This window comes from Cupriavidus sp. R6-3, assembly GCF_059772245.1.
The window spans coordinates 1-41,490 of record NZ_JCBAJO010000022.1; the positions used below are offsets into that span (position 1 = coordinate 1).

Here is a 41,490-nt window from a genome sequence, read left to right on the forward strand (position 1 = left end):
GACGCGGCCAACGCCAACGCCGATGCGACCACCGCCGATGCCACCACGCAGGAAGACGCCGCGATCCGCGACCTGCTGCAGCTGCGCACCCGCAACCTGGCGCGCTACACCTGCCGCGAGTGCGGCTTCCGCGCCCGCCTGTTCTACTGGCAGTGCCCCGGCTGCAACCGCTGGGAATCCTACGCGCCGCGGCGCACCGAAGCGCTCGGCTGAGTCCGCGTCCAGCCTGATCCGCCCCGTCTCACGGAGTCGTCCTCATGAAAGTCACCATCATCGGCAGCGGTTATGTCGGCCTGGTCACCGGCGCCTGTCTCGCCGAGCTGGGTAACGATGTGTTCTGCCTCGACGTCGATGAAGAGAAGATCGCGCTGCTCAACGATGGCGGCGTGCCGATCTACGAGCCCGGCCTGAAGGACCTGATCCAGCGCAACCGCGAAGCCGGACGGCTGGTGTTCTCCACCGACGTCGCCGCCGCGGTCGACCATGCCGACGTGCAGTTCATCGCGGTCGGCACGCCGCCCGACGAGGACGGCTCGGCCGACCTGCAATACGTGCTGGCGGCCGCGCGCAATATCGGCCGGCACATGACGGGCTTCAAGATCGTGGTCGACAAGTCGACCGTGCCGGTCGGCACCGGCGACCGCGTGGCGGCGGCGATCCGCGAGGAACTGGCCAAGCGCGGGCTCGAGGACCTGCAGTTCTCGGTGGTCTCCAATCCCGAATTCCTGAAGGAGGGCGCCGCGGTCGAGGACTTCATGCGCCCCGATCGCATCGTGCTCGGCTGCAACAACGACGCCGCCGGCCGCCATGCCAAGGCGATTATGCGGGCGCTGTACGCGCCGTTCAACCGCAATCACGAGCGCACCTTCTACATGGACGTGCGCTCGGCCGAGTTCACCAAGTACGCGGCCAACTCGATGCTGGCGACGCGGATCTCGTTCATGAACGAGTTGGCCAACCTGGCCGACGAGGTCGGCGCCGATATCGAGCTGGTGCGCCTGGGAATCGGCTCCGATCCGCGGATCGGCTACAGTTTCCTCTATGCCGGTGCCGGCTACGGCGGTTCGTGCTTTCCGAAGGACGTGCAGGCGCTGATGCGCACGGCGGCAGCGAGCGGCAAGCCGATGCGCGTGCTGGAGGCGGTCGAGGCGGTCAACGACGCGCAGAAGCGCGTGCTCGGCGACAAGGTCGTGCGGCGCTTCGGCGAGGACCTGAGCGGGCGCACCTTCGCGATCTGGGGCCTGGCGTTCAAGCCGAATACCGACGACATGCGCGAGGCGCCGTCGCGGGTGCTGGCGCGCGATCTGGTCTCGCGCGGCGCGTCGCTGCGGGTGCACGATCCGGTCGCGATGCAGGAGGCGCGGCGCGCGCTGGCGCAGGACCTGGCCGGGATCGAGGGCGGCTTCGACCGCGTGACCTTCTGCGACGCGCAGATGGAGACGCTGGACGGCGCCGACGCGCTGGCGATCGTCACCGAATGGAAGGTGTTCCGCAGCCCGGACTTCGCGCAGATCCGGCGGCGGCTGAAGACGCCGGTCGTGTTCGACGGGCGCAATCTGTATGAACCGGCCGCGATGCAGGAGGCCGGTATCGAATATCACGCGATCGGCCGGCCCGCGGCGGCGGCCTGACGCAACATGCCGGTGCGGCCGCCGAGCGGCGCGCCGGCCAAAAGGAAGCTCATGAACAGGAACCCGATCTCTCGCGAACAGATCCAGCAATCGCGCATCCTGGTGGTGGGCGACATGATGCTGGACCGCTACTGGTTCGGCGATGTCGAACGGATTTCGCCCGAGGCCCCGGTCCCGGTGGTGCAGGTCAAGCGCAGCGAGGAACGCCTGGGCGGCGCCGCCAACGTGGCGCGCAACGCCGCCGCGCTGGGCGCGTCGGTCGGCATGCTCGGCGTGGTCGGCGACGACGAACCCGGCAGCATGCTGGAGAACCTGCTGACCGCGGAACACGTCCAGCCGTTTCTCTACCGCGACCGCAGCGTCAATACCACCATCAAGCTGCGCGTGGTCGCGCACCAGCAGCAGCTGCTGCGCGTGGACTTCGAGAATCCGCCGGCGCACGAGGTGCTGCTGTCGGTGCAGGACCGTTTCCAGGCACTGATCGGCGACTACCAGGTGCTGGTGCTGTCCGACTACGGCAAGGGCGGCCTGACCCATGTGTCGCGCATGGTCGAAGGCGGCCGCGCCGCCGGCAAGATGGTGCTGGTCGACCCCAAGGGCGACGACTACTCGCGCTATCGCGGCGCCACGCTGATCACGCCGAACCGCGCGGAGATGCGCCATGTGGTCGGCGCCTGGAAGACCGAGGCCGACCTGACCATCCGCGCGCAGAACCTGCGCCGCGCGCTGCAACTGGAAGCGCTGCTGCTGACGCGCTCCGAGGAAGGCATGACGCTGTACACCGAGGCCGAAGTGCTGCACGTCTCCGCGCAGGCGCGCGAGGTCTACGACGTGTCGGGCGCCGGCGATACCGTGATCGCGACGCTGGCCACCATGCTGGGCGCCGGCATTCCGCTGAAGGAAGCGGTGCAGCATGCCAATCGCGCCGGCGGCATCGTGGTCGGCAAGCTGGGCACGGCCGTGGTCAGCTATCCCGAATTGTTCGGCGCGGCGCAAGGCTGACGCGCCTCCTATCACTGCTGGATTCACCATGACCATCATCGTCACCGGCGCCGCCGGTTTCGTCGGCAGCAACCTCGTCAAGGGGCTGAACGAGCGCGGCGAGAACAACGTCATCGCGGTCGACAACCTGACCCGCGCCGACAAGTTCCATAACCTGGTCGATTGCGAGATCGCCGACTACCTGGACAAGACCGACTTCCTGGACCGCTTCGCGCGCGGCGAATTCGGCAAGGTCCGCGCGATCTTCCATGAGGGCGCCTGTTCGGACACGATGGAGACCGACGGCCGCTACATGATGGAGAACAACTACCGCTACTCCAAGGCGCTGATGGAAGCGTGCCTGGAGCAGGGCGTGCAGTTTCTCTATGCCTCGTCGGCGGCCACCTACGGCGCCTCGCAAACCTTCAAGGAAGACCGCGAATACGAGAAGCCGCTGAACGTCTACGGCTACTCGAAGTTCCTGTTCGACCAGCTGGTACGGCGCACGCAGCCGAATGCGCACTCGCAGATCGTGGGCTTCCGCTACTTCAACGTCTACGGTCCGCGCGAGGGCCACAAGGGCCGCATGGCGTCGGTGGCCTTCCACAACTTCAACCAGTTCCGCGCGGACGGCACCGTCAAGCTGTTCGGCGAATACGGCGGCTATGGCCCCGGCGGGCACAGCCGCGACTTCGTCTCGGTCGAGGACGTGGTCAAGGTCAACCTGTTCTTCCTGGACCATCCCGAGAAGTCCGGCATCTTCAATCTCGGCACCGGACGCGCGCAGCCGTTCAACGACATCGCGACCACCGTGGTCAACACGCTGCGCGGCGCCGAAGGCAAGCCGCCGCTGACGCTGGAGGAGATGGAGCAGGAAGGGCTGATCGAATACATCAAGTTCCCCGACGCGCTGCGCGGCAAGTATCAGTGCTTCACGCAGTCCGACGTGTCGCGCCTGCGCGGCGCCGGCTATACCGCGCCGTTCTATACGGTCGAGGAAGGCGTGGCGCGTTATTGCCGCTGGCTGCTCGAGCGCGGCGGCTGAAGTTGGGCAAGTGAAGCCCGCACGCTGAAGCCCGCGCGGCCGCCGATTTCCCCGCGGCCGCTTCCTCCCTGTCGTATCGCCGCAAACCGGCGCCGCGCTTTCCGGCCAAATCGCGTCAACATTTGTTGCGCGGCGCGCCGACTGTTCCCCTCGCTCTTATTCTCGGCCTACCCCGTCGCGACGGCGGGGCGGCATGCCCGTCCGGGCATCGCCAACGAAGCCGAACTCCGGTCACCGGAGAAGGAGCCTGTTCATGATCAAGCAAACCTTGCTGGCGCTGGCGTGCTGTCTTGGCATGTCGATGGCGCTGGCCGGCAGCGCGCTGGCCGCTGTCGACGTCAACAGTGCCGACGAGGCGGCGCTGACCTCGGTCAAGGGAATCGGACCGGCGATGGCGCGCCGGATTGTCGAGGAGCGCGGCAAGCAGGGCGCATTCAAGGACGCCAACGATCTGGCCGAGCGGGTCAAGGGCCTGGGGCCGAAGTCGGTGGTGCGTCTGCAGAACGAGGGGCTGAACATCGGCCGGGGCGGGGCGCTGCCCGCGGCGAAGGGAGGCAAGCAGACCGCCGCCGCGCCGACGGCGGCGGCAGTCTCGCCCGCCGGCAAGGGTTCCGGCAAGACAAACAAGGCCGCGCACTGAGCGGGCTGGCGGCGCCCTCAGTCCATGCTGCCGGCCCGTGCTGGTATGGCTCGTGCTAGCGCATCAGCGGCGTGGCGATGTCGCGACGCGGCCGGTCAGCGCCACCGATCGGACGCCGTGGCGCTTCGCAGGCCCTGGGCCAGGGAGTATGATGCGGGCGCTGCGGCAGGGCGCCTCGTTCGTCTCTCCATGGGGAGGGAAGGGGCTGGCGGCGCGCGATGCGCGGTCCGGGAGCCACCGGGGGCGCACGCCGCGGCGTGCGGCAAGCCCTGCCGGCCACAACACATCACCAACACATCACCAAGAACGGCCGGGCGCGGCGCGCCAGCGGCCACCTCAGAACGGGAGCTGAACGATGGCGAATGGCGACGAGGCGGGATTCCTGCCGCGCTGGACACTGAAGACCGAGGGCGTGATTGCGCCGGATGAGCGGCTGCCCACCGGGCAGACCGTGCTGGCCGGCATCCAGCACGTGGTGGCGATGTTCGGCTCGACCGCGATCGCGCCGATCCTGATGGGCTTCAATCCCAACATCGCCATCCTGTTCTCGGGCATCGGCACGCTGATCTTCTTCCTGTGCGTGCGCGGCCGCGTGCCCAGCTATCTCGGTTCCAGCTTCGCCTTCATCGCCGTCGTGATCGCGGCCACCGGCTATGCCGGCAGCGGCCCGAATCCGAATATTCCGCTGGCGCTCGGCGGCATCATCGCCGCCGGCCTGCTCTACACCGTGATCGGCCTGGTGGTGCAGGCCGCCGGCTATGGCTGGGTCGAACGGCTGATGCCGCCGGTGGTGACCGGTGCCATCGTCGCCGCGATCGGGCTGAATCTCGCGCCGGTCGCGGTCAAGGCGGTCAGCGCCGCCGCGCTCGATACCTGGATCGGCCTGCTGACCGTGGTCGCCGTCGGGCTGGTGGCGGTGCGCGCGCCCGGCATGATCGGCCGGCTGCCGGTGCTGATCGGCGGGCTGATCGGCTATCTGGCCTACTGGGTGTGCGCAAACGCCTTCGGCCTGGGCAAGCCGATCGACTTCTCCGGCGTCGCCAGCGCCAGCTGGTTCGGCCTGCCGGCCTTTACCACGCCGGTGTTCGAACTGAACGCGATGCTGCTGATCGCGCCGGTGGCGATCGTGCTGGTGGCGGAGAACCTTGGCCATATCAAGGCGATCGGCGTGATGACCGGCCGCAATCTGGACCCGTATATCGGCCGCGCCTTTATCGGCGACGGCGTCGCGACGATGCTGTCGGCCGCCGGCGGCGGTACCGGTGTGACCACCTATGCCGAGAATATGGGCGTGATGGCGGTGACCCGGATCTACTCGACGCTGATCTTCGTGGTGGCCGCGCTGGTGGCGATCCTGCTCGGCTTCTCGCCCAAGTTCGGTGCGCTGATCCTGACCATTCCGGGCCCGGTGATCGGCGGCCTGACCATCGTGGTGTTCGGCCTGATCGCCGCTACCGCGGGCCGGATCTGGGTCGAGAACCGCGTCGACTTCTCCGATTCGCGCAACCTGATCACCGTCGGCGCCACGCTGACGGTCGCGGCCGGCGACCTGACGCTGCGCTTCGGCGGCATGACGCTGGGCGGCATCGGCACCGCCACCTTCGGCGCGATCCTGCTGTACCACCTGCTCGGCAAGGGCCGCACGCGCGTCTGAGGAACCTGGCAGCGGGGCGGGCGATCCTGCCTCGCTGCCTCGCTGCCTCGCTGCCTCGCTGCCTCGCTGCCTCGCTGCCTCCCAGCGCCGCAGCCCTTCGCCGTTCTGGCAGTGCTTGCACCGCCCGCCGCCCCGCCGGCGGCAGGGTCATGACGACTGCATTACAATGGGCGCCGACATTTGGACTCGCCCCATCATGGCCTACAAGACGATCGAAGACACCATCGGCAATACGCCGCTGGTGCAATTGCAGCGTATTCCCGGAGCCGCCAACGCCGAGCGTGGCAATGTGATTCTGGGCAAGCTCGAAGGCAACAATCCGGCTGGCTCCGTCAAGGACCGGCCCGCGCTGTCGATGATCGCGCGTGCCGAAGCGCGCGGCCGCATCAAGCCCGGCGACACGCTGATCGAAGCGACGTCCGGCAATACCGGCATCGCGCTGGCGATGGCAGCTGCGATCCGCGGCTACAAGATGGTGCTGATCATGCCGGAGGACCTGAGCGTGGAGCGCCGCCAGAGCATGGCGGCCTACGGCGCCGAGATCATCCTGACCCCGGTCAAGGGCGGCATGGAATACGCGCGCGACCTGGCCGATTCGATGGAGCGCGACGGCAAGGGCGTCATCCTCGACCAGTTCGCCAATCCCGATAATCCGCAGTCCCACTACGAGACCACCGGTCCCGAGATCTGGCGCGACACCGAAGGCCGCGTTACGCATTTCGTTTCGGCGATGGGCACGACCGGCACGATCACGGGCGTGTCGCGCTATCTGAAGGAACAGAATCCGGCGATCCAGATCATCGGCGCGCAACCGGCCGAAGGCTCGCGCATTCCGGGCATCCGCAAATGGCCGGAAGCCTATATGCCGAAGATCTACGATGCGCGCTACATCGACCGCACCGAGCCGGTCAGCCAGGCCGACGCCGAACACATGGCCCGCCGCATGGCGCGCGAGGAAGGCATCTTCTGCGGCATCTCGGCCGCCGGCGCGCTGTGCGTCGCGCTGCGGATCGCGGAAGAAGTCCGCGACGCGACCATCGTGTTCGTGGTCTGCGACCGCGGCGACCGCTATCTGTCGACCGGCGTCTTCCCCGCCTGAACCTGGGTCAATGAACCCGGGGCATGAACCCGGGGCATGAATCCCGGGCAATCATCCGGGGCAATGAACGCGGGTCAACGAACCTGCGTCATGAACCCCAGCCGATGAACGCCGGCGCTGCCCGCTGAAACCACAGCAGCGCCGGCCGGACCGATCGGTCCTTACATCATCGCGGCCTTGACGGCCTCGCCCAGCTGATAGACCGCCAGCGCGTAGAAGAAGCTGCGGTTGTAGCGCGTCAGCACATAGAAATTGCGCAATCCGAGCATGTACTCGGTCGGCGCATCGGGCGTCGGCAGGTCCACCACCAGCACCCCGGTCTCGCCTTCGCGCGCCGCGTCGATCGGCTCGTCCAGCCGCAGCCCGGCGCGCGTCAGCTGATTGAGTGTGCGCGTCGGCCACGGTTCGCCGTCGGCCGCCGCCGCCGCGATGCCGCGGCTGCCTTCGTCCTGCGCCAGCCGCCACACCACCGGCCGGCCCGCCTCCCATCCGTGCAGCTGCAGAAAGCGGCCGACGCTGCCGATCGCGTCCACCGGGCTGTTGCGCAGGTCGATGTGGCCATCGCGATCGTAGTCGGTCGCGTATTCGCGCAGGCTGGTCGGCATGAACTGCGGAATGCCGATCGCGCCGGCGTACGAGCCGAGCACCGAGAACACATCGGTACGGGTCTCGCGGCACCACAGCAGGTAGTCCTGCAGCTGCGCGCGGAACAGTGCCGAGCGGCTGGCGCGGTTCGGCGTATCGGGATAATCGAAGGCCAGCGTCGACAGCGAGTCCAGCACGCGGAAGCTGCCCATGTCGCGTCCGTAGATCGTCTCGACGCCGATGATGCCGACGATCACCGAGGCGGGCACGCCGAACTCGGTCTCGGCGCGGCGCAGCGTGTCGCGGTGCTGCTCCCAGAAGCGAACGCCGGCGTTGATGCGGATCGGCTCGATGAAGCGCGAGCGGTAGGCGCGCCAGCTTTTGCGGCCCGGCGTGGCCGGCGGCATGATCAGGCGCGCCACCGTGGCCGAATAGACCGCCTGTCCAAACCAGTCGTTCAGGGTCGCGCGCGAGAAGCCGTGTTTCGCGACCATCTCGTCGATGAAGGCGGCCGCCTGCGGGTTGCTGCCGTTGCGATAGCGGCCGGGATCGATTTCTTCTTCCTGGAAGCTGACGCGGCGCTTGCCGGCCGCCAGCAGCGAAGGGGTGGCGCCGCACAGGCCAAGCGCCACGGAGCAGAGCGCGGCGCCCAGCAGAGGGCGGCGCAGGGTACGCGTGTGTTCGGTCATGGTGTCCTTTGCAAGTCGGACCGAGTATAGCGGACGCATCCGGCGCAAAACATCACGGAACGATACGACCGGCGCCGCGAGCGGCCATCGCGTTGCGGGCCATCCGCTGTGCTAACGTACGGGGATGGAGACAGCGGCGCACTCGACGAAGTGCCCGCCACGCGCCCAACAACGCCTCGATAAACGCGCCGAATTCCCATGCCGACCGGCTACTACACGCATCCCGAATTCCTGCTGCACGAGATGGGGCAGTTCCATCCCGAGTGCCCGGAACGCCTGACCGCCATCGAAGACCATCTGATCTCGCACGGCATCGACGGCCTGCTGGACCGCCGCGAGGCGCCCGCGGCCAGCCGCGAGCAGATCGAGCGCGTGCATCTGCCGGGCTATGTCGACGGGCTGCACGAAGCCAGTCCCGCCAGCGGCTACCATGCGATCGATCCCGATACCGCAATGAACGCGCATACGCTGGCGGCGGCCACGCATGCGGCGGGCGCCGCGGTGGCGGCCACCGACGCGGTGATCGCCGGCGAGCTGGAGAACGCCTTCTGCTGCGTGCGGCCGCCGGGCCACCACGCCGAGCCCGATCGCGCGATGGGCTTCTGCTTCTACAACAACGTCGCCATTGCCGCCCGCCATGCGCTCGACGCGCACGGGCTCGAACGCGTGGCGATCATCGACTTCGATGTCCATCACGGCAACGGCACCGAGGCCGCATTTCGCGGCGACGAGCGCGTGCTGATGTGCAGCTTCTTCCAGCATCCGTTCTACCCGTACAGCGGCACCGAGCACGTGGCCAACAACATGGCCAATATTCCGCTGCCGGCCTATACCAACGGCATGGCGGTGCGCGAGGTGGTGGAGACCATCTGGATGCCGCGGCTGCAGGCCTTCCGTCCGCAGATGCTGTTCATCTCGGCAGGCTTCGACGCGCATCGCGAGGACGACCTCGGCCAGATGGGGCTGGTCGAGCAGGACTATGCGTGGATCACGGCCGAGCTGATGACGCTGGCGCGGCTGCACGCGCAGGGACGCATCGTCAGCTGCCTCGAAGGCGGCTACAACCTCAGCGCGCTGGGGCGCAGCGTGCTGGCGCATCTGAAGGTGCTGCTGGAGCGCTAGGGCGAGCCGGCCCAGCGACGGGCGGGTTTTCAACGAGCCGGTTTGAACACGGCGGTTTCGACAAGCCGGTTTCGACAAGGCGGATTCCAGCAAGCGCCACCGCAGCAGGACAACAGCAGACCAGGAGACGATCATGGCCGAATCGGAACAAGCCCAAGCCGCTAGTGCGGTGCTGGCGCAAAGCGAAGATGCCCCGGGCGTGCTGCGCCTGACGCTGCAACGTCCCGACGCCTTCAACGCGTTGTCGGAGGCGCTGATCGACGCGGTGACCGAGGCGCTGACCCGCATCGCCGCCGATCCCGCCGTGCGGGTCGTGGTGCTGGCCGGCGCGGGGCGCGCCTTCTGCGCCGGGCACGATCTGCGCGAAATGCGCGCCCAGCCCTCGCACGATTACTACCGCCGCCTGTTCGACCGCTGCACGCGCATGATGCTGGCGATCCAGCGCATGCCGCAGCCGGTGATCGCGCGCGTGCACGGCATCGCCACCGCGGCCGGCTGCCAGCTGGTGGCGATGTGCGACCTGGCGGTGGCCGCCGACGACGCGCGCTTTGCGGTGTCGGGCGTCAACCTGGGCCTGTTCTGCTCGACGCCCGGCGTGGCGCTGTCGCGCAATCTGCATCGCAAGCACGCGATGGAGATGCTGCTGACCGGCGAGATGATCGGCGCCCACGAGGCGCATGCGCGCGGCCTGGTCAATCGCGTGGTGCCGGCCGCCGAGCTGGATGGGGAGGTGGCGAAGCTGGCCGCCAGCATCTGCGCCAAGCCGGCGGCAGCCATCGCGGCCGGCAAGGGGCTGTTCTACCGCCAGCTCGAAATGGGCGTCGAGGCCGCCTATCAGCTTGCCGGGCAGACCATGGCGTGCAACATGATGGACGAATCGGCGCTGGAGGGCGTGCAGGCATTCATCGACAAGCGGCCGCCGTCCTGGCGTTCGGGTTGATCCAGAGGATCCAGAGTTGACATCTCGGCACTCGGAAACGGGGCCTTATTCCTTTTTCGTCTAAAGACATCGGCAAAAAGTCGTTTCTGGTAAGAAGCGGATCGCTTAAAATAGCCCGTTACATCCAAAAACGATAAATGCGGCAGCAGCGCTGGAGACCCCGTCCCGGCTGTTGCCGTTTTCTTTTCGCTCTGTCTCATGATCGAACTGCAAGGTCTCTCGCAGCGATTCCCCGGTGCGACCGGGGATGTGCACGCTTTGCGGGATGTCAGCCTGTCCATCGCGGCCGGCGAAATCTTCGGCATCATCGGCCGCAGCGGCGCCGGCAAAAGTACGCTGGTGCGCGCCATCAACCTGCTGAACCGTCCGACCGCCGGCCGCGTGATCGTCGCCGGGCAGGATCTAACCGCGCTGGACTCGTCCGCGCTGCGGCTGGCGCGCCGCGACATCGGCATGATCTTCCAGCATTTCAACCTGCTGTCCTCGCGCACCGTCTATGACAACGTGGCGCTGCCGCTGGAGCTCGCCGGCAAGAGCCGCGACGAGATCGCGGCGACGGTGCTGCCGCTGCTGGACCTGGTGGGCCTGTCGGCGCTGAAGGACCGTTATCCGGCGCAGATCAGCGGCGGCCAGAAGCAGCGCGTCGGCATTGCGCGGGCGCTTGCCAGCAAGCCCAAGGTGCTGCTGTCGGACGAGGCCACCTCGGCGCTCGACCCGGAAACCACGCGGTCCATCCTCGACCTGCTCAAGCAGATCAATCGCGACCTGGGGCTGACCATCGTGATGATCACGCACCAGATGGAGGTCATCAAGCAGGTCTGCGATCGCGTCGCGGTGCTCGATGCCGGCTGCGTGGTCGAACAGGGCCAGGTCATCGATGTCTTCCTGCGGCCGCAGCACGCGGTCACGCGCGCGATGATCGGCGACGTGATCGCGCAGGAGCTGCCGCCGAGCGTGCTCAAGCGCGTCGAGAGCCGGCTCGGCAACGGGCGCGACCATGTCTACCGTCTGGCATTCACCGGCGAGGGCGTCGACCAGCCGGTGCTGGCGCAGGCGATCCGCCGCTACGGGCTGGATTTCAACATCCTGCACGGGCATATCGACGAGATCCAGGGACAGGCCTTCGGCTCGCTGGCCATCATGGCCACCGGCGAGACCGAGAACGTCCGGGCGGCAATGGCATTCCTGCAGGAGCAGGGCGTGGTGGTGGAGGAATACGAGCATGTGGTCTGAGCTGTTCGACCTGTTTGTGACCTCGCTGGGCGAGACCCTGGTGATGGTCGGCATCTCGGGCGTGATCGGCGCGCTGCTTGGCGTGCCGCTCGGCGTGGTGCTGCATCTGACCGACCGGGGCGGCCCGCTGGCGCACCCCTTGTTCAACCGGCTGATCGGCGTGGTCGTCAACGCGGTGCGCTCGATCCCGTTCATCATCCTGCTGGTGGTGGTGATCCCGTTCACCCGCTTCCTGGCCGGTTCGTCGATCGGCACCGCGGCGGCGGTGGTGCCGCTGACGATCGCGGCGATTCCGTTTATCGCGCGGTTGGTCGAGAGCGCGCTGCGCGAGGTCGACAAGGGCCTGGTGGAGGCGGCGCAATCGATGGGCGCGAGCACCGGCCAGATCGTCTGGAAGGTGCTGCTGCCCGAGGCCATGCCCGGCATCGTTGCCGGCCTGACCATCACCTTCGTCAGCCTGGTCGGCTATTCGGCGATGGCCGGCGCGATCGGCGGCGGCGGCCTGGGCGACCTCGGCATCCGCTATGGCTACCAGCGCTACATCACCGAGGTGATGGTGGCGGTGGTGCTGATCCTGATCGTGCTGGTGCAGGCGGTGCAGAGCTTCGGCGACTGGCTGGTCCGCCGGATCAGCCATCGCTGAGCGCCTCGTCGGCATCGGCATCGGCCGGTATCGTTTCGTTTCCCGTTTCGTTTTGCTTTATCCCAGACTCAACCCAGAACGCATCGCAAAGGAAGTCAGACATGCAACGTCGTAGCCTGCTGCAATGGATCATCGGCGCCGCGCTCGGTGCCAGCCTCGCCACCGCCGCGGTGGCGCAGGACAAGCCGATCAAGATCGGCGTGACCGGCGGTCCGCACGCCCAGATCATGGAACAGGTCAAGAAGGTCGCCGCCAAGGATGGCCTCAATATCCAGGTCGTCGAGTTCAGCGACTACATCCAGCCGAACGCCGCGCTGGCCGCCGGCGACCTCGACGCCAACAGCTATCAGCATCTGCCGTATCTCGAGGCGCAGATGAAGGACCGCGGCTACAAGTTCGCCAACGTCGGCTACACCGTCACGTTCCCGATGGGCGTCTACTCGAAGAAGATCAAGTCGCTGGACCAGCTCAAGCAGGGCGCCCGCGTCGGCGTGCCCAACGATCCGACCAACGGCGGCCGCGGCCTGCTGCTGCTGCAGAGCAAGGGCGTGATCAAGCTGCGTGCGGATGCCGGCCTGAAGGCCACGCCGCTGGACATCGTCGCGAATCCGAAGAAGATCCGCATCGTCGAACTGGACGCCGCGCAGCTGCCGCGCTCGCTGGACGACCTGGATGCCGCCGCGATCAACGGCAACTACGCAGAATCGGCCGGCCTGTCGCCGACCAAGGACGCGATCGCGATGGAAGGTCCGAAGGGTCCGTACGCCAACCTGATCGCCGTGCGCGAGGCCGACAGGAACAAGCCGTGGGTCGCCAAGCTGATCAAGGCCTACCACTCGCCGGAGATCAAGGACTACGTCACCAGGACGTTCAAGGAGTCGGTGATCACGGCCTGGTAAGCCGGCCCCGCACGTGCGGCCGGGTATCGAACAAAACCTCGAAACCGGCCGTCACGTCTGTGCCGTGAAGGGTTTTCTGCGGCACAATACCGGTCAACAAGCGGCTCAGTGATCGGCGAAGTCATCGACCGAAATCGCCTGCCGGGCTATGCCCGGCAATTCTTTGCCTATAAAATAGTACGGTCGTTCGAAAATTCCGGGCGCCGCCGACCCGGTGGTTATAATGGCGAGCGAACCAAATTTCTGACAATCAGTGGAGTGAGCGCATGAAAGTACTCGTCGCAGTCAAGCGCGTGGTTGACTACAACGTCAAGGTCCGTGTGAAGTCCGATGGCTCGGGCGTCGACCTGGCCAACGTGAAGATGAGCATGAACCCGTTCGACGAGATCGCCGTGGAAGAGGCGGTCCGCTTGAAGGAAGCCGGCGTGGCCACCGAGGTCGTGGCGGTCTCCTGCGGCGTGGCGCAATGCCAGGAAACGCTGCGCACCGCGATGGCGATCGGCGCCGACCGCGGCATCCTGGTCGAGAGCAGCGAAGACCTGCAGCCGCTGGCCGTGGCCAAGCTGCTGAAGGCGCTGATCGACAAGGAGCAGCCGCAGCTGGTGATCCTGGGCAAGCAGGCCATCGACGACGACTCCAACCAGACCGGCCAGATGGTGGCCGCGCTGGCCGGCCTGCCGCAGGCGACCTTCGCCTCGAAGGTCGTGATCGCCGACGGCAAGGCCTCGGTGACCCGCGAAGTCGACGGCGGCCTGGAAACGCTGTCGGTCAAGCTGCCGGCGGTGGTGACCACCGACCTGCGCCTGAACGAGCCGCGCTACGTCACGCTGCCGAACATCATGAAGGCCAAGAAGAAGCCGCTGGAAACCGTGAAGCCGGAAGACCTGGGCGTCGACGTGGCGCCGCGTCTGCAGACGCTGAAGGTCGTCGAGCCGCCCAAGCGCAGCGCGGGTGTGATGGTGCCGGACGTCGCGACGCTGGTGCAGAAGCTCAAGAACGAAGCCAAGGTCATCTAAGCGCGCCAGGAGATACGAACATGACTGCACTCGTCATTGCTGAACACGACAATCAATCGATCAAGGGCGCGACCCTGAACACCGTGACCGCCGCGGCCCAGTGCGGCGGCGACGTCCACGTGCTGGTTGCCGGCGCCAACGCCCAGGCCGCCGCCGAAGCCGCCGCGAAGATCGCCGGCGTCGCCAAGGTGCTGCTGGCCGATGCGCCGTACTTCGGCGAAGGCCTGGCCGAGAACGTCGCCGAGCAGGTGCTGGCGATCGCCAGCGACTACAGCCACATCCTGGCTCCGGCCACCGCCTACGGCAAGAACGTGCTGCCGCGCGTCGCCGCCAAGCTGGACGTGGCCCAGCTGTCGGACATCACCAAGGTCGACGGCCCGGACACCTTCGAGCGCCCGATCTATGCCGGCAACGCGATCGCCACGGTCAAGTCGTCGGACAAGATCAAGGTGATCACCGTGCGCGGCACCGCGTTCGATCCCGCCGCCGCGGAAGGCGGCTCGGCCTCGGTCGACACCGTGCCCGCCGTGGCCGATGCCGGCATCTCGCAATTCGTGTCGCGTGAAGTGACCAAGAGCGATCGTCCGGAACTGACCGCCGCCAAGATCATCGTGTCGGGCGGCCGGGGCGTGGGCTCGGGCGAGAACTACACCAAAGTGCTGACCCCGCTGGCCGACAAGCTGGGCGCCGCGCTGGGCGCCTCGCGTGCCGCGGTGGACGCCGGCTTCGTGCCGAACGACTACCAGGTCGGCCAGACCGGCAAGATCGTCGCGCCGCAGCTGTATATCGCCGTCGGTATCTCGGGCGCGATCCAGCATCTGGCCGGCATGAAGGACTCCAAGGTGATCGTCGCGATCAACAAGGACGCCGAGGCGCCGATCTTCTCGGTCGCCGACTACGGCCTGGTGGGCGACCTGAACACCGTGGTGCCGGAGCTGGTGGCGGCCCTGGGCTGATCGCCAGCCCTGCCGCGGCGCCGCCCGGTGCCGCGGCAGGATCGAGCCAGCCGACACAAGAAAAAGAAAAGCCAAGACAAGCCGTTCCGGGCCCGCCCGCGAGCGGCTTTTTTATACGCTGCATCGAACGGTCGCCCTCAGCCAACTGCCGCGACCCATTGCGATAACGGAGACTTCGATGACCTACCGCGCCCCGCTCAAGGACATGCTGTTCGCGATCAACGAACTGGCCGGGCTGGATGCCATCAGCCAATTGCCGGGCTTCGAGGAAGCGACGGCCGACACCGCGCAGGCGGTGCTCGAGGAGGCGGCCAAGTTCACCGAGCAGGTGATCGCGCCGCTGAACCGCACCGGCGATATCGAGCCGAGCAGCTGGAAGGACGGCGCGGTCACCACCACGCCCGGCTTCAAGGACGCGTTCCGCCAGTTCGGCGAGGGCGGCTGGCAGGGCGTGCTGCATCCGCAGGAATTCGGCGGCCAGGGCTTGCCCAAGCTGATCGCCACCGCCTGCAACGAGATGCTGAACTCGGCCAATCTGTCGTTCGCGCTGTGCCCGCTGTTGACCGACGGCGCCATCGAGGCGCTGCTGACCGCCGGCAGCGACGCGCAGCGGCAGGCCTACCTGCCCAGGCTGATCTCGGGCCAGTGGACCGGCACGATGAACCTGACCGAGCCGCAGGCCGGCTCCGACCTGGCCGCGGTGCGCACGCGCGCGGAGCCGCAGGGCGACGGCACCTACAAGCTGTTCGGCACCAAGATCTTCATCACCTACGGCGAGCACGACATGGCGGAGAACATCGTCCATCTCGTGCTGGCAAGGACGCCGAACGCGCCGGAAGGGGTCAAGGGCATCTCGCTGTTCATCGTGCCGAAGTTCCTGGTCAGCGAGGACGGCTCGCTGGGCGCGCGCAACGACGTGCATTGCGTATCGATCGAGCACAAGCTCGGCATCAAGGCCAGCCCGACCGCGGTGCTGCAGTTCGGCGACCATGGCGGCGCCATCGGCACGCTGGTCGGCGAGGAGAACCGCGGCCTCGAGTACATGTTCATCATGATGAATGCGGCCCGCTTCTCGGTCGGCATGCAGGGCATCGCGGTGTCCGAGCGCGCCTATCAGCAGGCCGTGGCCTATGCACGCGAGCGCGTGCAGAGCCGCCCCGTCGACGGCTCGGCGCGGCAGGCGGTCACCATCATTCATCATCCCGACGTCAAGCGCATGCTGATGACGATGCGCGCGCTGACCGAAGGCGCGCGCGCGCTGGCCTATGTCGGCGCGGCGGCCTGCGATATCGCGCACCAGCATCCCGACGAAGCGGTGCGCCGCGAGAACCAGGCGTTCTACGAATTCCTGGTGCCGGTGATCAAGGGCTGGAGCACCGAGCTGTCGATCGATGTGACCAGCCTGGGCGTGCAGGTCCACGGCGGCATGGGCTTCATCGAGGAGACCGGCGCCGCGCAGCACTATCGCGACGCGCGCATCCTGCCGATCTACGAGGGCACCACGGCGATCCAGGCCAACGACCTGGTCGGCCGCAAGACGGTGCGCGATGGCGGCGCCGTGGCGCGCGGCATCTGCGCGCGCATTGCCGAGACCGAGGCCGCGCTGGCCGCGCACGGCGGCGCGCCGTTCGCCGCGATGCAGGCGCAGCTGGCCAAGGGTCGCGCCGCGCTGGAGCAGGCGATCGACTTCATCGTCGCCAACGGCAAGACCGATCCCAACGCCGCCTTTGCCGGCAGCGTGCCCTATCTGAAGCTGTGCGGCATCGTATTCTCGGGCTGGCAGCTCGGACGCGCGATGCTGGCCGCCGATGCCCGCCGTGCCGAAGATCCGGCCTTCCACGAGGCCAAGATCGCGACCGCGCATTTCTTCGCCGAACACGTGCTGTCGCAGGCCGGCGGCATTCGCGATGCCATCGTGTCGGGTGCGCCGGCGGCGCTGGCGTTGAGCGAGGCGCAGTTCTGACGGCAGTGCAGGCGTAGGCAACAAAAAAGACGGCCGCCTGGCCGTCTTTTTTGTTGGGGCGTTTCGTCGGGCTTGCGCCCGGCGCGCCTTGGCCGTTACGCGTGGACGCTGACGCCCGGAGCCTTATGCCGTGGCGGGACGTGGCACCGGACGCCGATGGGGCTGCTGCAGATAGCGCGCCACCGACAGATCGTCGGCGCGGATCGCGGGCGAGGCGCCGGACACCAGATCGGCCAGCAGCTTGCCGGAGCCGCACGCCATGGTCCAGCCCAGCGTGCCGTGGCCGGTATTGAGCCACAGCCCCTTGACCGGGGTGGGGCCGACGATCGGCGTGCCGTCCGGCGTCATCGGACGCAGGCCGGTCCAGAACGAGGCACGGGCCACGTCGCCGGCACCGGGGAACAGGTCCGTCACCACATGTTCCAGCGTGCGCCGCTTGGCCGGATCGAGCGAACGGTCGTAACCGACGATCTGCGCCATGCCGCCGACGCGGATGCGGTCGTCGAAGCGCGTGATCGCCACCTTGTAGGTCTCGTCCAGCACCGTCGATACCGGGCTGCGCGCCGCGTCGGTCATCGGCACGGTGATCGAGAACCCCTTCAGCGGATAGACCGGAATCCGCACGAAGTCCTTGATGAACGGGGTCGACCAGCTGCCCAGCGCCACCACCACGGCGTCGGCGAAGATCGGCTCGCCGCCGACGATGGCACCGGTCACGGCGGTGCCCTGCGTCATCAGGCTGTCGATCGAACGGTTGTACAGGAACTGCACGCCCAGACCCTGGGCCATGGCCGCCAGCCGCTGGGTGAACAGCTGGCAGTCCCCGGTTTCGTCGTTGGGCAGGCGCAGGCCCCCGGTCAGCTTGTGGCTGACGGCGGCCAGCGCCGGTTCGCTCGCGGCGAGATCCTCGCGCGACAGCAATTGATAGGGCACGCCGGCTTCCTCGAGCACGGCGATGTCCTTGGCCGCGCCTTCGAGCTGCTCGTCGGTGCGGAAGACCTGCAGCGTGCCCTGCTGGCGGCCCTCGTAGGCGATGCCGGTTTCGGCGCGCAGCGCGCGGATGCAGTCGCGGCTGTATTCGGCCAGCCGCACCATGCGCTCCTTGTTGACGGCGTAGCGGTCGGCGCTGCAGTTCATCAGCATCTGCCACATCCACTGCAGCTGGAACAGCGTGCCATCGGGCCGGATCGACAGCGGCGCGTGCTGCTGGAACATCCATTTGATCGCCTTCAGCGGCACGCCGGGCGCCGCCCACGGCGAGGCATAGCCGGGCGAGATCTGCCCGGCATTGGCAAAGCTGGTGCCGAGCGCCGGCGCCGCTTCGCGGTCGATCACGGTGACCTCATGGCCGGCCCTGGCCAGATACCAGGCGCTGGTGACGCCGATCACGCCACTGCCAAGAACGAGAACACGCATTGCGATGGGACCCCAACCAGGATGTCGATTGTATGAAGGTATATCCGCTATGGTATTGGAATCAATCCAGTCATAATTACCGAAAATTTCCCAGAAAAAGGAAAAATTCATGAGAACGACCCGCCAACCGGTACGCGGCCTTGACCGCCTCGATCGCCGCATCCTGGCGCTGCTGCAGGCCGATGGCCGCATCTCGATGAAGGACCTCGCCGAGGCGGTCGGCCTGACCATCACGCCGTGCATCGAGCGGGTCAAGCGGATGGAGCGCGACGGTGTCATCATGGGCTACTACGCCCGCCTGAATCCGGCCCTGCTGGGCAGCGCGCTGCTGGTCTTCGTCGAGATCACGCTGAACAACAAGGCCGGCAACATGTTCGAGCAGTTCCGGCGCGAGGTGCTGCGCATTCCGGAGGTGATGGAATGCCATCTGGTGTCCGGAGACTTCGATTATCTGATCAAGGCGCGCATCCGCGAGATCGGCGAGTATCGCCGGCTGCTCGGCGACATCCTGCTGCAACTGCCGGGCGCCGCGCAGTCCAAGAGTTATGTCGTGATGGAAGAGATCAAGGAGACGCTGGCCATTCCCGTCGACGAGAAGAGCCAGCCTGCATGAGATGAGGGACATTGAGCGCAAGGGGCGCCACCTCGGCCCCCGCGAAGCGGAGTTGCCGGCGGATGACATCCACGGGGAGCCGGCGCCGCTGCGGCCGGCGCCACGGCCGCTGAAGGGCCGCGGCGCGGTCAGCAATCTGCAGGGGCGCTTCGAGCGCGATACCCGCGAGCCCTTCGACGACGGCTGGGGTCCGCCGGACACCGCGGGACAGGACGATGCGGCGCGCGCAGAGGACAGGGACACGCAGGCCAGGGACATGGAGCGCAGCGAAGGCGCCGCCTTGGAGTCCGCGCCGCCGAAGCTGATCACCCGCGTCACGCAGGAGCAGGCGCGCTCCATCCTCAGCCGCAATGCCTCGCCGGATATTCCGTTCGGCGTTTCGCTGAACCCCTACCGCGGTTGCGAGCACGGCTGCATCTATTGCTTCGCCCGGCCGACGCACGCCTATCTCGACCTGTCTCCGGGGCTGGATTTCGAGACGCAGCTGTTCGCCAAGGCCAATGCGGCCGAGCGGCTGCGGGAGGCGCTGTCGCGGCCGTCCTACCAATGCGAGCTGATCGCGCTTGGCGTCAACACCGACGCCTATCAGCCGATCGAACGGACCCAGCGCATCACGCGCGGCGTGCTGGAGGTGCTGCACGAATGCCACCATCCGGTGGCGCTGATCACCAAGTCGTCGCTGATCGAGCGCGACATCGATCTGCTGGCGCCGATGGCCGCCCGCCGCCTCGCAGTGGCCGCGATCACGATCACCACGCTCGATGCCGACATCGCGCGCACGCTGGAGCCGCGCGCCGCCACGCCGTCGCGGCGGCTGCGCACGATCCGTACGCTGTCGGAAGCGGGTATTCCCGTCGCGGTCAGCGTCGCGCCGGTGATTCCCTTCATCACCGAGCCGGACCTGGAGCGGGTGCTCGAGGCCGCGCGCGAGGCGGGGGCAGTCTATGCCAACTACATCGTGCTGCGGCTGCCGTGGGAGGTAGCGCCCCTGTTCCAGCAATGGCTGGTGGCGCATTTCCCCGACCGGGCCGAGCGCGTGATGAATCGCGTTCGCGAGATGCGCGGCGGCAAGGATTACGATTCCGATTTCTCCACGCGCATGCGCGGTACCGGCGTCTGGGCCGACCTGATGCGCCAGCGCTTCCACAAGGCGGCCGATCGCCTGGGCTTTCGCTACCACCGCTTCGATCTGGACACGTCGCAATTCGTCCCGCCCGCGCCGCCGGCCGGCGTGCGAAGCGGCGCGCGCGGTGCCCGCAAACCCGAGGACGACGCGCAAGGTTCGCTGTTCTGAACTTGCGGGTTTGTACAAGTCCGGCGCGCTGTCCATAATGGCGGTTCGATCCGCCGCGCACGCCGCCGCGGTTGGCGCACTCGCGCCCCCGACCGCCTCGGCGTCGCCATGGGGAAGCCATGATCCATCTGATGCAGCAGGGCGGCCGCGCAGCCTTCGATCCGGTCGTGATGTGGGGCGAACTGACCCAGCAGGCGCTCGCCGCCGGGCCATACCCGCTGGCCGCGGCGTCGCACCGCCGCCGCTTCGAGCACTACTACCGCTGGTTCCAGGCCTGGCTGGGGCCGTTCGGCACGGCGCGCTTCGAGTTCGATGACATCGAGGCCGATGGCGTGCGGATGCCGGTCAGCGAAAGCACCGTGTCGGTGACGCCGTTCTGCACGCTGCGGGCGTTCCAGAGTCCACCACGAACCCGTCGCAAGCCGCGCCCGCGCGTGCTGCTGTGCGCGCCGCTGGCCGGACATCGAGCGGTGCTGATGCGCGATACCGTGGCCGCGCTGCTGCCGCATGCGGACGTCTACGTCACCGACTGGGCCGATGCGCGCGACGTACCGCGCGACGCCGGCAGCTTCGGCCTCGACGATTACGTGCTGCTGGTGGAGCGTTTCATCCGGCTGCTCGATCCGGCCGGGCTGCATGTGCTGGCGGTCTGCCAGGCGACGGTGCCGGCGCTGGCCGCGGTCTCGCGCGTGGCGCAGGCCGATCGCGCCGAGCCGGCGACGCTGACGCTGATGGGCGGGCCGATCGATCCGCGGCTCGGTCCGACCACGCTCGATCGCGTCGCGGCCACGTTGTCGCTGCCGTGGCTCGAGGCGACCGCGATCGACGTGGTACCAAGCGGTTATGCCGGCGCGGGGCGGCGCATCTATCCGGGCTTCCTGCAATATCCGGCGCTGGTCGCGGCGCAGCCGGATCGCCACGCGACGCTGATGTTCGACTGGCTATGCCGGCGCCAGGCGGCCGATGCCGATACCGCGCGCGAGATCGAGCGCGCGGTCGCGCAATACGGTGCCGTGCTCGACATGACCGCGGAATTCTTCTTCGACACGTTGCGCGTGGTGTTCCAGCAGATGCTGCTGCCCAAGGGGATGTGGCGGGTCGGCGGCGAGATGGTGCGTCCCGACTGCCTGCGGCGCACCCGGCTGCTGACGGTCGAGGGCGATCGCGACGATATTTCGGGACCGGGACAGACGCATGCGGCGCAGGGGCTGTGCAGCGGCCTGCCGACGCGATGCCGCGAACGGCTGACGATCGAGCGCTGCGACCACTATGGTTTGTTCAGCGGCGCACGCTGGCGCGAGACGGTGCATCCCGCCGTGCGCCGCTGGCTGGAGGCGGCCTAGCCGGTTACCGGTTGGGCCGGACAGCGTTCGCCGTGGCAGGGGGCCGCACACCGCCCGGCCGCACGGGGCCTGTCGCCGGCGATCGCGGGGCCATCTCGTCGTCCATCATCCTGCAGGCCAGATCCAGCGCGGCGACGGCATCGTCGTGCGACAGGCCGGACGCGCGCATCAATCCGACGGTCAAGGCGGCCACCCGGCCCACTTCATAGCTGGGAACGTTCATGTCCACTCCTGGAATTCGACCGACCGGTCGCGCACTGCCGGCGAAGCGCCGCGGCGCGCGACGTTGGAAACAACCGGTTCAGTATGGTTGACGAACGCCGGAATGGGGTTGACGTGGATCAGGAAATCGAAGGGCGCACTCGGGGTGAACGTACCCGCAGCGTACCCCGCGGCGTGTCAGCGGCGGCCCGACGTATTTGTCGCCGCAGCTGACTTCGGCGCCTGAAGGCGGCGGGCTGATTGCGACAGCTGACTTCGGCGTCTGATTTCGGCAGCTGATTGCGACAGCGGATTCCGTCGGCTGCTTTCAGCCGCTTATTGCGACAACTCGCGTGCCGCTTCCACCTGCGACTCGAAGAAGGTCTGGAAGCTGATGGCCAGCCCCGCCATCAACAGGCCGGTGCCGATCAGCAGCGACAGGATCACCAGGATTACGACCGGCCAGCCGGAGCGGGTCGGTTCGCCATCCGGATTGAAGCGCGCGTCCCAGCGCTCGTCCGGCCGCAGCCCGTAGACGATCGCCGCCAGGAACGCACTGATCACCGAGGCGCCGCCCGCCACCGCGAAGGTCCAGTTCAGCGCGGGCGCGCCGACGTGCAGCACCATCGAGGCGATGCCCAGCGCGCCGGCCAGCGTGGCAAGCAGGTGCAGCCAGCCATAGCGGTCGCGCAGGCCGCCGAGATAGAAGCGGTGCGCGCCGAGGCTGCCGAGCAGAAAAGCCAGCGCCACGGTCAGCAGCTTCGACTTGCGCATCGGTGCGCGATCCGTGCCGGCGGCGGCGGGGGAGGCTGACGTGACGGGCGAAGCAGAGGACGGAGCGGCGGACATGGGCGTGAACGTGGGAAGGGAAAACCTGCCGGAAGGCGACCGGGATCGGAACCAAACCCAGCACCGAGATCAGCATCGAAATCAGCACCGGAATCAGCACCGGAATCAGCACCGGAATCAGCACCGGAATCAGCACCGGAATCAGCACCGGAATCAGCACCGGAACAGCGGCCGAGACTGCGACCGGACCATACGATGGAAGCGGGCAGTGCAGCGCACATTGTACGCCGCACCGCCCGCTTCGATGACCCAGTTGAAGGTCGGCGGATCGTGGCTTTCGATCGCCGGCCGGGGGCGCTGGTGCAAAACCTGCGATGTCCTGTCTTGCAGCAGCGTCCGATTGCCGTCAGCGCGGCGCGTTCGACACGACGCCCAGCAGGACGCCGAGATTGGTTTCGCCGTACAGCACGGCGGCCAGAATTCCCATGAACAGCACGGTCAGAGTGAGCTGGCCCGCGTGTCGAGCCAGGTCGGTCAGCATGGATAGCATACGAACCTCGTCGGTTGGTTGGACGAAGGCCGCGCCCATCGCGACACGATCCGAAGGAAAGGGCATGTCAGTGTGCGTTTGCCGCCTGCGATCGACGGCACGCTGCTGAACACCGGTCAGCGCCGGGCGGCAGCCAGGTGGCGGCGCAGCTTCTGCCGCCACGAGCTATTTGACCTTGCAAAGGAGGGGAAAGTTCCGGCGCGGGCTTCTGACGCCATCGCGATCGGCGAAGGCGCTTGCCAGCCGCCGCAACGGGAGACGGCGAACGGCGGCGACGAACGGCAAAGCGCGAACGGCAAAGGGCGAACGGCAAAGGGCGAACGGCAGCAGCAAGCCTGCGACGGGCCGCGCGACAAAAACGCGCGACGGCAAGCGTCATCGCAGCGCCGTCGCCGTTTCAAACGATAAAGCGGGGAAGTATCCGGACTAGCGGGTGGTTTCCCGACCCGAACCTTGCCAGCCCGGTCCGACATTGGCGGGGCGGTTGTCGCCGGACACGCTGCTGCCGTTCTGCGCGCTGCGCTCGGAAGTCTGGGTACGTTCGGGCGCGCCGCGGTCGCTGGGCGGGTTGGGGCGCCCGTTCAGCCGGCTGTCGGCGCGTGCTCGGGCTTCCATCCGCTCGATCTGCGCACGCACATGGTCCGGGCTCTCGGCACGCATCACGGTGCGCTCCATGCCGGTCGGCAGCAGCCGCGCCCCGAAGCCGTCCCGCATGTCGGCGCCCTGCCGCGACCAGCCGCCCTGAGCATGGCTCAGGGCCGCAAGGCCGAGCACCGACGCCACCAGCACGGTGGCGGCCGCGGCGTCGCGCAGGAGAGAGCGGAAAAGCATGCGGAATCCCAGAGCCTTCGCTTGCTGTCGTTGTCGAGAAGATTGGGATCATGGTACGCAGCGCTGCCAGCAGGCGCCTATGCCAATCCCGTTACCGGTGTAACGGATTGTTTCGCTTGCGAATGCGGTCTGTTCTCATCTTCGGCGACGCCTGCGCGAGCGTTGCCCGAGGCGGTGCGCGGGCGGTCGCCGCGCGTCGCTAGGGCGCATAGCGGATGCGGTAGATCGCGCCGGCCATATCGTCGCTGACCAGCAACGAACCGTCGGGCGCGACCTCGACATCGGCGGGTCTGCCCCACGGTTGACCGTCCTGCAGCCAGCCCTGGGCGAACACCTCCTGCCTGACCGCCTTGCCGCTGTCGTCGAGCACCACGCGCGTGATGCGATAACCGATGCGCTCGCTGCGGTTCCAGCTGCCGTGCTCCGCAATGAAGATGTTGTTGCGATATTCGGCGGGGAACTGCGTGCCGGTGTAGAAGCGCATGCCCAGCGCCGCCACGTGCGGACCGAGCCGGGCCACCGGTGGCTCGAACGACGAGCAGGGCCGCTGCTTGCCGAATTCGGGATCGCGCAGGTCGCCGGCGTGGCAATACGGAAAGCCGAAGTGCATGCCCGCGCGCGGGGCCCGGTTCAGTTCGTCGGGCGGCTGGTCGTCGCCGAGCCAGTCGCGGCCGTTGTCGGTGAACCACAGCTCGCCTGTGGTCGGGTGCCAGTCGAAGCCGACCGTGTTGCGCACGCCCTTGGCCACGACCTGCAGGTCCGAGCCATCCGGCTTCATCTTCATCACGTTGGCGTAGCGGCCCTCGTCGCGCGCGCAGACATTGCACGGCGCGCCGATCGGCACGTACAGGTAGCCGTCGGGGCCGAAGGCGATGAAGCGTCCGCCGTGGTGGGTCTCGCTGGGCAGCTGGTTGTTGATGACGACCGGCTTGGGCGGGTTGGACAGGCGCTGTTCGATGCCGTCCAGGCGCAGGATGCGCGAGACCGAGGAGGTATAGAGCGCGCCGTCGCGCCAGGCCACGCCGATCGGCAGCGTCAGGCCGCTGGCGACGGTGTGGACCACCGGCTTGCCGCTCAGCGGCGCCTGTACCGCGTAGACCTTGCCGGCGCCGCGGCTGCCGACGTACAGTGTGCCGCCCGGCGAAAAGGTCATGCCGCGCGCTTCCGGCACGGCGTCGGTCAGCCGCTCGATGCGAAAGCCCGGCGGCAGCTGGATCTGCTCGAGCGATTCGGCGTGCGCGGCTGGCGTGATCGCCTGGGACAGCAGGGCGGCAAGCCCGGCCAGGACGGTGGAAAAGTGACTAAGGTAGCGCACGACCCCTCCTGCGTTTGGTGTTTTTGCCACGATGCCGAGGCGTGACGCGGCCGTCAATTGGCCTGCCCCGCCGTCGGCTACCCTAAGTGTTTGTTTGGCCTCAGTATTTGGGCTATACTCTTGCGTTTCGTGTTCGCACACCCCGTTTTTCGAGGAATTCACCCATGGTCGTAATCCGTCTGGCCCGTGGCGGCAGCAAGAAGCGCCCGTTCTTCAATATCGTTGCAGCCGACTCGCGCAACCGCCGCGACGGCCGTTTCATCGAGCGTATCGGCTTCTACAACCCGCTGGCTTCGCAAGGCGAAGAAGGTCTGCGCCTGGCGCAAGACCGCCTGACCTACTGGCAAGGCGTTGGCGCCCAACTGTCGCCGACCGTTGCCCGTCTGGTCAAGCAGAACGCCGCCAAGGCCGCTGCCTGATTTACGCTGCCGCTACCGGTAGTCTGCCGTGACCACGTCCGCGCGCGGCGCGCAACGGCGGCCGTTGAACGTGCCGCCCGGCGCCACCGGGCCCGGAACAGGGACCGGCACGCCACGCGAGGCCCGCATCCCGGCCGCGCTGGTGTATGGGCAGGCCCTGCCCGACGACCTGATCGAGGTCGGCTATGTCGCCGCAGCCTATGGCGTGCGCGGCTGGATCAAGGTCCAGCCCCATGCGCAGGATGCCGGCGCCTTGCTGCATGCGCGGCGCTGGTGGCTGCTGCAGCCCGAGGCTCCGGCTTCGCGGCCGGTGGCCCAGTCGGCGGCCCGCGACGCGGGGCCGCTGTGCCTGAAGATCGCGCAGTCGCGCGAGCATAGCGGCACGGTGGTGGCGCAGGCGTCCGGTGTGGCGGACCGCAATCTGGCCGAGGCGCTCAAGGGGCGTCGCGTCTGGATCCGGCGCGAGGATTTCCCCGCGCCCGAAGAGAACGAGTTTTACTGGGTCGATCTGATCGGCTGCACGGTGAGCAACGAGCAGGGCGAAGCCCTGGGCGAAGTCGCCGGGCTGATCGACAACGGCGCCCACCAGATCCTGCAGGTTGCCTACGCGCTGCCGGACGGCAAGCCCGGCGAGCGTCTGATTCCCTTCGTCGACGCCTATCTGCGGCACGTCGATATCGAGGCGCGGCGCATCGTGGTGGACTGGGGGCTGGACTACTAGCCGCCGCAGCAAAAGCAGCAACCGCAGCAAGGCAAGGCAACGGCAGGCAACGGAACAGGAGTGAGACCGATGCAGTTCGACGTGATCACGCTGTTCCCGGAGATGTTCCGCGCGCTGACCGACTGGGGCATCACCAGCCGGGCCGCCAAGCAGCAGCGCTATACGCTGCGCAGCTGGAATCCGCGGGACTTCACCACGGACAACTACCGCACCATCGACGACCGTCCCTATGGGGGCGGACCGGGCATGGTGATGCTGGCCAGGCCGCTGGAGGACGCGATCGACGCCGCCGTCGCGGCGCAGGCCGATGCCTTTGCCGGTGCCGGTGCCGATGCAGGTACCGGCGACGGTGTCAGCGCCTCTCACGTGGTGCTGATGTCGCCGCAGGGCGCGCCGCTGACGCACGCCAAGGTGGTCGAGCTGGCGCAGCGTCCCGGTCTGGTGCTGATCTGTGGCCGCTACGAGGCGATCGACCAGCGCCTGATCGACCGTCGCGTCGACGAGGAAATCAGCCTCGGCGATTTCGTGCTGTCGGGCGGCGAGCTGCCGGCGATGGCGCTGATCGACGCGGTGGTGCGTCTGCTGCCCGGCGTGCTGGGCGACGCGCAGTCGGCGGTGCAGGACAGCTTCGTCAACGGGCTGCTCGATTGTCCGCATTACACGCGGCCCGAGGAATACGAAGGCATGCGGGTCCCCGAGATACTGCTCGGCGGCCATCATGCCGAGATCGAAAAATGGCGGCGCCACCAGGCGCTGGCCAATACGGCGCGCAAGCGGCCCGACCTGATCGAGTCCGCGCGCCGCCAAGGTTTGCTGACCAAGGCCGACGAGAAATTCCTGTCGGAGTGGGCGGCGAAGGAAGGGCGGGGGCAAGCCTCCGCCAGTTGAAACCCCATCCTCTGTCGGGGCCGCGCCAGGAGGCGAGGCATGCAACGCCGTCACGATGGCACAGGAGAAGAAACGATGAACATCATCGAGCAGATCGAGAAGGAAGAGATCGCGCGTCTGACCGCGAACAAGACCATCCCCGCATTCGCGCCGGGCGACACCGTTGTCGTCAACGTGAACGTGGTCGAAGGCAACCGCAAGCGCGTGCAGGCCTACGAAGGCGTGGTGATCGCCAAGCGCAACCGTGGCCTGAATTCGTCCTTCATCGTGCGCAAGATCTCGTCGGGTGAGGGCGTGGAGCGTACGTTCCAGCTGTACTCGCCGCTGATCGCCGGCATCGAAGTCAAGCGCCGCGGCGATGTGCGCCGCGCCAAGCTGTACTATCTGCGCCAGCGTTCGGGCAAGTCCGCTCGCATCAAGGAAAAGCTCGTCACCAAGGCCTCCAAGGTCGCGGCTGCCGAGTAAGACGCAGCGCCTGGCCGGCACGCCGGCCGGAGCGATGGACGGGGTTCGCGCTCCGTCTTCAAGGGCACCTTCGGGTGCCCTTTTTGCATGGTGGCCGCAGGATGACGGCATGGGGCATGCGTGCGGCCAGCATGCCGAGCCCGCTGCATACGCCAAGCACGCCGAGCACGCCGAGCCAGCCGAGCACGCCGAACATGCCCGGCATGCCGGACGCGCCTCGCATGCCGCCGGCCCCGCCGATGCCCCGCGGCGAGGTCTGTCATACTTGTGCCGCTATGCGCCCCGCCTTCGATCCCGAATCGCTGCCGATCGTCTCGGTCGACAGCCAGCACCCACCGCTTTCCGAGCCGCGCCTGCGGCCCGACTTCATCCGCCATCGCTTCCTGACTCCGCCGGCCTGGCAGCCGGAGCTGACCGACGAGTCGCGCGCCTACGACCCCAAGCAGAGCCTGCGCGACGCCGCGGTGCTGGTGCCGCTGGTGCAGCGCGCCGACGGCCTGACCGTGCTGCTGACGCAGCGCAATGCGAACCTGAGCGCCCACGCGGGGCAGATCAGCTTTCCGGGCGGCCGCTGGGAGCCCGAGGACATCAATCGGGTCGCCACCGCGCTGCGGGAAACGGAGGAAGAGATCGGGCTGGACCGGGATTACGTCGAGGTGCTGGGCGCGCTGCCGGACTACATCACCGGCACGGGCTTCCATGTCAGTCCGGTGGTAGGCCTGGTGCGCGACGGCTTCGCGCTGCGCCCCGATGCGCGCGAGGTGGCCGATGTGTTCGAGGTGCCGCTGGCCTTCCTGATGGACCCGTCGCACCACCAGCGGCGGCTGTTCCGCTGGGTCGACGGCGAGCGGATGTTCTATGCGATGCCGTATCCGCGCGAAGGCGGGGGACATCGCTTCATCTGGGGTGCGACCGCGGGCATGCTGCGCAATCTGTACCACCTGCTGGCGGCCTAGCGCAGCCGCATCCCTGACGACGGCGAGGCGTCGATCAGGCCTGCGCCGCTTTCCCTTCCTGCTTCGATTCGGACTCGCCCTGCGCCGCGCGCTGCGAATGGCAGTGCGGGCAGCTGACGCCGACCACATAGTGCGGGCTCTGCTGCTCCTCCGGCGTGACCACCGCACGGCAGGCAAAGCACTGCTTGGGTCCGGCCGGTTGCAGCTCGGGATTGAGCGCGGTGCGGTAGTCGAAGACGAAGCAGTCGCCGCGATAGTGGCTCCCGCCGACCTCCTCGAAGTACTTCAGGATGCCGCCCTCGAGCTGATAGACGCGCTCGATGCCGGCCTGCTGCATGTGGATCGCGCCCTTCTCGCAGCGGATGCCGCCGGTGCAGAACGACACCACGGTCTTGCCGGCGAACTCGTCCTTGTGCTCCTCCACCACCGCCGGGAAGTCGCTGAACTTCTGCAGCCCGTAGTCGACCGCCTGCTCGAAGGTGCCGACCGCGACCTCGAAGGCGTTGCGCGTGTCGAGCATCACCACCGGCCGGCCTTCGTCGTCATGGCCCTGGTCGAGCCAGCGCTTGAGGTCGGCAGGGCGCACCGACGGCGCGCGGCCTTCCTCGGGCCGGATCAGCGGCATCTTCATCGTGATGATCTCGCGCTTGATCCGCACCAGCATCCGCTTGAACGGCTGGGTCTCCGACAGGCTCTCCTTCGGCTCCAGATCGGCGAAGCGCGGATCGGCGCGCAGCCAGCCCACCACATCGTCGATGCCTTCGCGGCTGCCCGCCAGGAACAGGTTGATCCCTTCCGGGGCGAGCAGCACGGTGCCCTTGAGCGCGGCCGCCTCGCAGCGCTCGCGCAAGGCGGCGCGCAGCGTCTCGATGTCGTTCAGCGTGACGAACTTGTAGGCGGAAATATTGACGATCTGCATGGACTGCGGAGCACGGCGTGGCGGGATGGGGCGCGTGCGGGGATCGGTCCGCGCGTCGCGCGGCGCCGTGGGCATCGCGTGCCGCCATGACTGCCTGATGGGAAACACGAAATTATAGCGGGTCGGCCCGGCGCGCGGGATCGCGCCCGACCACCGCCCCCAGCCACAGCCCCCAGCCACAGCCCCCAGCCACAGCCCCCAGCCACAGCACCCAGCCACAGCACCCACCCACAGCACCCACCCACAGCACCCACCCACAGCACCCACCCACCGCACGCAGCCACCGCACCCAGCCACCGCACGCAGCCACCGCACCCAGCCACCGCACCCAGCCACCGCGCCCGACCACCGCACCCTGCCACCGTGCCCGACACCGCCGCCCGCCTCGCACCGCCATCGCCTCGCCATCGCCTGGCGTGCCGCAGCGGATTTCGTCGCCCCCCGGCGGCCCGGCCGCGAGCTCGCGCCGGTACAATGGCGCCCATGTCTTCGCCCCGCTTCGTACATCTCCGCCTCCATTCCGAATACTCGATCGTCGACGGCATCGTCCGCCTCGAGGATGCGGTCAAGGCCGCCGCCGCCGACGGCATGGGCGCGCTTGCGCTGACCGACCTCGCCAACGCCTTCGGCCTGATCCGCTTCTACAAGGAGGCGCGCGGCGGTGGCGTCAAGCCCATCGTCGGCGCCGACGTCTGGCTGACCAACGCCGACGATCGCGACAAGCCCGCGCGCATGCTGCTGCTGGTGCAGGACCGGCGCGGCTATCTGAACCTGTGCGTGCTGCTGTCGCGCGCCTGGCTGTCGAACCAGTACCGCGGCCGCGCCGAGCTCGAGCCGGCCTGGCTCGAGGAACCCGGCGAGGACGGCCTGCCGCTGTCGACGGGCCTGATCGCGCTGTCCGGCGCGATGGGCGGCGACGTCGGCCAGGCGCTGGCCAACGGCAACGACGCCGCCGCGCAGCGTGCCGCCCGGCACTGGGCCACGGTCTTCCCGCAGCGCTATTACATCGAGCTGCAGCGCGCCGGCCATCCGGGCACCGAGGCCTATGTGCAACGCGCGGTGCAGCTGGCCGCGGCGCTGCAGCTGCCGGTGGTCGCGACGCATCCGGTGCAGTTCATGACCCCCGACGACCATACCGCGCACGAGGCGCGCGTCTGTATCGCCGAGGGCGAGCTGCTGGCCAATCCGCGCCGTGTGCGCCGCTTCACCACCGACCAGTATTTCAAGACGCAGGACGAGATGTGCGCGCTGTTCGCCGACATCCCGTCCGCGCTCGAGAATGCGGTGCAGATCGCGCGCCGCTGCAACCTGACGCTCGAGCTCGGCAAGCCGCGCCTGCCGCTGTTCCCGACGCCGGACGGCATGTCGCTTGACGACTATCTCGTGCACATGTCGAAGGAGGGGCTGGAGCGCCGTCTGGAGGTGCTGTTCCCCGACGAGGCGACGCGCGAAGCCAGGCGCCCCGAGTACTACGCGCGGCTGGAGTTCGAGACCGGCATCATCATCAAGATGGGGTTCCCCGGCTACTTCCTGATCGTGGCGGACTTCATCAACTGGGCCAAGAACAACGGCGTGCCGGTCGGCCCCGGCCGCGGCTCGGGTGCCGGCTCGCTGGTCGCCTACGCGCTCGGCATCACCGACCTCGATCCGCTCAAGTACGCGCTGCTGTTCGAGCGTTTCCTGAATCCGGAGCGGGTGTCGATGCCCGACTTCGATATCGACTTCTGCCAGCACGGCCGCGATCGCGTGATCCAGTACGTCAAGGAGAAGTACGGCAAGGACGCGGTGTCGCAGATCGCCACCTTCGGCACCATGGCCGCCAAGGCCGCGGTGCGCGACGTCGGCCGCGTGCTCGACCTGGGCTACAACTTCGTCGACGGCGTGGCCAAGCTGATCCCGTTCAAGCCGGGCAAGCTGGTGACGATCGAGGAGGCCAAGAAGGAAGAGCCGCTGCTGACGGAGCGCGAGAACAACGAAGAGGAAGTGCGCCAGCTGCTCGAACTGGCGCAGCGCGTCGAAGGCATGACGCGCAACGTCGGCATGCACGCCGGCGGCGTGCTGATCGCGCCGGGCAAGCTGACCGACTTCTGCCCGCTGTACACGCAGGGCGGCCAGAACGACGGCATGAGCGGCGTGGTCAGCCAGTACGACAAGGACGACGTCGAGGCGGCGGGCCTGGTCAAGTTCGACTTTCTGGGCCTGACCACGCTGACCATCCTCGACTGGGCCGAGCGCTACATCCGCCGGCTCGATCCGGGCAAGGCCGACTGGAACTGCAGCCAGATTCCGCTCGACGATCCGGCCGCCTTCGACATCCTCAAGTCAGCCAACACGGTGGCGGTGTTCCAGCTGGAAAGCCGCGGCATGCAGGGCATGCTCAAGGACGCCAAGCCCGACCGCTTCGAGGACATCATCGCGCTGGTGTCGCTGTACCGCCCCGGCCCGATGGACCTGATCCCCAGCTTCTGCGCGCGCAAGCACGGCCGCGAGAAGGTGGAATATCCGGACCCGCGCGTCGAACCCGTCCTGAAAGAGACCTACGGCATCATGGTCTATCAGGAGCAGGTGATGCAGATGGCGCAGATCATCGGCGGCTACTCGCTCGGCGGTGCCGACCTGCTGCGCCGCGCGATGGGCAAGAAGAAGCCCGAGGAGATGGCCAAGCATCGCGAGCTGTTCCGCGAGGGCGCCGCGAAGAACGGGCTGTCGGCCGACAAGGCCGACGAGATCTTCGACCTGATGGAGAAGTTCGCCGGCTACGGCTTCAACAAGTCGCACGCGGCCGCCTATGCCTTGCTGGCGTACTACACGGCCTGGCTGAAGGCGCACCATCCGGCCGAATTCATGGCGGCCAACATGTCGCTGGCGATGGACGACACCGACAAGGTCAAGATCCTCTACGAGGATTGCCGCGCCAACGGGCTGCGCGTGCTGCCGCCGGACGTCAACGCCAGCGAATACCGCTTCGCGCCGACCGATGCCAAGACGATCCGCTACGGCCTGGGCGGCATCAAGGGTTCCGGCCAGGGCGCGATCGAGGACATCCTGCGCGCGCGCGAGGAACGGCCGTTCACCGACCTGTTCGACTTCTGCGAGCGCGTCGACCGCCGCCAGGTCAACCGCCGCACGATCGAGGCGCTGATCCGCGCCGGCGCCTTCGACACGCTGCATCCGAACCGCGCCCAGCTGCTGGCCTCGGTGCCGCGCGCGATGGAGGCCGCGGAGCAGAAGGCCGAGTCGGCCAACCAGGTGTCGCTGTTCGACCTGATGGCCGACGACGGCGATGCGCACCGCCCGGAGCTGATCGACGAGCCGGCCTGGACGCCGAAGCGGATGCTGCAGGAGGAAAAGCAGGCGCTCGGCTACTACTTCTCCGGCCACCTGTTCGACGCCTATCGCGACGAGGTGCGGCGGTTCGTCAAGGGCACGCTGGCGTCGCTGGAAAAGGAAGTGCAGGGCAACGGCGGCGGCTACGGTCGCGATGTGCGCGGCAAGATGGTCGCCGGCGTGATCACCGGCATCCGCACGCAGATGACGCAGCGCGGCAAGATGCTGATCGTGCTGCTCGACGACGGCACCGGGCAGATCGAGATGACGGTGTTCAACGAGCTGTTCGACGCCAACCGGCACATGTTCCGCGAGGACGAACTGCTGATCGCGCAGGGCAATGCCCGCCACGACACCTTCACCGGCGGGGTGCGCTTCACCGCGGAAACCGTGATGGACCTGACCACCGCGCGGATCCGCAACGCGCGCGCGCTGAAGCTGTCGCTGAACGGCAATTCGTCGACCGCGATGCTGCGCGAGCTGCTGACCCCGCATCTGGCCGCGTCGGCGGGCAGCCCCGGGCTGCCGGTCTGCATCCAGTACGCCAGCGCCTCGGCGGTCTGCGAGGCGGTGCTGGGCCAGGCGTGGCAGGTGGTGCCGTCGGACGACACGCTGGCGGCGTTGCGGGCGGCGCTGTCGCCGGAGTGTGTCAGTACGCTGTACGAGTGAGGCAGGGAGGCTTCAGTCGCCGAGCTGTCGCTGCCCTGGCTTTCGCGACAACGCCCGTTATCGGCCCCCTCTCCCGCTTGCGGGAGGGAGTAGGGGGAGAGGGCATAGGGCGGTGCGACCAGACCGCTGGTTTGGCAAGCGCCTGCTTGCCTCTCCCCCAGCCCCTCAGCCCTTCATTCCCTTCACCATATTCCCCAGCGCGAAAAACGGCGCATACACGCCCGGGCAGGCCGCATAGAGGAACATCCGCAGCCGGTGGCCCAGCCGCACGTCGCGCGCGCCGAGCAGCAGCTGCAGGCGCTCGCCGGTGCTGGTGGCGGCGAAGATGTCACGCGTGAAGGTCTCGCGCGCCAGCTTGGCCGCCTTGTGGCGGCGCATCGCGTCGCCGGCCCCGGCCAGTTCGGCGTCCTGGATGAACTGCAGCGTCTCGGCCAGCGAGCTGCGGTTGGTCAGCTGGATGCGCTTGACGAAGTCCGCCGGCGTGCGCCATTTGCGCTTGCCCGAGACGCCGCCGCGGCGATAGCGCACCAGCGGCCGGCGCAGCGTGATGGCGCCGCCGCCGAGCACCGCGCGCAGCGTGGTGATCTGGTCTTCGGAAATCATGCCTGGAGCGATCGGGCCGAAGCGTTCGAATTGCCGGCGCGTCCAGGTATGCGAGGCGCCGATGACGACCGGCGGTTCGGCCATCCAGCGCGCCACGCCGTCATAGATGCCCAGCTCGCTGTGCGCGATGGTGCCGTGGTCGGCCCCTTCGTAGTCCATGTCGATCAGGTCGGTGGCGATCAGGTCCGGCTTGCGGCCGTGCGCCAGCCACGCCTGCGCGACCTCGCGGCAGCGCGTCGGCAGCGAGATATCGTCGCCGGCGGCGACGAAGATCAGCTCGCCGTGCGACAGCTCGACCAGCTGGCTCAGATGCCCGCTGATGCCGAGGTTGACCGGATTGCGCCGCAGCGTGACCCGGTGCGGGCCGGCATAGCCCTGCAGGGCGCGCTGGGCGGCGGCGAAGGTGTCGTCGGTCGAGGCATCGTCCGAGACGATGATCTCCAGGTCCGGATAGTCCTGCGCGAGCGCGCCGGCGATCGCGTCGGCGATGAAGCGTTGCTGGTTGTAGGTGATCAGCAGCAGGGTCGCGGACGGCCACGCGCCGTCCCGCGCATTCGCCGTGTCTGCCGCCTCCCGCACATCGCCGCCATTCGCCGTACCGCTCATCCTCGCTTCCTCTCTTGTTGCCGAATCGTTGTTGCCGAACCGTCGTTGCCGAACTGTCGTTGCCGCTCGTTGCCGGACACCCGTTTCCGAACACCCGTTGCCGAATACATGCCCCCCAGCGGGCACGGCCGAACGATACCATGCCGCCCTGGCACCCCCTCGCAGGGAGGGGGCCCCAGGGGGGCAACGGTATAATGCGCCGCGTGGCGCGCCCCCGGCGCTGCCATGGTTGCCTCAGATGGCGGCCCCTGTTTCCGGCTCATGGCCAATGTGCCCGCCAACGCCGTTCCGGCGCCGATCCGTATTTCATCCATGAGCATCGATCGTCTGTCCATCGGTGTCGCGGCGACTGCCGCGGCACTGTCCCCTGTGCTGATGCTGACCCTGCAGGGCGGCACCGGCTACTGCTTCTTCGTCGTGCTGGCCTTCAGCCTGCTGTGGCTGAGCCAGGCCGAGAATCGCCGCCAGAGCCGCGAACTGCTGCTGCGCTACAAGTGGTACGTCGTCGCGATGACGGCCTATCCGCTGGCGATCGGCCTGCAGGCGCTGCTGACCGGCGAGGTGCCGTCACGCGCCTTCGATTCGCCGTCGCGGCTGCTGCTGTCCGTGCCGATCTTCCTGTTGCTGGCCGCGGTGCCGGCCGAGCGGCTGCGGCCGTTTCAATGGGGCTGCGTGATCGGCGCGCTGGGCGCGTGCTTCTGGTCCGTGCTGATCCTGTTCTCCCCCGCCGAGTGGGTGATGTCCGGCCGCGCCGGCAATCCGTTCACCAATCCGATTCCGTTCGGCGACACCGCGCTGGTGCTTGGCTTCATGGGCGCGATTCCGCTGGCCGAACGCGGCCGCCCGCGCTGGGAGCAGGTCTTCCGCCTGCTCGGCCTGGCCGCCGGCTGCTACGCCTCCTATGCGTCGGAGAGCCGCGGCGGCTGGATCGCCATTCCGGTGATGCTGTGGGTCCTGCTGTGCCGCTTCGACCTGGCGCGCATGCGCCCGCGCCGGCTGATGCTGGTGTTCGCCGCGTCGCTGACGCTGGGGGCGATGGCGGCCCTGAACACGCCGGTGGTGCAGAGCCGCATCGCCGCCGCGACGTCGGACTTCGAGCGGCTGGCGCACGGCGATGCCGATACCTCGATCGGCCTGCGGCTGCAGCTGTGGCAGGCGGCCTGGACGCTGTTCGAGCGCGAGCCGGCGCTGGGCGTCGGCAAGGGCACGCTGAAGGAGAGCCTGCAGGTGCTGGCCGAGCGCGGCGAGGCCTCGCCGGCGATCATCCATCCGCACGCGCACAACGAGCTGTTCTCGACGCTGGCGGAGATGGGGCTGCTGGGCCTGGCGGTGCTGCTGCTGCTGTACTACGGCTCGACGGTCTATTTCTGGCGCCATCGCCATTCGCCCGATCCCGACATCGCCACCGCGGCCGCGATGGGCCTGGTGCTGACGCTGGGCACGGTGGTGTTCGGGCTGACCATCGACGTCTTCACGCTGGTGATGAACACCGCCTTCTTCGGACTGACCTCGGCGACGCTGCTCGGCATCATCGCCAATCGCACGCGGCAGCTGGAACTCGCATCCGCGGCAGCAGCGCGGCCGCGCTGATGGGACGTAACGGGAAGGTCGGGTCCCGGCGATCCGCAGCAGCGCATCCAGATGCGCGGCCGCGCTGAGCGGACGTAACGGAGAAGGTCAGGCCCCGGCGAGCCGCAGCAGCGCATCCAGATGCGCGGCCGGTTCGGGGTTGTAGCGCAGATGCCGGCGCGGCTCGGCGATCCGCGCGCCGCCATCCTTCGACCAGGCCACGGCCTCGCGCATGACGGCGGCAATCGCCGCCACGTCGCTGCGCGGGAAGCGCCGCGCCACCGCATCGTCCATCACCTCGAGGCAGGCGATATTGTCGGCCAGCAGCACCGGCGTGCCGCACAGCACCGATTCGATGCCGACCAGCCCGAACGGCTCGTAGCTGGACGCCAGCACGGTGAAATCGGCGGCGGCATAGAGCTCGGCCATGTTGGCGCAATAGCCCAGTTCGCGCACGCCCGGCAGGGTCCTGCCGACCGGCCGGCCGGCGACGGCCAGCGTCGCGTCGAGGCCGCTGTCGGCCAGCGCGCGGGCCAGCACGTCGAGCCCCTTGCGGGAATGATCCGAGGACGGAAACAGGAAGACCGGCGTGTCGCCGAAACCGAAGCGCCGGCGCAATGCCGCGCGCGCGGCATCGTCGACCGGCTGGAAGCGCGCGGTATCGACCGGCGGATAGAGCAGGGCGAGCCGGTCGGCCGGCACGCCATACAGCTCGGCCAGTTCGTCGGCCATCAACTGCGAATGCGCGACCACGTGGCGCGCGGCCGCGTAGTGGCGCGACTCCAGTTCGATCTGGCGCCGGTCCCAGAAGGTCGGCGCGCGTCCGGATGCGCGCAGGTAGCCGCGATGGGTGCCGCCGCAGATCGCCAGGTCGGCGCCTACCACGCGGTTGCAGCCGATCAGCAGATCGCAGTGGCGGTGCGCGTCGCGCATGCCCCAGGAGAACGCGGTGTCGCGCATCTTGCCGGGCAGCCAGCGCACGCGCACCAGATGCCGGTCGACCTGCCCGTACTCGGGGATGTCGCCGTCGAAGCGGCGCGCGAACACGGCGGGACGCTCGCCGCGCGCGATCAGGCCGCGCGCCAGGTCCAGCGCATAGCGTTCGAAGCCGCCGCCCTTGCCGAAGCGGTTGCAGGAGATGCCGATCTTCATGGACACGGATATCGGGACGGGAGGAAAGCCACGGTCATGGGGCGCCGCCGGCCGCTCATTGGCCGCCGGCCTGCTGCCGGCCCAGGTACCACAGCTTCAGGTATTTGTAGTAGCTCGCCTGCGCGTTCATCAGCGCGACGCCGAAGCCTTCGGCGCCGTCGAGAATGCTGCGGCGGAGCAGCCAGGTCCGCAGGAAGGCCCACAGGCCGTGGCCCGCGGCGGCCAGCGGCGACGAGCGCTTGCCGCGGCTGAAGGCCTGGCGCGCGCCGGCCGACGAATAGCTGTCGATCTTGCGCAGCACGTCGGAGTAGTCGCGATAGCTGTAGTGCGTCAGCGGTTCGCGCAGCCGGCCGAGCCGGCCCTGCACGATCAGGCTCTCGTGCACCAGCGCGTCGCTGAAGCGGCCGTGGCCGCGGCGCACCAGCCGCGTCACGTAATCGGGATACCAGCCGCCATGGCGGATGAAGCGGCCGCAGAACTGCGACAGCCGCGGCATCTCGTAGCCGTCGGCGCTGTCGCTGGCGATCGCGGCGAGGATCTCGTCGCGCAGCGCGGGGCTGACGCGCTCGTCCGCATCGATGCTGAGGATCCAGTCGCCGGTGGCGGCGTCCACCGCGCGGTTCTTCTGCGGACCGAAGCCGGGCCAGTCCTCGGTCTGGATCACGCGCGCGCCCATGTCCCGGGCAATTGCCGGGGTGGCGTCCGCGCTCATGCAATCCACTATAATCGCCTCGTCACACCACTTCACGCTCTCCAGACAGGCCTGGATATTGTGGGCTTCGTTGCGGGTGATGATGACGACGGAGAGTTTCATTGACGTGGTCGTATGGCCTGCTGTATTGACGCGACCGAGCCGCGATCCGACCGCAATCGGCACGGTATCGCCCCGGTCGAGCGCGGCGCCATTGTACCCCGGCCCCTGCCGGCCTCTGCGCCGGGCCGACCGCGCCGGCGCCCGCTTCCGGTCTTCGGCCCGGGCTCACCGGCGCCTCTGATTATTCCGAAGGAGTGTTCTTGTCCCGCCCATCGACGCCAGGTGTGCAAACCATGCCCGCCCGACTCTGGTCCTACCTGCGCCCGGAGTTGCGCATCTTCATCGCCGCCATCGTCGCGATGGCCGTCGTGGCCGCCAGCGAAGGGGTGATCCCCAAGGTCGTCAACGATCTGCTGGACAAGGGCTTCGGCGGCGACTACGCCGGCAAGCTGTGGCATGTGCCGGCGATCCTGACCGGCGTCGCGCTGATCCGCGGCTTGGCGCAGTTCGCCTCCGGCTACCTGCTGAGCCTGATCTCCAACCGCGTGCTGCTGAAGATGCGGCTGCAGATGTTCGAGCGCATGCTGCATGTGCCGGCGATGTTCTTCCATCGCAATACCGCGGCGTCGCTGATCAATGCGGTGATCTTCGAGGTCAACCAGGTGCTGCAGATCCTGACCAGCGTGTTCATCACGCTGGTGCGCGATTCGCTGACGGTGGTCGCGCTGTTGATCTACCTGTTCTACACGAACTGGCGGCTGACGCTGATCGTCGCGGTGATCCTGCCGGTGATCGGCTACCTGATGTCGAAGATCAACCGGCGCCTGCGCAAGCTCAACCGCGAGCACCAGACGCTGACCAACAGCGCCGCCTATGTCGTCGAGGAAGCGGCGGGCGGCTTCAAGGTGGTCAAGCTGCACGGCGGCGAGACCTACGAGCTGGCGCGCTTTCGCGCGATGGCCGAGCGGCTGAAGAACTATTCGATGCGGATGGCGGTAGCGGGCGGGCTGAACCAGCCGGTCACCGCGTTTCTAGCCGCGCTGGCGCTGTCGGTGATCATCACCATCGCGATGGTGCAGGCGCAGGGCAACCAGACCACCATCGGCGGCTTCACCGGCTTCGTGATGGCGATGCTGCTGCTGATCTCGCCGCTGAAGCACCTGACCGACATCAACCAGCCGCTGACGCGCGGCATGACCGCCGCCGAAATGATCTTCCGGCTGATCGACGAGCCGGTGGAGCCGCAGCAGGGCGGGCTGCCGCTGGACCGCGCGCGCGGCGAGCTGGTGTTCGAGCGCGTCGGCTTCCGCTATGGCGACGCCGGGCGCCCGGCGCTGCAGGACGTGTCGCTGCAGGTCAGCCCGGGCGAGGTGCTGGCGCTGGTCGGCCCGTCCGGCAGCGGCAAGACCACGCTGGTCAACCTGGTGCCGCGCTTCTTCGACCCGACCGAAGGGCGCATCCTGCTCGACGGCCAGCCGCTCGATGCGCTGGCGTTGAAGGACCTGCGCCGCCAGATCGCCTTCGTCAGCCAGGACGTGGTGCTGTTCAACGACACCGTCGCCGCCAACGTGGCCTACGGCGTGCACTCGGCCGACCAGATCGACATGGCGCGGGTCGAACGCGCGCTCGAGGCCGCCTACCTGACCGACGTGGTCAAGGGGCTGCCCGAGGGTTTGCAGACCAATATCGGCGACAACGGCATGAAGCTGTCGGGCGGCCAGCGCCAGCGCCTGGCGATCGCGCGCGCGCTGTACAAGGACGCGCCGATCCTGATCCTGGACGAGGCCACCTCGGCGCTGGATTCGGAGTCCGAGCGCCAGGTCCAGGCCGCGCTGGAATCGCTGATGGTCGGCCGTACCACGCTGGTGATCGCGCACCGCCTGTCGACCATCGAGAACGCCGACCGCATCGCGGTGCTGGATCAGGGACGCATCGCCGAGCACGGCACCCATGCCGAGCTGCTGGCCGCGAACGGGCTGTACGCCGGGCTGCACCGGATCCAGTTCGCGACGCAGTAAGCCCGCCGCGGGGGGCGCCGTGCCGCGGTGCGATTCGGTGCGGTGCGGTGCGCCACCGGCCGGCCTCGCTTGGCGTGCCGCCGTGGCTGGCCGATACTGTGGCATGCCTCGCGCGCCGCGCGACGGCCATGCCGGCGGACGGATGGACCGGAATCAACCGAGGAGACCACGATGAGCGAATCGCAGCAAGGCCGTGCCGCGCAGGGCGCGGCAGCCGGCAAGTCCGGCGGCAGTGTCGACAGCAAGCCGATCAGCCGCTATCCGGTGCCGACGCTGGAGCAGGTTCCGGACGATATCCGCGAGCGCATCCTGGCGGTGCAGGAGAAGGCCGGCTTCGTTCCCAACGTCTTTCTCGCGCTGGCGCACCGGCCAGCCGAGTTCCGCGCCTTCTTCGCCTATCACGACGCGCTGATGGACAAGGAGGGCGGGCTGACCAAGGGCGAGCGCGAGATGATCGTGGTCGCCACCTCCGGCGTCAATCAGTGCCTGTATTGCGTGGTCGCGCACGGCGCGATCCTGCGCATCTACGAGAAGAAGCCGCTGCTGGCCGACCAGGTCGCGGTCAACTACCGCAAGGCCGACCTGCCGCCGCGCCAGCGCGCGATGCTCGATTTCGCGATGAAGGTCTGCCAGGCCTCGCACGAGATCGACGAATCCGATTTCGAGGCGCTGCGCCCGCACGGCTTCTCCGACGAGGACGCGTGGGACATCGCCGCCATCACCGCCTTCTTCGGCCTGTCCAACCGGATGGCCAACACCATCGGCATGCGTCCCAACGACGAGTTCTTCCTGATGGGACGTGTGCCGAAGGCCAAGCCGTAATCCGGTGCCGGGACCGGCCGTCTCGCCCGCGGACGGCGGATGCCGTCCGCTCCCGACCTGCAAGGAGATTGCATGCCAAGGATCGTCGACCGATCGCGTCTCACCTCGCTTCTTTCCGCGCTTCGTTACCCGCTGCTGCCTCGCCTGACCCGCA

Annotated in this window: 39 protein-coding genes and 1 pseudogene; 28 read left to right on the forward strand and 12 right to left on the reverse strand. The window is 68.1% G+C overall.

Annotation, left to right across the window (positions count from 1 at the left end; genetic code table 11):
* The 7 genes and pseudogenes from AC6EI8_RS06475 to cysM all read left to right on the forward strand — a co-directional run.
* Positions 1-213, forward strand: a pseudogene (locus AC6EI8_RS06475) (lipopolysaccharide assembly protein LapB); the annotation flags it as partial.
* A gap of 44 nt (positions 214-257) precedes the next feature.
* Entirely contained in the window at positions 258-1,631 is a 1,374-nt protein-coding gene (locus AC6EI8_RS06480) for a UDP-glucose dehydrogenase family protein (protein WP_226108267.1), read from the forward strand.
* A gap of 51 nt (positions 1,632-1,682) precedes the next feature.
* A complete protein-coding gene (rfaE1, locus tag AC6EI8_RS06485; RefSeq protein ID WP_149317892.1) occupies positions 1,683-2,633 on the forward strand; it encodes a D-glycero-beta-D-manno-heptose-7-phosphate kinase in 951 nt (316 codons plus the stop codon).
* 28 nt (positions 2,634-2,661) lie between these two features.
* Entirely contained in the window at positions 2,662-3,657 is a 996-nt protein-coding gene (gene rfaD, locus AC6EI8_RS06490; protein ID WP_498381561.1) for an ADP-glyceromanno-heptose 6-epimerase, read from the forward strand.
* 253 nt (positions 3,658-3,910) lie between these two features.
* Positions 3,911-4,297, forward strand: a complete 387-nt coding sequence (locus tag AC6EI8_RS06495; RefSeq protein WP_149317894.1) for a ComEA family DNA-binding protein — start codon at positions 3,911-3,913, stop codon at positions 4,295-4,297.
* A 355-nt stretch (positions 4,298-4,652) separates the two neighbouring features.
* Positions 4,653-5,951: a solute carrier family 23 protein gene (locus AC6EI8_RS06500; protein ID WP_149317895.1), complete on the forward strand. Its 1,299-nt coding sequence runs from the start codon at positions 4,653-4,655 to the stop codon at positions 5,949-5,951.
* 196 nt (positions 5,952-6,147) lie between these two features.
* Positions 6,148-7,050, forward strand: coding sequence for a cysteine synthase CysM (cysM, locus tag AC6EI8_RS06505; protein ID WP_149317896.1), 903 nt, complete (start codon positions 6,148-6,150; stop codon positions 7,048-7,050).
* 161 nt (positions 7,051-7,211) lie between these two features.
* Here cysM and mltB read toward each other — a convergent pair whose 3' ends face one another.
* Positions 7,212-8,324: a lytic murein transglycosylase B gene (gene mltB / locus AC6EI8_RS06510; protein WP_265633383.1), complete on the reverse strand. Its 1,113-nt coding sequence runs from the start codon at positions 8,322-8,324 to the stop codon at positions 7,212-7,214.
* A 198-nt stretch (positions 8,325-8,522) separates the two neighbouring features.
* Here mltB and AC6EI8_RS06515 point away from each other — a divergent pair, with 198 nt between their 5' ends.
* The 8 genes from AC6EI8_RS06515 to AC6EI8_RS06550 all read left to right on the forward strand — a co-directional run bounded on the left by AC6EI8_RS06515 (position 8,523) and on the right by AC6EI8_RS06550 (position 17,096).
* Positions 8,523-9,446: a histone deacetylase family protein gene (locus AC6EI8_RS06515; protein ID WP_149317898.1), complete on the forward strand. Its 924-nt coding sequence runs from the start codon at positions 8,523-8,525 to the stop codon at positions 9,444-9,446.
* Positions 9,447-9,579: 133 nt separating this feature from the next.
* Positions 9,580-10,386 carry an enoyl-CoA hydratase gene (locus AC6EI8_RS06520; protein WP_498381562.1) on the forward strand — a complete coding sequence of 269 codons (807 nt, stop codon included), beginning with the start codon at positions 9,580-9,582 and terminating at the stop codon, positions 10,384-10,386.
* A 198-nt stretch (positions 10,387-10,584) separates the two neighbouring features.
* Positions 10,585-11,619 carry a methionine ABC transporter ATP-binding protein gene (locus AC6EI8_RS06525; protein ID WP_149317900.1) on the forward strand — a complete coding sequence of 345 codons (1,035 nt, stop codon included), beginning with the start codon at positions 10,585-10,587 and terminating at the stop codon, positions 11,617-11,619.
* The gene (locus AC6EI8_RS06530) at positions 11,609-12,262 is read left to right on the forward strand and encodes a methionine ABC transporter permease (RefSeq protein WP_053821324.1); all 654 of its coding nucleotides are present in this window, start codon (positions 11,609-11,611) and stop codon (positions 12,260-12,262) included. Before AC6EI8_RS06525 ends, AC6EI8_RS06530 begins: the two co-directional genes overlap by 11 nt.
* Before the next feature lie 101 nt (positions 12,263-12,363).
* On the forward strand, positions 12,364-13,161 hold the full coding sequence (locus AC6EI8_RS06535) for a MetQ/NlpA family ABC transporter substrate-binding protein (RefSeq protein WP_498381563.1): 798 nt from the start codon (positions 12,364-12,366) through the stop codon (positions 13,159-13,161).
* 266 nt (positions 13,162-13,427) lie between these two features.
* Positions 13,428-14,177, forward strand: coding sequence for an electron transfer flavoprotein subunit beta/FixA family protein (locus tag AC6EI8_RS06540; RefSeq protein WP_053821326.1), 750 nt, complete (start codon positions 13,428-13,430; stop codon positions 14,175-14,177).
* Positions 14,178-14,197: 20 nt separating this feature from the next.
* Positions 14,198-15,133, forward strand: coding sequence for an electron transfer flavoprotein subunit alpha/FixB family protein (locus tag AC6EI8_RS06545; RefSeq protein WP_006577021.1), 936 nt, complete (start codon positions 14,198-14,200; stop codon positions 15,131-15,133).
* A gap of 178 nt (positions 15,134-15,311) precedes the next feature.
* Positions 15,312-17,096, forward strand: a complete 1,785-nt coding sequence (locus AC6EI8_RS06550; RefSeq protein ID WP_498381564.1) for an acyl-CoA dehydrogenase — start codon at positions 15,312-15,314, stop codon at positions 17,094-17,096.
* Between the two features lie 123 nt (positions 17,097-17,219).
* Here AC6EI8_RS06550 and AC6EI8_RS06555 read toward each other — a convergent pair whose 3' ends face one another.
* Positions 17,220-18,512 carry a D-amino acid dehydrogenase gene (locus AC6EI8_RS06555; RefSeq protein WP_149317903.1) on the reverse strand — a complete coding sequence of 431 codons (1,293 nt, stop codon included), beginning with the start codon at positions 18,510-18,512 and terminating at the stop codon, positions 17,220-17,222.
* A 109-nt stretch (positions 18,513-18,621) separates the two neighbouring features.
* Between AC6EI8_RS06555 and AC6EI8_RS06560 the strand changes: the two genes are divergently transcribed.
* The 3 genes from AC6EI8_RS06560 (at position 18,622) to phaZ (ending at position 21,762) form a co-directional block, all read left to right on the forward strand.
* Positions 18,622-19,125 (forward strand): Lrp/AsnC ligand binding domain-containing protein, encoded by a 504-nt coding sequence (locus tag AC6EI8_RS06560; RefSeq protein ID WP_149317904.1) that lies wholly within the window; start codon positions 18,622-18,624, stop codon positions 19,123-19,125.
* A 1-nt stretch (position 19,126) separates the two neighbouring features.
* On the forward strand, positions 19,127-20,419 hold the full coding sequence (locus tag AC6EI8_RS06565; RefSeq protein WP_498381565.1) for a PA0069 family radical SAM protein: 1,293 nt from the start codon (positions 19,127-19,129) through the stop codon (positions 20,417-20,419).
* Between the two features lie 119 nt (positions 20,420-20,538).
* A complete protein-coding gene (gene phaZ, locus AC6EI8_RS06570; protein ID WP_149317906.1) occupies positions 20,539-21,762 on the forward strand; it encodes a polyhydroxyalkanoate depolymerase in 1,224 nt (407 codons plus the stop codon).
* Positions 21,763-21,766: 4 nt separating this feature from the next.
* On the opposite strand, the gene AC6EI8_RS06575 is transcribed toward phaZ, so the two are convergent.
* From AC6EI8_RS06575 to AC6EI8_RS06585, 3 genes are all read right to left on the reverse strand, one after another.
* On the reverse strand, positions 21,767-21,985 hold the full coding sequence (locus tag AC6EI8_RS06575; RefSeq protein ID WP_226108258.1) for a hypothetical protein: 219 nt from the start codon (positions 21,983-21,985) through the stop codon (positions 21,767-21,769).
* Between the two features lie 314 nt (positions 21,986-22,299).
* Positions 22,300-22,737, reverse strand: coding sequence for a TM2 domain-containing protein (locus tag AC6EI8_RS06580; protein ID WP_149317908.1), 438 nt, complete (start codon positions 22,735-22,737; stop codon positions 22,300-22,302).
* Between the two features lie 421 nt (positions 22,738-23,158).
* Positions 23,159-23,293: a hypothetical protein gene (locus AC6EI8_RS06585; RefSeq protein ID WP_265633504.1), complete on the reverse strand. Its 135-nt coding sequence runs from the start codon at positions 23,291-23,293 to the stop codon at positions 23,159-23,161.
* Between the two features lie 27 nt (positions 23,294-23,320).
* Between AC6EI8_RS06585 and AC6EI8_RS06590 the strand changes: the two genes are divergently transcribed.
* Positions 23,321-23,710: a hypothetical protein gene (locus AC6EI8_RS06590; protein WP_498381566.1), complete on the forward strand. Its 390-nt coding sequence runs from the start codon at positions 23,321-23,323 to the stop codon at positions 23,708-23,710.
* Between the two features lie 18 nt (positions 23,711-23,728).
* Here the strand turns inward: AC6EI8_RS06590 and AC6EI8_RS06595 are convergent, their stop codons facing one another.
* The gene (locus AC6EI8_RS06595) at positions 23,729-24,133 is read right to left on the reverse strand and encodes a hypothetical protein (RefSeq protein WP_150084140.1); all 405 of its coding nucleotides are present in this window, start codon (positions 24,131-24,133) and stop codon (positions 23,729-23,731) included.
* A gap of 199 nt (positions 24,134-24,332) precedes the next feature.
* Complete coding sequence (locus tag AC6EI8_RS06600; protein ID WP_370639566.1) at positions 24,333-25,448, reverse strand: PQQ-dependent sugar dehydrogenase; 1,116 nt, start codon at positions 25,446-25,448, stop codon at positions 24,333-24,335.
* Between the two features lie 164 nt (positions 25,449-25,612).
* Between AC6EI8_RS06600 and rpsP the strand changes: the two genes are divergently transcribed.
* The 4 genes from rpsP to rplS all read left to right on the forward strand — a co-directional run bounded on the left by rpsP (position 25,613) and on the right by rplS (position 27,941).
* A complete protein-coding gene (gene rpsP / locus AC6EI8_RS06605; protein WP_149317913.1) occupies positions 25,613-25,867 on the forward strand; it encodes a 30S ribosomal protein S16 in 255 nt (84 codons plus the stop codon).
* A gap of 28 nt (positions 25,868-25,895) precedes the next feature.
* Complete coding sequence (rimM, locus tag AC6EI8_RS06610) at positions 25,896-26,588, forward strand: ribosome maturation factor RimM (protein ID WP_265632145.1); 693 nt, start codon at positions 25,896-25,898, stop codon at positions 26,586-26,588.
* 69 nt (positions 26,589-26,657) lie between these two features.
* Positions 26,658-27,476 carry a tRNA (guanosine(37)-N1)-methyltransferase TrmD gene (trmD, locus tag AC6EI8_RS06615; RefSeq protein WP_498381567.1) on the forward strand — a complete coding sequence of 273 codons (819 nt, stop codon included), beginning with the start codon at positions 26,658-26,660 and terminating at the stop codon, positions 27,474-27,476.
* 75 nt (positions 27,477-27,551) lie between these two features.
* Positions 27,552-27,941, forward strand: a complete 390-nt coding sequence (rplS, locus tag AC6EI8_RS06620) for a 50S ribosomal protein L19 (RefSeq protein ID WP_053821338.1) — start codon at positions 27,552-27,554, stop codon at positions 27,939-27,941.
* Positions 27,942-27,999: 58 nt separating this feature from the next.
* On the opposite strand, the gene AC6EI8_RS06625 is transcribed toward rplS, so the two are convergent.
* Complete coding sequence (locus AC6EI8_RS06625; protein ID WP_498381568.1) at positions 28,000-28,146, reverse strand: hypothetical protein; 147 nt, start codon at positions 28,144-28,146, stop codon at positions 28,000-28,002.
* Positions 28,147-28,216: 70 nt separating this feature from the next.
* Here AC6EI8_RS06625 and AC6EI8_RS06630 point away from each other — a divergent pair, with 70 nt between their 5' ends.
* Positions 28,217-28,897 carry a CoA pyrophosphatase gene (locus AC6EI8_RS06630; protein ID WP_149317917.1) on the forward strand — a complete coding sequence of 227 codons (681 nt, stop codon included), beginning with the start codon at positions 28,217-28,219 and terminating at the stop codon, positions 28,895-28,897.
* A gap of 34 nt (positions 28,898-28,931) precedes the next feature.
* On the opposite strand, the gene AC6EI8_RS06635 is transcribed toward AC6EI8_RS06630, so the two are convergent.
* Positions 28,932-29,816 (reverse strand): sulfurtransferase, encoded by an 885-nt coding sequence (locus tag AC6EI8_RS06635; RefSeq protein WP_226108254.1) that lies wholly within the window; start codon positions 29,814-29,816, stop codon positions 28,932-28,934.
* Positions 29,817-30,299: 483 nt separating this feature from the next.
* Here AC6EI8_RS06635 and dnaE point away from each other — a divergent pair, with 483 nt between their 5' ends.
* On the forward strand, positions 30,300-33,812 hold the full coding sequence (gene dnaE, locus AC6EI8_RS06640; RefSeq protein WP_149317919.1) for a DNA polymerase III subunit alpha: 3,513 nt from the start codon (positions 30,300-30,302) through the stop codon (positions 33,810-33,812).
* A 165-nt stretch (positions 33,813-33,977) separates the two neighbouring features.
* On the opposite strand, the gene AC6EI8_RS06645 is transcribed toward dnaE, so the two are convergent.
* Complete coding sequence (locus AC6EI8_RS06645) at positions 33,978-35,021, reverse strand: glycosyltransferase (protein WP_498381569.1); 1,044 nt, start codon at positions 35,019-35,021, stop codon at positions 33,978-33,980.
* 312 nt (positions 35,022-35,333) lie between these two features.
* Here AC6EI8_RS06645 and AC6EI8_RS06650 point away from each other — a divergent pair, with 312 nt between their 5' ends.
* Positions 35,334-36,611 (forward strand): O-antigen ligase family protein, encoded by a 1,278-nt coding sequence (locus AC6EI8_RS06650; RefSeq protein ID WP_498381570.1) that lies wholly within the window; start codon positions 35,334-35,336, stop codon positions 36,609-36,611.
* Positions 36,612-36,698: 87 nt separating this feature from the next.
* Here AC6EI8_RS06650 and AC6EI8_RS06655 read toward each other — a convergent pair whose 3' ends face one another.
* Both AC6EI8_RS06655 and AC6EI8_RS06660 read right to left on the reverse strand, forming a co-directional pair.
* Positions 36,699-37,742: a glycosyltransferase family 4 protein gene (locus AC6EI8_RS06655; protein ID WP_265632153.1), complete on the reverse strand. Its 1,044-nt coding sequence runs from the start codon at positions 37,740-37,742 to the stop codon at positions 36,699-36,701.
* Positions 37,743-37,797: 55 nt separating this feature from the next.
* Entirely contained in the window at positions 37,798-38,556 is a 759-nt protein-coding gene (locus AC6EI8_RS06660; RefSeq protein WP_498381571.1) for a glycosyltransferase family 2 protein, read from the reverse strand.
* A gap of 233 nt (positions 38,557-38,789) precedes the next feature.
* Here AC6EI8_RS06660 and msbA point away from each other — a divergent pair, with 233 nt between their 5' ends.
* Together msbA and AC6EI8_RS06670 are read left to right on the forward strand one after the other, a co-directional pair.
* On the forward strand, positions 38,790-40,514 hold the full coding sequence (msbA, locus tag AC6EI8_RS06665; RefSeq protein WP_226108249.1) for a lipid A export permease/ATP-binding protein MsbA: 1,725 nt from the start codon (positions 38,790-38,792) through the stop codon (positions 40,512-40,514).
* 171 nt (positions 40,515-40,685) lie between these two features.
* Positions 40,686-41,336: a peroxidase-related enzyme gene (locus AC6EI8_RS06670; protein ID WP_262484917.1), complete on the forward strand. Its 651-nt coding sequence runs from the start codon at positions 40,686-40,688 to the stop codon at positions 41,334-41,336.
* Positions 41,337-41,490 lie beyond the last annotated feature (154 nt).

Bases quoted from the DNA above. Each gene is read 5' to 3' on its own strand.
- AC6EI8_RS06480 (WP_226108267.1), top strand. From the start codon at position 258: ATGAAAGTCACCATCATCGGCAGCGGTTATGTCGGCCTGGTCACCGGC.
- rfaE1 (WP_149317892.1), top strand. From the start codon at position 1,683: ATGAACAGGAACCCGATCTCTCGCGAACAGATCCAGCAATCGCGCATC.
- rfaD (WP_498381561.1), top strand. From the start codon at position 2,662: ATGACCATCATCGTCACCGGCGCCGCCGGTTTCGTCGGCAGCAACCTC.
- AC6EI8_RS06495 (WP_149317894.1), top strand. From the start codon at position 3,911: ATGATCAAGCAAACCTTGCTGGCGCTGGCGTGCTGTCTTGGCATGTCG.
- AC6EI8_RS06500 (WP_149317895.1), top strand. From the start codon at position 4,653: ATGGCGAATGGCGACGAGGCGGGATTCCTGCCGCGCTGGACACTGAAG.
- cysM (WP_149317896.1), top strand. From the start codon at position 6,148: ATGGCCTACAAGACGATCGAAGACACCATCGGCAATACGCCGCTGGTG.
- mltB (WP_265633383.1), bottom strand. From the start codon at position 8,324: ATGACCGAACACACGCGTACCCTGCGCCGCCCTCTGCTGGGCGCCGCG.
- AC6EI8_RS06515 (WP_149317898.1), top strand. From the start codon at position 8,523: ATGCCGACCGGCTACTACACGCATCCCGAATTCCTGCTGCACGAGATG.
- AC6EI8_RS06520 (WP_498381562.1), top strand. From the start codon at position 9,580: ATGGCCGAATCGGAACAAGCCCAAGCCGCTAGTGCGGTGCTGGCGCAA.
- AC6EI8_RS06525 (WP_149317900.1), top strand. From the start codon at position 10,585: ATGATCGAACTGCAAGGTCTCTCGCAGCGATTCCCCGGTGCGACCGGG.
- AC6EI8_RS06530 (WP_053821324.1), top strand. From the start codon at position 11,609: ATGTGGTCTGAGCTGTTCGACCTGTTTGTGACCTCGCTGGGCGAGACC.
- AC6EI8_RS06535 (WP_498381563.1), top strand. From the start codon at position 12,364: ATGCAACGTCGTAGCCTGCTGCAATGGATCATCGGCGCCGCGCTCGGT.
- AC6EI8_RS06540 (WP_053821326.1), top strand. From the start codon at position 13,428: ATGAAAGTACTCGTCGCAGTCAAGCGCGTGGTTGACTACAACGTCAAG.
- AC6EI8_RS06545 (WP_006577021.1), top strand. From the start codon at position 14,198: ATGACTGCACTCGTCATTGCTGAACACGACAATCAATCGATCAAGGGC.
- AC6EI8_RS06550 (WP_498381564.1), top strand. From the start codon at position 15,312: ATGACCTACCGCGCCCCGCTCAAGGACATGCTGTTCGCGATCAACGAA.
- AC6EI8_RS06555 (WP_149317903.1), bottom strand. From the start codon at position 18,512: ATGCGTGTTCTCGTTCTTGGCAGTGGCGTGATCGGCGTCACCAGCGCC.
- AC6EI8_RS06560 (WP_149317904.1), top strand. From the start codon at position 18,622: ATGAGAACGACCCGCCAACCGGTACGCGGCCTTGACCGCCTCGATCGC.
- AC6EI8_RS06565 (WP_498381565.1), top strand. From the start codon at position 19,127: ATGAGGGACATTGAGCGCAAGGGGCGCCACCTCGGCCCCCGCGAAGCG.
- phaZ (WP_149317906.1), top strand. From the start codon at position 20,539: ATGATCCATCTGATGCAGCAGGGCGGCCGCGCAGCCTTCGATCCGGTC.
- AC6EI8_RS06575 (WP_226108258.1), bottom strand. From the start codon at position 21,985: ATGAACGTTCCCAGCTATGAAGTGGGCCGGGTGGCCGCCTTGACCGTC.
- AC6EI8_RS06580 (WP_149317908.1), bottom strand. From the start codon at position 22,737: ATGCGCAAGTCGAAGCTGCTGACCGTGGCGCTGGCTTTTCTGCTCGGC.
- AC6EI8_RS06585 (WP_265633504.1), bottom strand. From the start codon at position 23,293: ATGCTGACCGACCTGGCTCGACACGCGGGCCAGCTCACTCTGACCGTG.
- AC6EI8_RS06595 (WP_150084140.1), bottom strand. From the start codon at position 24,133: ATGCTTTTCCGCTCTCTCCTGCGCGACGCCGCGGCCGCCACCGTGCTG.
- rpsP (WP_149317913.1), top strand. From the start codon at position 25,613: ATGGTCGTAATCCGTCTGGCCCGTGGCGGCAGCAAGAAGCGCCCGTTC.
- trmD (WP_498381567.1), top strand. From the start codon at position 26,658: ATGCAGTTCGACGTGATCACGCTGTTCCCGGAGATGTTCCGCGCGCTG.
- rplS (WP_053821338.1), top strand. From the start codon at position 27,552: ATGAACATCATCGAGCAGATCGAGAAGGAAGAGATCGCGCGTCTGACC.
- AC6EI8_RS06625 (WP_498381568.1), bottom strand. From the start codon at position 28,146: ATGCCGGGCATGTTCGGCGTGCTCGGCTGGCTCGGCGTGCTCGGCGTG.
- AC6EI8_RS06630 (WP_149317917.1), top strand. From the start codon at position 28,217: ATGCGCCCCGCCTTCGATCCCGAATCGCTGCCGATCGTCTCGGTCGAC.
- AC6EI8_RS06635 (WP_226108254.1), bottom strand. From the start codon at position 29,816: ATGCAGATCGTCAATATTTCCGCCTACAAGTTCGTCACGCTGAACGAC.
- dnaE (WP_149317919.1), top strand. From the start codon at position 30,300: ATGTCTTCGCCCCGCTTCGTACATCTCCGCCTCCATTCCGAATACTCG.
- AC6EI8_RS06645 (WP_498381569.1), bottom strand. From the start codon at position 35,021: ATGAGCGGTACGGCGAATGGCGGCGATGTGCGGGAGGCGGCAGACACG.
- AC6EI8_RS06650 (WP_498381570.1), top strand. From the start codon at position 35,334: ATGAGCATCGATCGTCTGTCCATCGGTGTCGCGGCGACTGCCGCGGCA.
- AC6EI8_RS06655 (WP_265632153.1), bottom strand. From the start codon at position 37,742: ATGAAGATCGGCATCTCCTGCAACCGCTTCGGCAAGGGCGGCGGCTTC.
- AC6EI8_RS06660 (WP_498381571.1), bottom strand. From the start codon at position 38,556: ATGAAACTCTCCGTCGTCATCATCACCCGCAACGAAGCCCACAATATC.
- msbA (WP_226108249.1), top strand. From the start codon at position 38,790: ATGCCCGCCCGACTCTGGTCCTACCTGCGCCCGGAGTTGCGCATCTTC.
- AC6EI8_RS06670 (WP_262484917.1), top strand. From the start codon at position 40,686: ATGAGCGAATCGCAGCAAGGCCGTGCCGCGCAGGGCGCGGCAGCCGGC.